Annotated in this window: 38 protein-coding genes, 1 rRNA gene and 2 pseudogenes; 20 read left to right on the top strand and 21 right to left on the bottom strand. The window is 64.2% G+C overall.

The annotated features are described in order from the left end of the window. Together GPT33_RS02850 and GPT33_RS02855 are read right to left on the bottom strand one after the other, a co-directional pair. Positions 1-524: hypothetical protein (locus tag GPT33_RS02850; protein WP_296805749.1), on the bottom strand; the 524-nt coding region annotated here is incomplete at its 3' end. 6 nt (positions 525-530) lie between these two features. Further along, positions 531-1,115, bottom strand: coding sequence for a hypothetical protein (locus GPT33_RS02855; protein WP_296805751.1), 585 nt, complete (start codon positions 1,113-1,115; stop codon positions 531-533). Between GPT33_RS02855 and GPT33_RS02860 the strand changes: the two genes are divergently transcribed. Next, positions 1,059-1,673 carry a LysR substrate-binding domain-containing protein gene (locus GPT33_RS02860; protein WP_363928972.1) on the top strand — a complete coding sequence of 205 codons (615 nt, stop codon included), beginning with the start codon at positions 1,059-1,061 and terminating at the stop codon, positions 1,671-1,673. The genes GPT33_RS02855 and GPT33_RS02860 overlap by 57 nt on opposite strands. A gap of 268 nt (positions 1,674-1,941) precedes the next feature. Here GPT33_RS02860 and GPT33_RS02865 read toward each other — a convergent pair whose 3' ends face one another. The 9 genes from GPT33_RS02865 to GPT33_RS02905 all read right to left on the bottom strand — a co-directional run bounded on the left by GPT33_RS02865 (position 1,942) and on the right by GPT33_RS02905 (position 13,272). Continuing rightward, positions 1,942-2,901 carry a DUF368 domain-containing protein gene (locus GPT33_RS02865; RefSeq protein ID WP_296805755.1) on the bottom strand — a complete coding sequence of 320 codons (960 nt, stop codon included), beginning with the start codon at positions 2,899-2,901 and terminating at the stop codon, positions 1,942-1,944. Positions 2,902-3,405: 504 nt separating this feature from the next. Then, positions 3,406-5,385, bottom strand: coding sequence for a BatD family protein (locus GPT33_RS02870; RefSeq protein WP_296805757.1), 1,980 nt, complete (start codon positions 5,383-5,385; stop codon positions 3,406-3,408). Positions 5,386-5,445: 60 nt separating this feature from the next. Further along, a complete protein-coding gene (locus GPT33_RS02875) occupies positions 5,446-7,482 on the bottom strand; it encodes a VWA domain-containing protein (RefSeq protein ID WP_296805760.1) in 2,037 nt (678 codons plus the stop codon). Continuing rightward, a complete protein-coding gene (locus GPT33_RS02880; RefSeq protein ID WP_296805762.1) occupies positions 7,472-8,488 on the bottom strand; it encodes a VWA domain-containing protein in 1,017 nt (338 codons plus the stop codon). The genes GPT33_RS02875 and GPT33_RS02880 overlap by 11 nt, the downstream gene beginning before the upstream one ends. A 417-nt stretch (positions 8,489-8,905) precedes the next feature. Further along, entirely contained in the window at positions 8,906-9,472 is a 567-nt protein-coding gene (locus GPT33_RS02885) for a DUF4381 domain-containing protein (protein ID WP_296805764.1), read from the bottom strand. After that, on the bottom strand, positions 9,469-10,470 hold the full coding sequence (locus GPT33_RS02890; RefSeq protein WP_296805766.1) for a DUF58 domain-containing protein: 1,002 nt from the start codon (positions 10,468-10,470) through the stop codon (positions 9,469-9,471). The genes GPT33_RS02885 and GPT33_RS02890 overlap by 4 nt, the downstream gene beginning before the upstream one ends. A 12-nt stretch (positions 10,471-10,482) precedes the next feature. Beyond that, on the bottom strand, positions 10,483-11,547 hold the full coding sequence (locus GPT33_RS02895; RefSeq protein WP_296805768.1) for a MoxR family ATPase: 1,065 nt from the start codon (positions 11,545-11,547) through the stop codon (positions 10,483-10,485). A gap of 342 nt (positions 11,548-11,889) precedes the next feature. Beyond that, positions 11,890-12,522, bottom strand: a complete 633-nt coding sequence (locus GPT33_RS02900) for an HAD hydrolase-like protein (RefSeq protein ID WP_296805770.1) — start codon at positions 12,520-12,522, stop codon at positions 11,890-11,892. 102 nt (positions 12,523-12,624) lie between these two features. Beyond that, complete coding sequence (locus GPT33_RS02905; protein WP_296805772.1) at positions 12,625-13,272, bottom strand: CDGSH iron-sulfur domain-containing protein; 648 nt, start codon at positions 13,270-13,272, stop codon at positions 12,625-12,627. 351 nt (positions 13,273-13,623) lie between these two features. On the opposite strand from GPT33_RS02905, the gene nhaR reads away from it, so the two are divergent. The 4 genes from nhaR to GPT33_RS02925 all read left to right on the top strand — a co-directional run bounded on the left by nhaR (position 13,624) and on the right by GPT33_RS02925 (position 17,749). Continuing rightward, positions 13,624-14,532, top strand: a complete 909-nt coding sequence (gene nhaR, locus GPT33_RS02910) for a transcriptional activator NhaR (protein WP_296805774.1) — start codon at positions 13,624-13,626, stop codon at positions 14,530-14,532. A gap of 204 nt (positions 14,533-14,736) precedes the next feature. After that, complete coding sequence (locus tag GPT33_RS02915; RefSeq protein WP_296805776.1) at positions 14,737-15,051, top strand: low-complexity protein; 315 nt, start codon at positions 14,737-14,739, stop codon at positions 15,049-15,051. Between the two features lie 277 nt (positions 15,052-15,328). Continuing rightward, complete coding sequence (locus tag GPT33_RS02920; RefSeq protein WP_296805778.1) at positions 15,329-16,990, top strand: cation:proton antiporter family protein; 1,662 nt, start codon at positions 15,329-15,331, stop codon at positions 16,988-16,990. Between the two features lie 321 nt (positions 16,991-17,311). Further along, a complete protein-coding gene (locus GPT33_RS02925) occupies positions 17,312-17,749 on the top strand; it encodes a CoA-binding protein (RefSeq protein WP_296805780.1) in 438 nt (145 codons plus the stop codon). A gap of 153 nt (positions 17,750-17,902) precedes the next feature. Here GPT33_RS02925 and GPT33_RS02930 read toward each other — a convergent pair whose 3' ends face one another. Beyond that, positions 17,903-18,376, bottom strand: coding sequence for a hypothetical protein (locus tag GPT33_RS02930; RefSeq protein WP_296805782.1), 474 nt, complete (start codon positions 18,374-18,376; stop codon positions 17,903-17,905). 238 nt (positions 18,377-18,614) lie between these two features. Further along, complete coding sequence (locus tag GPT33_RS02935; RefSeq protein WP_296805784.1) at positions 18,615-19,493, bottom strand: alpha/beta fold hydrolase; 879 nt, start codon at positions 19,491-19,493, stop codon at positions 18,615-18,617. 522 nt (positions 19,494-20,015) lie between these two features. On the opposite strand from GPT33_RS02935, the gene GPT33_RS02940 reads away from it, so the two are divergent. From GPT33_RS02940 to GPT33_RS02950, 3 genes are all read left to right on the top strand, one after another. Next, on the top strand, positions 20,016-20,462 hold the full coding sequence (locus GPT33_RS02940; protein ID WP_296805786.1) for a hypothetical protein: 447 nt from the start codon (positions 20,016-20,018) through the stop codon (positions 20,460-20,462). Positions 20,463-20,540: 78 nt separating this feature from the next. Then, the gene (locus GPT33_RS02945; RefSeq protein WP_296805788.1) at positions 20,541-21,224 is read left to right on the top strand and encodes an ERCC4 domain-containing protein; all 684 of its coding nucleotides are present in this window, start codon (positions 20,541-20,543) and stop codon (positions 21,222-21,224) included. A 221-nt stretch (positions 21,225-21,445) separates the two neighbouring features. Further along, on the top strand, positions 21,446-22,669 hold the full coding sequence (locus GPT33_RS02950; RefSeq protein ID WP_296805790.1) for an argininosuccinate synthase: 1,224 nt from the start codon (positions 21,446-21,448) through the stop codon (positions 22,667-22,669). 199 nt (positions 22,670-22,868) lie between these two features. On the opposite strand, the gene GPT33_RS02955 is transcribed toward GPT33_RS02950, so the two are convergent. From GPT33_RS02955 to thrC, 8 genes are all read right to left on the bottom strand, one after another. Further along, entirely contained in the window at positions 22,869-24,029 is a 1,161-nt protein-coding gene (locus GPT33_RS02955; RefSeq protein WP_296805792.1) for a PQQ-dependent sugar dehydrogenase, read from the bottom strand. Further along, the gene (locus GPT33_RS02960) at positions 24,026-24,490 is read right to left on the bottom strand and encodes a DUF971 domain-containing protein (RefSeq protein ID WP_296805793.1); all 465 of its coding nucleotides are present in this window, start codon (positions 24,488-24,490) and stop codon (positions 24,026-24,028) included. Before GPT33_RS02960 ends, GPT33_RS02955 begins: the two co-directional genes overlap by 4 nt. A 36-nt stretch (positions 24,491-24,526) precedes the next feature. Then, positions 24,527-25,627 (bottom strand): ferrochelatase, encoded by a 1,101-nt coding sequence (gene hemH / locus GPT33_RS02965; RefSeq protein ID WP_296805795.1) that lies wholly within the window; start codon positions 25,625-25,627, stop codon positions 24,527-24,529. 104 nt (positions 25,628-25,731) lie between these two features. Beyond that, positions 25,732-26,283, bottom strand: coding sequence for a hemerythrin domain-containing protein (locus tag GPT33_RS02970; RefSeq protein ID WP_296805797.1), 552 nt, complete (start codon positions 26,281-26,283; stop codon positions 25,732-25,734). 260 nt (positions 26,284-26,543) lie between these two features. Next, positions 26,544-28,262, bottom strand: a complete 1,719-nt coding sequence (locus tag GPT33_RS02975) for a potassium channel protein (protein WP_296805798.1) — start codon at positions 28,260-28,262, stop codon at positions 26,544-26,546. Between the two features lie 191 nt (positions 28,263-28,453). After that, positions 28,454-28,837: a DUF6394 family protein gene (locus tag GPT33_RS02980; RefSeq protein WP_296805799.1), complete on the bottom strand. Its 384-nt coding sequence runs from the start codon at positions 28,835-28,837 to the stop codon at positions 28,454-28,456. 84 nt (positions 28,838-28,921) lie between these two features. After that, positions 28,922-30,535: an alpha-isopropylmalate synthase regulatory domain-containing protein gene (locus GPT33_RS02985; RefSeq protein WP_296805800.1), complete on the bottom strand. Its 1,614-nt coding sequence runs from the start codon at positions 30,533-30,535 to the stop codon at positions 28,922-28,924. Beyond that, positions 30,532-31,920 carry a threonine synthase gene (gene thrC / locus GPT33_RS02990; RefSeq protein ID WP_296805810.1) on the bottom strand — a complete coding sequence of 463 codons (1,389 nt, stop codon included), beginning with the start codon at positions 31,918-31,920 and terminating at the stop codon, positions 30,532-30,534. Before thrC ends, GPT33_RS02985 begins: the two co-directional genes overlap by 4 nt. Before the next feature lie 478 nt (positions 31,921-32,398). On the opposite strand from thrC, the pseudogene GPT33_RS02995 reads away from it, so the two are divergent. The 12 genes and pseudogenes from GPT33_RS02995 to GPT33_RS03050 form a co-directional block, all read left to right on the top strand. Next, positions 32,399-32,653: pseudogene (locus tag GPT33_RS02995) on the top strand (DUF4212 domain-containing protein); the annotation flags it as partial. A gap of 84 nt (positions 32,654-32,737) precedes the next feature. After that, a pseudogene (locus GPT33_RS03000) lies at positions 32,738-32,971 on the top strand (DUF4212 domain-containing protein); the annotation flags it as partial. Between the two features lie 13 nt (positions 32,972-32,984). Then, positions 32,985-34,790: a sodium:solute symporter family protein gene (locus tag GPT33_RS03005; RefSeq protein WP_296805801.1), complete on the top strand. Its 1,806-nt coding sequence runs from the start codon at positions 32,985-32,987 to the stop codon at positions 34,788-34,790. A gap of 179 nt (positions 34,791-34,969) precedes the next feature. Further along, the gene (locus tag GPT33_RS03010) at positions 34,970-36,835 is read left to right on the top strand and encodes a putative nucleotidyltransferase substrate binding domain-containing protein (RefSeq protein ID WP_296805802.1); all 1,866 of its coding nucleotides are present in this window, start codon (positions 34,970-34,972) and stop codon (positions 36,833-36,835) included. 8 nt (positions 36,836-36,843) lie between these two features. Next, a complete protein-coding gene (locus tag GPT33_RS03015) occupies positions 36,844-37,521 on the top strand; it encodes an exonuclease domain-containing protein (protein ID WP_296805803.1) in 678 nt (225 codons plus the stop codon). Between the two features lie 152 nt (positions 37,522-37,673). After that, on the top strand, positions 37,674-39,620 hold the full coding sequence (acs, locus tag GPT33_RS03020; RefSeq protein ID WP_296805804.1) for an acetate--CoA ligase: 1,947 nt from the start codon (positions 37,674-37,676) through the stop codon (positions 39,618-39,620). A gap of 159 nt (positions 39,621-39,779) precedes the next feature. Then, complete coding sequence (locus GPT33_RS03025; protein ID WP_296805805.1) at positions 39,780-40,613, top strand: NYN domain-containing protein; 834 nt, start codon at positions 39,780-39,782, stop codon at positions 40,611-40,613. Positions 40,614-40,633: 20 nt separating this feature from the next. Then, positions 40,634-42,349 (top strand): type IV-A pilus assembly ATPase PilB, encoded by a 1,716-nt coding sequence (pilB, locus tag GPT33_RS03030; RefSeq protein WP_296805806.1) that lies wholly within the window; start codon positions 40,634-40,636, stop codon positions 42,347-42,349. Between the two features lie 11 nt (positions 42,350-42,360). After that, the gene (locus tag GPT33_RS03035) at positions 42,361-43,608 is read left to right on the top strand and encodes a type II secretion system F family protein (protein ID WP_296805807.1); all 1,248 of its coding nucleotides are present in this window, start codon (positions 42,361-42,363) and stop codon (positions 43,606-43,608) included. A gap of 295 nt (positions 43,609-43,903) precedes the next feature. Then, on the top strand, positions 43,904-44,782 hold the full coding sequence (locus GPT33_RS03040; RefSeq protein ID WP_296805808.1) for an A24 family peptidase: 879 nt from the start codon (positions 43,904-43,906) through the stop codon (positions 44,780-44,782). A 134-nt stretch (positions 44,783-44,916) separates the two neighbouring features. Further along, positions 44,917-45,525 (top strand): dephospho-CoA kinase, encoded by a 609-nt coding sequence (gene coaE / locus GPT33_RS03045; RefSeq protein WP_296805809.1) that lies wholly within the window; start codon positions 44,917-44,919, stop codon positions 45,523-45,525. 421 nt (positions 45,526-45,946) lie between these two features. Next, a 16S ribosomal RNA gene (locus tag GPT33_RS03050) occupies positions 45,947-46,355 on the top strand; the annotation flags it as partial.

The following is a 46,355-nucleotide window of genomic DNA, read 5'->3' on the forward strand; positions in this document are numbered from 1 at the left end:
GCCAGCTCGGGACCCAGCGCCACCTGTTGGCGGACGCCGAGGATCCGATTGTGGCCGTCTTCGTTGTCGGTTTGATCCAGATAGCTCAGGGCGATCAACCAATTGGGAGCCAGCGCATAGGCGGCCCCGAGGCCGGTCTGATATCCGTTGAAATACTCGTCGTCGTCGCCGAAATCGAACGAGCCGACGTGATAGGCGGAGAGCTCCAAACGCTCGCCCCGCCACGCGAAGCGCGCACCGCGCCCGCTCACGCCCCGCTCCGTGAGCGGCGAAAGACCATAGGTCGCATCCCCGAGCGTCACGTCGAAGTTGCGACCCCGGTAGTCGACATAAAACCAGTCCTCCTGACCGAAGACCGACTCGTCGTTCAGACCCGGCCAGCGGAAGAAAAAGCTTAGGAACCGCTCGTTCGTCTCGTCCAACGCCCCGCTGCCGGACCACTCGAGCTGCACGCCGGCACCGTCGCTCCCGTCGTTCTTGCCGCTCCAACTGCCCCCGACTCGCCGGGTGAAGTAGGTCCTCATGCTGTTCTAGGGCTTCTCCTTGCCGGTCACGCGCGGCAGGGTCTCGACAATGCGTTTGGCGGTGTCGGTCAGCGGCGCCTCCATCCCGGGCGCCGCCGCGGTCGCGGTCAGGCTGATCTCGTCGCGGGTCGACTCGGTGATGGCAGGCGGCTTGATCGTCACCTCCACCGGTCGCACCTCGCCCGCCGCCAGGGTCATGCTGCCGGCGGCGGGTTCCAACTTTGACTCACCGCTGCTTTGGGCGCCGAAGCCGACGGTCAGCTCGGTATTGCTGTAGTTGCCGATCTGGAAGGTCGCCCGGTAGGGCTCGCTCGCGATGGCGATGGTCGGCATGTCCAGGATGTCGACCTGAAGCTTGAAGACCGGCCGCACCCGAATCGCCAGGGTCGAGCGACCCAGCGCGCCGGGTCGTCCGCGGATGCCGACCCGATAGCTCACCCGATACTCGCCCGCCGCGATCCGCTCGGGCACGAAATCGACCAGGACTTCAACATCTCCGCCGCCGCCCAGGCGCTCTTCACCTCGCAGCCGGGCGTGAGCCGACAGCTTCAAGCGCTGGCGGACGAGCTGGGCGTGGATCTGTTCACTCATCACGGCAAGCGTCTGATCGGCCTGACCGAGCCCGGTCAGGAGATCGCGGTCCTGGTGGCCCGGGTGATCCAGGACGTGCAGCGGATCGAAGAGGTCGCGGATTCACACGTGAACGCCGAGCGCGGGGGCCTTGTGGTCGTCGCCACCCGACACGCGGCGAGCACTCGCCTGCGAGACACCATGATGCGTTTTTGTGAAGCCATGCCGGCGCTCAATGTGCGGGTGTTCGAGGAAGAGCCGCGGAGCGCATCGGCCATGCTCAGAGCCGGCGACGCGGACATCGGGATCCTCTCCGAGCCGTCCGAGCACGATCCCGAGCTTCTGTATTTTCCGATCGAGACCTGGCGCCTGCTTCTGGTGGTTCCGAAGGATCGTCCGCTGAACGACCGGACCGAGATCTCGCTGGAAATCCTCGCCCGCTATCAAATCTGCTCCTACGAGCGCACGGCGCATTCCCGCCGGATCGTGGAGGACGCCTTCCGAGCAGTCGGCATGGAAGCGCCGATCGCCCACGCCCTCGGCAGCTGCGCGATGATCGCAAACGCCTTGTCCGCGTAATCCGCCGCGCAACACCACACACAGCCGCGGGTGTCCTCGCCGGTCGTAGGGCCGCTGAGGCGATTTCCGAGAATAGGCATCCCGACTGGAAGGCTTCTAGCCCCTTACGCCGTACGTCTTGAGCAAACCGTCGCAGAATTTTTCGTTGTCGTTGTCGTGTTCGTCTGGAATCCGATTACGATTGCGACAACGACAACGAGTAGATCCTTGGTTGATTGTACCTCGCAGGCTCGGCACAACCCACGGCATGGAACTTGCGGAAACCGACTCAGTCCGTCCGCGGTCCGAAGCGGTCGAACGCGTAGACAATGAGAAAGCCCAGCACACAGGTCAAGACCGCACCGAGGACCAGCGGATCGCCCTCGTAGCCGGAGGGCAGAACATTGACCTCGGAGAGGATCTTCTCGGGGGTGAGTCCGTCTGCGGCCATCACGACCTGGCCCGAGCTATCCCTGAGCCAGTCCTCGGCGTTGCGCCAGGGATAGACCTTGTTGAGCGACCCGACCAGGAAGCCGGTCAAGATGGCCAGGGTGAGGCTTCTATAGCGCTTGAAGGTCCAGGAGAGCAGACGCGACATGGTCATCATCCCCGTCAAACAGCCCAGAGCGAAGACGCTCAGGATCAGGAGTTTATCCAGCGAGAAGTCGATCAGCAGCCCCTTTAGGGTGTCCTGGATGATGAACTGATACATCCCCAGCACCAGCAGCATGAAGCTCCCGGAGATGCCGGGCAGCATCAGTGCCGAGATGGCGATGGCGCCGCAGAGAAAGACGAACCAGAGCGCCTCGTTGCCGCTCGCGGGCGTGAGGGTGGTGATCGCGTAGGCCAGGATCGCCCCTAGGACGAAGAGCCCCACCTCGCCGGCGCGCCATTGCGGGATGCGCCGAACCATAAAGAGGATCGAGGCGAGGATCAGCCCGAAAAAGAATGCCCAGATCAGCGGCGGATAATGCTCGAGCATCCAGGAGACGCCGAAGACGCCGACCAGGATGCCCATCGCCATGCCGGCGAGAAGGAGCGCCAGGAAGCCCCCGTCGACCGCGCGCCCGACGCCGTCGAGTCCTTCGCGACGATGCACGCCGATCAGCCCCGGACCGAACGCCTTCACGGCATTGAGCAGACGCTCGTAGATGCCGCTGATGAAGGCGATGGTTCCGCCGGACACGCCCGGGATCACCTCCGCGACACCCATGGCACCACCCTTTAGGATCAGGCTCAAGCGCGACATCGTTTATCCTTGAAAAACAGCATGAATTGGAGTGGGTCAACCGCCTTGGTGGTCCAGCGAACCGCGGTCGAGGCGTCCATCGAACGGCGCCGTTGCCCGCGTTGCGCCGGTCTGCGGCGATCGGCGCGCACGCGTCGCGGCCCGTCTGGAATCGCCGGGCGTCATCTTCTCATCCGGGATGAGAATCCGGAAGCGATCGACCGCGCGACAGTCGGCCCGTAGGGGGACGAGCGAGAGCGAAGTCCACCAAACCCTGCGACGGGGCTGGTGGACTGCGCTGCTCTTGTCCACCCTGCCCGGCCAGGAAGAAACTCATAAATTAACGAAATGTAGGATGGGTAGAGCGCAGCGAAACCCATCCTCCCCGCTCCGACGCCCAGACTCCGGCACCGAATAGAGCGCAGCGAACCCCATCAATGGGGGGTGAGATTGCGAACCCCATCAGGGCTCCGGCACCGGATGATGGGTTTCGCTTCGCTCGACCCCTCTTACGTGTGAGACAGGTTACATCCGGCGCGGATAGAGCTCCGGCAGGGCTGTCGAGGGATCGGACGGGGTGTCGGCCTCGTCGCCGGACAGAGAAGACTCCAGTGTCTGCCAGGCACCGAGGCCGTCCCAGGCCGCCCCGGGGCCAGTGCTCGCGTACGTGGCGCCCGCGTAGAGGGCGCGGTCGAGTTGCGCCAGCGTCTCGGCCGCCACGGCATCGTCCAGGCGCCGGGCCAAGGCGCCGAGCCCCGCCGGAGCCTGCCCGGCCCAGCGGACCCGACCCCAATCGAGCAAGGCCATGCGCGCGCCGCGGGCGTCGTTGGCGAGGCAGGCCTGCTCGATGCGTCGGCGTGCCTCGCGCAGCGCCTGCGGCGAGGCGTGGGTCTCGACCTGATCCGAGGCCTCGCGACGACGCACTCCCCGTTTAATCCAGACGAGGGCTGCGAGCCAACCCAGACCGATGAGGCCGAGCGCGGAAACCCCGAGGCCGATCGGACCGGCGATCGCCCGAGGCATCCAGTCCTCTGCCCTGGACGCCAGTGTGCCGGGTTGTCGAGGCTCGGCGTCCGCGTCGACGCGATCGGAGACCACTGCAGCGTCCTCCGACGCCGACTCGCCCGCGCTCGCAAACGCCCCGGTCGACCCGCCGCTCGCGGTCCCCGCCGGCGCAGCGGCCACCTCCAGCGTCCGGGCGGGCACGACCGCCACCCGCTCGCGATCTTCGCGTGTATCCCACCAGGGAACACGCACCTCGGGAAGGGTCACGCGACCGGCGCGGGTCGGTACCAAGGCCACCTCGAGGCTCCTGATTCCGACCGGCGCACCGACGCCCGGCAGATCCTCTGCGCTGGTCTGACCAGGGTAGATCTGTGCGCCGTCCGGCGGATCGAGCACGAGCGGTGGCAGCTGGGCTGCAGTGGCTCCGCGCGCGGTGACCGTCAGAACACGGGTCACCGGCTCGCCGACCTGGAATCGCGGCGACGCGGGGACCCATTCGTCCGAGATCTCGACGGACTCCGCCGGCAACCAAGGCGAGCTCGAACCGGGCGGCTGCGCACGGACCTGGATCTCCAGGTCGGGCGCCCGCTCCACGATCCGTCGTCCGTTGGCCGTCATCCCCGACAGCCCCGCAAAGGGTCCGGCGCCGAACAGCGCATCGAAATCGTCGGCCGGACGGCGGCCGGACGGCCGCGGTGCCGGCATCACCGCCTCCAGTCGCGGACCGCGAATGACGAGGGGTCCGCTCTGTAGCGGCACCACGAGAAAGCGCCGTTCGATCACTTGATAGCGCCGGCCGTCGATCACCTCGACCGAGCTGCGGTCCTCGCCGTCGCGCTCGATCGTCGCACCTTCCACCTGCGGCTCGGAGAGGACCGCCCGCTGCGGCGGCTCGCGCTCGCGGTAGAGCACCTGGACCCGATAGTGAAACGCCTGCTGCACGTAGGGCGTCGAGTCGTCCGTCTCGGTCCGCACGAAGATCGGCTTCGGACCGGCGGAGGGGTCATCGGCCGCGGCGTCCTCGACGACCTCGACCGCGAGCGGCTCGCTGCGTGCATCGCCCCACGCCAGCGCGGGGATCTCCAGTCGGCCCGATCGCTTGGGGGCAAGCTCGATGCGCCATTCGCGCGTGTGCGACACGGCGCCGTTCAGAACGCTCATGCGCTCGCTCTGGCTGCGACTCAAGATGTCGAAATCCGCCTCCAGGACTTGGAGGTCGGGCTCGCCCGAGAGTCGGCCGTCGCCGAACAGCTGCAGGATCAGGGTCTCGTTCCCGGCGATGCGGTCGCGATCGATCTCGGCGCGAACCCCGTCGCCGAGCGTGTCCTGCGCCGACGCCGGCGTGACGAACATCAGGGCAGCCAACACCGGTGCCGCCAACAGCCTGACGGCGCAGAGCATCGGGAGCAGAACGGCGAGAAGCAGGCGCCACGGCCGCTTGTCCGTCGCATCGTACGCTCCTAGAGAAGAGGTCCAGGCAAGTCGAATCAAGTCATACATCCAGTTTCAAGATCGACGCATGCGTGCGTGTCGAGGTGTGGTTTTCGCGCATGAGGCGGCTCAGGGCAAGCGCCCTTCGCGGCGCAGATGCTGCAGGAGAAACCGCTGCCGCAGCAAACCGCCCGGGTCGTCGGGGACTCGGCGCAATTGAGCCTCCATTGCCTGCTCGCGTTCTTGCGCCTCGGGACTGAGGGCGTCCGACAGTGCGCTGTCCGAGGGCGCGGACCCTTCGGTCGTCGGATCCGATGCCCCGTCCGGGTGCTGCGCCGATCCACCGGGTTCATCCTCCGGTAGCGAGACATCTTCGGTCTCGGCGATGTCGTCAGGACCGATGTCGCCCGGATCGCCGGTCGGCCCGGATTTTCCGCTCGATGCGGGTCCGGTCTCGGAGCGCTTCGGCGAGGCCTGATCGGACGACGCGTCGGCGCCCGGCTCGCCCGCGGCATCCGAGCCGTCCTGCTCGGCCGAATCGGATGCGGTCTCGGACGCAGGTTCGGATGTCGGCTCGACGCCGTCTTTGCCCTCAGCCGCCTGCTCGCCCGAGTCCTCGGGGCTTTCGCTCGGGTCCGTTTGCGTGTCGTCGCTGCCGGGGGAGCCGGACGGATCTCCTCCGCCGCCCGAGGGTTCTTTACCGGAAGTGCCTTGCGAGTCGCTCGCGGCGTCACCCTCCTCGCCCTCGCCTTGGCCCTCGCCCGATTCGCCGTCCTCGGACGACTCGGGCGGGCGGTCCCGCAGCGCTTGGAGCAGCTCCAGGTTGTGACGCGCATCCGCATGGTTTGCATCGCGTTCCAGCGCTCGCTCGTAGGCGGCGATGGCCTCGTCGATCCGTCCGAGGCGTGCGAGTGCATTGCCGCGGTTGTAGTCCACATCCGGATCCGGCACATCCGACAAGGCTGCAAGTGCACGCTCGTAATCGCCGGCACGATAGCTGGCGGCGGCACGCCACGCCGGATCCCGAAACAGCTCGGCCGCCTCGGCATTCGCGCCGGCCTCGAATTCTCGGGCCGCCTGTTGATCCGGTCGCCACCAGAAGTCGGACCACTCGAAGGCCCATCCGGGGGACGGCGGCAGAATCATGACACAGGCGAGGATCGACAACAGCCAACCGCGCCGGAAGGCCAAGGCGGCGAAGGGCAAGAGTGCGAGCAGCAGCCAAGGGCCCTCCTCGCGCCATTGATCGGACAGGAGCGACGGCTCCTCGGTCAACTCCGCGTCCATCGAGCCGAGGCCCATCAGTAAGCGGGTGTCGGCGTCGCCTGCGTCCGATTCGACATAGCGGCCGTTGCCGAGCCGGGCCAGCTCGCGCAGATCGGACTCGGGCAGGCGCGCAATCCGGACCCCGCCGTTGGGGTCGGACTCGAAACCACGTGCCCCGTCCGAGGCCAAGGGCACGGGCGCACCGTCGGAGGTGCCGACCGCAAGCACCGAGACGCGATGTCCGCCGGCCGCCAATGCCTGCACGGCAAACCGGGCCGCGGCCAGGTCGCCGACACCGTCGGTCACCAGGACGATGTCGCCGCGACCGGCGGAGGCGCGCCCCAGCAGCTCGCCGGCCGCGTTCAAGGCCCGTGCAGTATCGCGCGCTCCCGGTACCGGGATCAGGTCGGTCGTGAGTTGGGGCACCTGGGCCGAGATGGTCACGGCATCCCGCGTCAGCGGCGAGACCACGAAGGGCTCCGGGCCGAAGGCGAGCAGGGCGATCTGGCCTTCCTCCGATGCCTTCAGCAGATCCATCACCTCGAACCGGGCACGCGCCAGGCGGGATGGCCGCAGATCGGCCGCGTTCATGCTCGGAGAGAGGTCGAGTAGGATGACTCGCGCCGCACTAGTCCCGTAGACGGGCTGCGCGACACGCTCCCAGGCCGGTCCGGCCAACGCCAGCGTCGCCAGTAACCAACCGAGACCCAACAGCAAAAGCGGCAGACGTCGCGGCTCACGATCCGCGCCCACCAGGAGATGCGGCAGCAGATGTGCATCGACCAGGCGCCGCCACACCAGCGCACCGGCCGGTCGTCGCCACAGCAGCACAAGCAGGATCAGCGCCGGGATCAGGGCCAGCAGCCAAAACGGGCGCAGAAGCTGCAACTCAGGCCACACGACGGCGTGCCCCCGCGGACAGAAGCGGCGCGGCGGCCAACCCGAAGCTCAGGAGCAGCGCACCGGCCGCCGGCCACATGTAGAGCGAGCGCCTCGGCGTGAGCGAGCGCTCGTCGCGCTCGCTCGGCTCGAGACGATCGAGCTCGGCGTAGATCTCTTCGAGCTGTTCGCGGGCATAAGCCGAGAAGAAGCGTCCGCCGGTCATCTCGGCGATGCGCTGGAGCGTCGCCGGATCGAAATCGCTGCCCGCGCGCGCCGGACCGCCGCCGAAGGGCGAGCGCGACTGCGACATCCCCCCGCCGTTGCCGCCGCCGATCCCGATGGTGTAGACGCGCACGCCGGCCTGAACCGCCAGCTCGGCCGCTGCGAGCGGTTCGATGTGTCCGGCGTTGTTGGCGCCGTCGGTCATGAGGATGACGACGCGATTGTCCTCCGGCTGGTCGCGCAGATGCTTGACCGCCAGGGCAAGGGCATCGCCGACCGCGGTCTCGCGACCGGCCAGGCCGACCACCGCCTCGGTCAGCATGGTCCCGACCGTCGTGCGATCGAATGTGAGCGGCGTCATTAGATAGGCCCGGGAGCCGAAAAGGATGAGTCCGAGACGGTCCTGCTCGCGCCGCGCGATGAATCGCTCCGCGACCGCCTTTACGAGTGCGATGCGCGCGACCATGCGGTTGTTCAGCTCGTAGTCGGCCACCTCCATGCTCCCGGAGATGTCGAGCGCGATCATCAGATCTCGACCGGAGACGGGGAGTCTGACGGGTTCCCCGACCCATTCCGGACGCGCCGCGGCGAGCACCAGAAGGACCCAGGCGACCAAGGCGAGGATCAGACGCGGACTCAGCGAGCCGCTCCCTCGCGTGCCCCGCGCAACCTCCGCCGCGAGGTCCGGATCCAGGTGGAAGCGCAGGGCCGCGCCCTGCTCGGCGGGGGCGCGGGGGAGCCAGGTCGCGATGAGCGGGAGAGGGAGGGCGAGAAGGGCTAGGGGCCAAGCCAGCGTGATCATGCTGAAACGCGCTCGGGGGATCTTTGAATTTTCATTGCATGGCCGTGAGGTCGCACGACATGCTCGCCTCGGAGGGGCGCGTTTCAGAAGGTTCAAGGAGCGATTGAAAACCAACCGAAAAACGTAGGATGGGTAGAGCGCAGCGAAACCCATCCTCACAGCTCAACAGCACGATCCGGGCGTCGCAGCGGGGAGGATGGGTTTCGCTGCGCTCTACCGGTAACGAAGCTTGGGCGTCGGAGCGGGGAGGATGGGTTTCGCTGCGCTCTTCCGGTGCCGAAGCTTGGGCGTCGGAGCGGGGAGGATGGGTTTCGCTTCGCTCTTCCGGTGCCGAAGCTTGGGCGTCGGAGCGGGGAGGATGGGTTTCGCTTCGCTCTACCCATCCTACGTCGGGTGTTTTTGGGGTGATTATTGGGGTCATCTCGTTGCTAGGGGCGTGGCATCGGCCTCTGGGTCGGCAGGCGTTTCCCCGGCTCCGCCAACTGCGGGGCCGCCGTGGCGACGGTTGGCGCGGATCCAGGTTTCCGCCAAATCGGCCAAGGCATCCGGATTCGGCAGTGGATCGCCGTCGCGGGTCGCGCCGTATACCAGGTCGGCGAGTGCCCGCCCCGGTCCTTGACGAAAGCCACCCCCGCCGCCGGTCGCGTCCAGGAAGGCGAGCCAGGCATCCCCGGTGAGTCCGGCGACCTGCTCGCGCGGAAAGCGCACAAGCGCGAACCGGCGCAGCAGGCGCGAGAGTGCGGCGACGAAGGCGCGGGTGTCGCCGTCGGCCCGGACGGCCGCCCGCAGCGCGGCGAGCTCGCGCAGGGCCGAACGGGCGGCGGCACCCCGACGCCGATGTCGGCGCCAGCGCACACCGGCCACCCACAGCAGAACCGCCAGAAGCACGGCGGCGGAGATCCACCAACCGGGGGCCGGCGGCCACCATTGGATGGGATCCGGCAGATGCCAGTCGCGCAGTTGCGCCAAAGGATCGCCGTTCACGCGAAGCCCCCCGCGGCGGGCAAGCGCCCTCGCCCGCCGAGACCGAGCGCCAGCGCGGGACCGACCGGGGCATCGGCGGTCAGACGCAGCAGGTGGGCACGGTTGCGCCGCGCCAGCCGCTCCAGGGTCTCCATCCGGGTGCGAAACAGATCTTCGTATGCCTCGCGGCTCCCGGAGCGGGTCAGATCGAGTAGGCCGCGCCGGCGCCCGTCGGTCACGGGGTAGCGTCCGGAGGGCGGCGCCTGGATCTCGATGCTGTCGTGCACCGGCAAGAGGATGACCTCGCAACCGGCGGCCAGCTCGGTCATCCAACGTGTCGGCCCGCGCAGGATGTCGGCGAAATCGCTGATCACGGCAACCAGACTGCCGGGGCGCACCAGCCGGACGAGGTGTCCCGCGGCGTCCCCGAGCGAGGCGTAGCCGCCGGCCGGGCCGGAGGATTCGGCGTCTGCACGCCAGGCGGGCGACGGACTCGCCAGACGGTCGAGAAGCGGCAGGAGTCCCGCGGCACGCGAGGCCGGGCGGCGCTCCAGGTGCCGGGTCTCGTCGAAGACCAGACCGCCGACACGATCGCCGCGATCCACGGCAGCCCAGCCGAGCAGCGCGGCCGCACGCGCGGCGACGACGGACTTGAAGGCGATGCGGGTGCCGAAGCGCATGGACGGCCCCTGGTCGACCAGCAGCCAGACCGGCCGCTCGCGCTCCTCTCGGAAGAGTTTGACGTGCGGACGACCGGCCCGGGCCGTGACACGCCAGTCCATGTTGCGCGGGTCGTCGCCGGGCTGATAGACGCGCGATTCGTCGAACTCCATCCCGCGCCCGCGAAAGCGCGCCACATGGCCGCCGGTGCGCGTCGCCAGGACCCGCCCGCGCGGCGCAAGATCGAGCCGCCGCGCCTGCTCGCGCAGGGCGATCAACTCGGTCAACTCGGGGAGGACGCCCTCGGTCCGCGCATGAGACGTCTTCGCGTCCTTCGCACTTGGTGGGTTCAATCGCATGGCACGGACCGCCTACGGCGCCGGGACGCGCCCGAGCAAGGCATCGATGAAGTCGTCCGGCCGGCGGCCTTCCGCCTCCATCTCGTAGGACAGGAGCACGCGGTGACGCAACACATCCGGGGCGAGCGACTGGATATCCTCGGGCGAGACGAAGGTGCGCCCGTTCAGCCAGGCCAGGGCGCGCGAGCAGCGGTCCAGGGCGATGGTCGCGCGCGGGCTCGCGCCGAAACGCAGCCACCCGGCCAGGTCGGGCGAATAGGCCTCCGGCTTGCGGGTCGCCATCACCAGATGGACCAGATAATCCTCGACCTCGGGCGCCATGTAGAGATCGAGAATGGCGTGCCGTGCGGCAAAGACGCTTGCCTGACTCAGGACGACGCAGGGGGCCGACGCGCGATCGCGTCGCGCCTCGTCGCGATTGAGGCGCAGGATGGCACGCTCGGTCTGGATATCCGGATAGTCGACCCGGACATGCATCAGGAAGCGGTCGAGCTGGGCCTCCGGCAGTGGGTAGGTGCCTTCCTGCTCGATCGGGTTTTGAGTCGCCATCACCAAAAAGAGCCGCGGCAACAGGTAGGTCTCGCGACCGACGGTGACCTGGCGCTCGCCCATCGCCTCGAGAAGTGCCGACTGCACCTTGGCCGGCGCGCGGTTGACCTCGTCGGCGAGCAGCAGGTTGTGGAAGATGGGGCCGCGGTCAAACCGAAAGGTCCCGTCTTGGGGGCGATAGACCTCGGTCCCGGTCAGATCCGCCGGCAAGAGGTCCGGGGTGAACTGGATGCGATGGAAATCGCCCTCGAGCCCGGCTGCAAGCTCCTTCACGGCCGTGGTCTTGGCCAGCCCCGGGGCGCCCTCGACCAACAGATGACCGTCGGCGAGCAGGGCGATCAGCAGCCGATCGATCAGGCCGTGTTGACCGAGGATGCTCTCGCCGACCTGCCGCCGCAGTGCGGAAAATTCTGTCGCGAGTGAATCAGGCGAGGTATCGGCAGCAGCGGAGCCGGGGGTGGAGGCGCTTGTTGTTGCGGCGTTGCGTTGTGAGGCGGTGATCTGATCCAAGGTCGTCGGTTCCTTCATCGTGGTGTCGTCTCGGACGCCATCGGCACCTGCCGTCGTGCGTCTCTTATGTTGCCCGCGCTCCGGTTGCCCGGGGTAAGTCACGGCGTAGGATGGGTAGAGCGCAAGCGAAACCCATCCAGCCTACGCCAAAGGCATCAGACCGAAACTCGGCCACCCAGCAACCCGGGTGTTTGGAGGATGGGTTTCGCTGCGCGCTACCCATCCTACAATGCCAACTTGGCGGTTTGGAGGATGGGTTTCGCTGCGCTCTACCCATCCTACAATGGCAACTCGGCGGTTTGGAGGATGGGTTTCGCTGCGCTCTACCCATCCTACATCGATCGATGTGTTCTCCTTGCCTCAGGGCTGCCCGGCGGCGATCGAGAGCAAATCCCGCGGATGACGGCACTGAAAGTCGGGGCCTGCGGCTGCCAGACTCTCCAAGGGCGTATAGCCCCAGGCCACGGCGGCAAAGCGGACCCGCGCATCGCGCGCCGCCTCGAGATCGCGCAGCTCATCGCCGACATAGACCAGGCACCCGGGCTCAAGACCCTGCATGCGGGCCTGTCGGCGCAATGCCCCGGCCTTGCCGAACAGACCGGTTCCGCCGACCACGACATCGAGACCGGGCAGCCGATGGCGGCGGACGTACTCACGCACGCTCGCCCGCGCATTCGACGACAGGATACCCAACCGATGCCCGCGTTGCAGCAGCGTCTCCAGCACCTCGCCGATACCCTCGATCGGGGCCGTCTCCATCAGATCGGCACGCATAGCACGACGCATCCGCGTGGCCAGTTGCGGAAGCCGGTACATGGGCACACCCAAAGCATGTACGACCTCGAGCGCGTGCATCCCCCTGAGCCGCTCCAGCCGCTCCCGACTCAACGGCGCGCAGCCGAACTCGGGGCCAACCTGCCGGAAGGCCTTAAAGGCCGCCTCGAGACTGTCGACAAGAGTACCGTCGAAATCGAACAGGATACGAACCGACATGTTTTTATTCCTGAACCGCGTCTCACATCGGCCGTTGACCGAGACAAGGCCGAACAAATCGACTCACGACGCCTGTCACTCCGGACGCGGTTCAGTTGCGGTTCAACCTTTAAAGCCGACCTTCTTATGCGACCCGTCGCAAAACGGCTTGTTCTGCGACGCCCCGCAGCGACAGAGAAACGCCTTGTCGCCCTGCCAGGCGAGCCGCCCGCTGCCGGCGCGGATACTCAGATTTCCGGTCAGGACCAGCGGGCCATCGGGCCGCATCTCGACCGTCAGCTTCCCGCCCGTCGCGGTCAGTCCCGGCCCTTTCTCGCCTACGGCACCATAGTCCTCGAACTTGGCCTCGACATGACTGTTGTCGCAGAACGGCTTGTTCTTGGAAGCCCCGCACCGACAGAGCGCCGCGCGGAAACGCACGCCGGGCATATCGTCTCCTGCACCTTCGATCTCCAGATCGCCGGTGAGATAGAGCGGGCCATTGTAGGCGACGGTCAGGCTGTTTTCCGCGGGTGCCGACTCCGGGACACCGGCCTTGTCGGTGTAGGTCAAGGCGCCGCTCGGACAGCGCTCGATGATCTCGCGGACCTCCGCCTTCGACACGAGGTCCGGCACACACCATGGCTGGCGGTCGGCCACGAAGAGGTCGCCCTTGGAGTGACCGCATTCGCCGACGTGAATACAGAGGCGCCCGTCGAAACGGACGTCGATCTCCTTACCCGCGAAGTCCAATTGTCGTTTCTTACTCATGCCTGCCTCGATGGGATCGGCCGGGACCCGGGGCGCGATGTTCCGGGGCGATCCGCCGACGTTTTTGGATGGATGGGTTCTCGGACCGGCAAAGGTCAACAGCCCCGGTGATTCGCAAGCGCGCGGCCGCGGCCGTCATCGCGCTTCGACGGAGAGTGGGGGCCCGCAGTTGATCAGGCAACGTCCGGCACGGGCCATTGCATGCGCAAAACGGCTTTCGGGTTATCATCCCGAGCGATCCGGTCACAGCCTCCGCCGCTTAGCCGCCGATAGCCATCGCCGAGACCGCCCGCGGGCATCACCTCGACCCGGATCCTTCGCATTCCACCCAAACGCGCGGATCCGCCCCCGATGCCGAACCTGAACATGAAGCACCTGCGCTACTTCTGGGCCGTAGCGACCCATGGGTCCATTGCCCGCGCATCGGAGGTCCTGCACCTCACGCCCCAGACCATCAGCGGGCAGCTGCGCGAGCTCGAAGAGCAGATCGGGACCAAGCTGTTCGGCAAATCCGGACGCAACCTCGCCCTGACCGAAAGCGGCCAAGTGGTGTTCTCCTATGCCGACGAGATCTTCAGACTGACGGGGGAGTTGCAGGACGTGGTCTCGGGCCGCCCGCCGGCCTCCGGCATCACCTTCAGGGTCGGAATCGCCATGGTCGTGCCCAAGCTGCTCGCTTATCGCGTCTTGGCGCCCGTACTGGCCCTCCCGGACCCGGTGCGTCTGGTCTGCCACGAGGCACCACTGACCGACCTTCTGGCCGATCTCTCGGTGCACAAGCTCGACCTGGTCCTTGCCGATAGCCCGGTGAATCCGGCGCTGAACATCCGCGCCTACAACCATATCCTGGGCGAATCCGGAATCAGCTTTTTCGCCGTCCCGGAGCTCGCGGCACGCTATCGCGAGGACTTTCCCCGATCACTCAACGGCGCGCCGATGCTGATGCCGACGGGCTCGAGCGCACTGTATCGCGCGCTCGAGCATTGGTTCGACCGCCACGACCTGAAACCGCGCATCGCCGCGGAGTTCGAAGACCGCGCGCTGATGAAGGCCTTCGGCGAGGCCGGGGTCGGGATCTTCACAACACCGACCGCTGTGGAACAGGACATTCTCGACAAGTACGGGGTCGCACTGATCGCCCGGGTCGACGACATCAAGGAGCGGTACTACGCCATCTCGGCCGAGCGCCACATCAAGCACCCGGCGGTCTCGACGATCACGGAGTCAGCCCGGCATGACCTATTCGGCCCGCAGAGTTGACGCGCCCGAAACGCCCGGCGTGTGGACCCGGTCTGCCTCGATAGCTTCGCCGGCTAGGCCAACGCGCTTTTCAGCGCCGAGAGCAGTGACTCCGTTGAACCCTTGAGGTTCTGACGTATCAAATCCGAGCGTGTTGCTGCGATAATGGTGACGGATGTCCGATTCCGGAAGCCACCCTTCTTATTTCGACACGAGGACACGACCATGAACAAAAAAACCATCACACCGGCCGCCGCCCTTGTCGGTGCCGCCATCGTCGGTAGCCTCGGCGCCGTCGGCGTTGCGCAGGCCTCCGGCAACCCGTTCGCCGCTCAGTCGCTCGATACCGGCTACATGCTGGTCGCCGGTGCCGACACCGAAGGCAAGTGCGGCGAAGGCAAATGCGGCGGGACCAAGGATGCGGAAGGCAAATGCGGGGAGGGCAAGTGCGGTGCCGATAAGGGAACCGAAGGCAAGTGCGGCGAGGGCAAATGCGGCGCCGACAAAGACAAGGAAGGCGCATCCGGCAGCACCACCTGAAGCGACCTCGTCGACGGTCTCCTCGGGAGGTCGATATCTACGGGATCGCCCCGGAGGATTTGAGCGGCATGGGCGGCGCGAGCGCGCGCCGCCTAATCTCACCGTCGTCGAGATACTGCGCGACACCCGGCGTTCTTCGATGAAAGGCGCACCCCTTCTGAAGTAGACTCCATGGCGGGTGATGCGGTTGGCCGGCATCCGAAGCACGATCGGCGCGAGGCCCCCACATCAACCGATCAAACCGGGGGCGATCGATGAGTGCGGCAGGTCGAACGGCGTGATTGAAATAACCGATGCCTTTGCGGAGCTTGCCGTCCTTCTGGTGATCGCGGCCGTTGCTGGCGCGATTGCGGTGCGCCTGAAACAGCCCCTGCTGATTGCGTACATCGTCGTCGGCATCGCGGTCGGACCGGCAGGTTTCTCGCTGGTCCAATCCCACGATCAGATCGAGGTGCTCGCCCAAGTCGGCGTGGCGGTGCTCCTGTTCGTCGTGGGACTGAAGCTGGACCTCACCCGGGTGCGCGATATCGGCCCGGTCGCCTTGGCCACCGGATTGGGCCAGCTCGCCTTTACGATCGTCTTCGGCTTCCTGATTATCCTGGCATTGGGCAAGGGACTGGTCGAAGCACTCTATGTCGCGGTCGCACTGACCTTCTCGAGCACCATCATCATCGTCAAGCTGCTCTCCGACAAGGGCGAGCTCGACGCGCTGCACGGACGCATCGCGATCGGTTTCCTGATCGTGCAGGATATTGCCGTCGTGCTGGCGATGATGGCGATGAGCTCTCTCGGCTCGGGCGCCGACGCATCGGCCTGGGCTGTCGCGATCTCGCTGGTGGGGCGCATCACGGCCGCAGCGGTGCTGATGTTCGTGCTGATGCGTTACGTGCTCCCGGATCTCCTGCATCGTATCGCGCGCTCGCAGGAGTTGCTCCTGATCTTCGCAATCGCCTGGGGAACCGGGCTCGCAGCGCTCGGGGAATGGGTTGGATTCTCCAAGGAAGCCGGGGCCTTCCTGGCCGGTTTCTCGTTGGCATCGACCGCCTATCGCGAGGCGATCAGCGCGCGACTGACGGGCATCCGCGACTTTCTGCTGTTGTTCTTCTTCATCCATCTCGGAGCCGAGCTTGACCTGACGACCCTCGGTGCCGAGGTCTGGCCCGCGATCTGGCTGTCGTTGTTCGTGCTCATCGGCAATCCGTTGATCGTGATGGCCATCATGGGCGTGATGGGCTATCGCAAGCGCACAGGGTTTCTGGCGGGCCTGACGGTCGCGCAGATCAGCGAATTCTCGATCGTCTTCGTGGCGATGGGCATCAGCCTGGGCCATGTCGGGGTCGAGGCGCTCGGGCTGACGACCTTGGTGGGGCTGATCACCATTACCCTGTCGACGTACATGATCCTGTACTCGCATCCCCTGTACCGCACCCTCGCGCCTCTGCTCGGGCTATTCGAACGACGCCGGCCTTACCGGGAGCTCATGGGCGACAATCCATCTTCGGACGGAGCGCAGCCGGAGGTCCTCGTGATCGGGCTTGGCCGCTACGGACTCCGTCTGGCACGACGTCTGCGCGACGAAGGCCTGCAGGTCATCGGTGTGGACTGTGATCCTGACGTCGTGCGGCGCCTGAGCGGCGCCGGCTTGAATGTCCGCTTCGGCGATGGCCACGACGCTGCCTTTTTGGATAGTCTCCCCATGGAGGGGCTGAGCTGGGCCATCAGCACCCTGCCCGACCTGGATTCAAACCGAGTACTGCTCTACGCCCTGGCCGAGCGACGTTTCTCCGGCGAGATCGCCGTCGTCGCCCGCGACGACGCGCAGGGCGCACAGCTCTGGCAGATCGGTGCGCCGGTCATTCTGTACCCCTTCCGAGATGCGGTGGACTTCGCCGCGGACAACATCATGACCATCATGCGCCGCCACAGGCAGGCCATTTGACCGCGAGCATCCGGCGAGATCGCCGTCTTCAATCGTCGACCAAGGTTGTACCGAGATCGGTATACTGTCGACTAGACGATCGAGCGTTTGCCCTCGGCTCCAACCGCTCCGGTTTGCTCACTGATCTCTGAGGATTCAGCGAGAATCACGGCATGTTCCTTGTCCAAGGAGTGACGAGCGAACGTCGCTTTTCCGCCGACCCGGTTACCTCGACTCTTCCGCAAACCACCGTGGAAGAACCCATCCGCAACAGGCTCGCGCTTTGTTCCGGCCCCCGTCGGTACGTGCCCCAATCACCCATTCACCCGGAACCCCGCGCTCATGGCTTCGAACTACGAAAGCTTCTTTAACCTCGGCCGCTTCGGCGTCGTCGGACACACCACAGCCAAGCCTTTTCCGCTCCTCAGTTATCGGCGGCTGAAGGCGATGGGGAAAACCGTCTATCCGATCGACCCCAGCACTATGCTGGTCGACCGGGATCCCGCGTATCCCACGCTCGCGTCCTTACCCCAACCCATCGATGGTCTCATCATCGAGGTGCCGAAGGCGGAAAGCGCGGGCTGGGTTGCCGCGGCCGCGGATGCAGGGATCGGTCATGTCTGGATCCACATGGCCCACGAGACCCCGGAGGCGGTGGCGCTCGCCGCGGAGAAAGGCATCAATCTACGCACCGGGACCTGTGCCGTTATGTATCTGAATCCCGGACCGTCCGTTCACGGCATCCATAAGCTCGTCATGAAGCTGACCGGGAAGTATTGAGGCGCGGCCTTCGATTGCCCCCGGAAGGTGCCCGCCGGTCTTGCCCGGAACGCAGGCGTCTCGGCCGACCGACGTCGCCTCGAGACGTCGACCTCAAGGCGGAGGCGATCCGGTCGCTGCGGCCCCGCCCGGCAAGCCGGATCCGCAAGCGACTCACTCGGCGCCCACTTCGACTTGCTCGGTCCACTTCAGAGAGGGCGGTCCGGGCGGGATATCCTTGAAGCTGTCGCCGTCTGCGGCGATGGCGAACTGCCGCCCTGCCTCGGCGCCGGCGGCCGCGGGGTCCGGGTTGAGATAGGCAACCCCAAGCCAGCCCGGAGCCAAGACCTGTGGTCCTGCGACGCCCCTGTCCAGGGCCTCTTGGCTCAAGGCGTAGGAACGTACGGTGATGGTGTCCCCCGGCTGCACGGGAGAGGTGGAGCGCAGCACCGAGATGACCTCCATGCGGTAGAGCACTTCCGAGCGCTCTCCTTGGCCCGTGGGCGCCTGCGCTTCCAGCACCCGGACCTCGAGCTCCGCCGCCGCGGCATCTTTGAGCCCCTGCCCCGCCCGGGCGCTCAACGACAGAGCCAGAAGCACGCCGAGAGCGGCCACGGTCGCGATGCGAATCAAATGGACTTGCAACATAGCGATCTCCTCTGCAGTTGATGACGACCACCGCAGCCTCGATTGGGCTGCGATGGATCCTGCTTCCAGTCTAGTCCGGGGCGCAGATCGGTCAACGTCGCGACCTACCTCCGTCAACAGAGCCGCCCGGGCACCCCGGCCGCGAATGTGTCGGCAGGTCGATCCGATTGTCGGGGGGCTATCGCTGTCGCACAGCTGAAGCAGAAGCAGAAGCAGAAGGCAGCTTACTTTGCGGGTCTCACTGCGAACCGGTCGCGCGGGTTTCGGCGGGTTTCGCCACCAGGTGCGACAACAGCAGCCCGTCCTGCCGACTGAGTTGGTGATCGCCGGCCACCACCTGGATGTCGGCGCGGCCATTGAGCGCCGGCACCCGGCGCAGATCCTGACTGGAGGCCGGCACGACCTGGTCGCCCGGCAACCCGAAGGCGGCCCCACGGACCACTCCGACGTAAGCGATGTCGGGGTGTCGGCGACCGTTCAGCCAGTACAGCAGGTTGCCGGGCACCGGTGGCGATAGGTCTGCAAGGACCCCGCGCGAAGACTGTACGGTGCGATACATGTCGTCGCCCACCTTGCGTTCGACGAACCAGCGTTTGATTCCGCCGAACAGTCCGCTGTCGTCGGTCGCATCCAGCGCCTGCCAGGCGCGCTCGGTGCCCGAATGGGGGGCTGCGATGGTGATCAGTCGGGTGACGGTGCCCGCACCGTAGTTCACCAGTGCGAGCCGAGCCACGACGCCGCCGGCCGAATGCCCGATGAGCTCGACCGTGTCCGTCGGGTGCCGTTGCGCGATGGCGCCCAGCATCCCGCCGAGAAAGCGCGCCTGCTCCATCAGCGGGGCGGTGGAGGGCAGATCGACCGTGTAGATTGCGAACTCCCCCGCTGGTCGCACGACCGGCTCCAGCCGCACCCCCGACGAGGTAGACCGCCAGTTACCGGCGACTCTCCAGCCAGCCTCTTCCAAGACCGGCAAGACTCCGCTCTGCCGCCAGGATGCAGAATCGCCGAGGTAACCGTGCACCGGCACCAGAATGCGACCGGCCCCGGCGGTACCGGCATACGCCAGCCCCAGCGCGCAATATAGGGCCAGCCACCACCGACCACGCCAATGCTTCATACTTCGTCCTCCGGGTTGATCAGGCGTCCGACGCCTGCGATCTCGATGCTGACCCATGCCGACCCGGTTGCCGGCCGCCGGGAATACCGACGGTCGACCTGCAAGGGCCAAAGAGAGGGCCGAATGGTCAGCTCGTGTTGGCGCCGGCCGAATCGAGAGGGTTTCCCCGCCCGGCTTGAAGATCACGCCATCGCGAGGTGCTGCGTCGCCCCATTTCTTCGGGTCCAGTCCGAGATCAGTGTACGCGAAATCTCCCCATGTCCTCGCGGGTACTCTGACGGGAGCGCGCAATCGGCTGATGAGAAAATTGATCGTGTCGGCAAGGGATGGGACCGAGATGCCCGACGCTCGCATCGAGGTTCTTTAACCCGGCGACGGACGACGGGGAGAAGCGGGGCAGTTCGGGGGCGTTGAACTTGCCTGAAGGCGCGCGGGTCGAGTAAAACCCGACGATCCTTGGAGCCCGTGGTCAATCCGCACGGGCGGGAACGATGAGCACGCCAATCACGAACCGAGACAAGCATGAGCCGATTGGACACGACAGAGGACCCTTACCTGCGCGCCTTTCGCGGCAGCTTCACCTCCGCCTTGCGCTGGCATCAGCTCGACGATCTCTGGGCACGGATCGACGCGCGTGCGGATGCGGGTTGGTTTCTCTATGCAGTCGGCGAGCCGCCGCCGACGGCGGCGACCGATGCGGCCGGCGTCAGGGACTTCGTCGCGGAGATCGACCGCCTGCTGCGCGCCGAGCATCGCGAGGACTATTGCGGCATCGTCTATGCCGACGATCCGCGCGCGCCGACCTTCGTGAAGATTTATGATCCGAACAATCTCGGCGTGGTGTGCGGTTTCAGCGACTCTCCGCCCCTGCCCGGCTGGGTGATGAGTTTGATTCCGCCGGTTGACCTGCCGAGCACGCGCCCCCCGCCGAAGAACCGGCGGCGCTGGTGGCAACGATTGTTCGGATAGACGGGGCTCGGACCCGAACAAGGCGCCGGTTCGGCAACGCACGTCGACGACGCGATCCCCCGATGGAGGCACGACGCGATGGATCCGAGTCAGGCTTTCTCGATGCGTGTGGACGATCGCGAGGCATCGAGCCCGGTCCTCGCGGCCTTGCGTGGTCACCCCGAATTCCGAATCCAGGTCGAACGCCTCCCTGTCGGCGACTACCTAATCGACGACAGCCTACTCTTGGAGCGCAAGACGCTGATTGATTTGGTGTCGTCGATCAAGGACGGGCGTCTTTTCGCGCAGGCCGAACGTCTCGCGACTGCCGGACCGCGCGGCGCGCTGATCCTCGAAGGCACCACACGGGACCTGACCGAGAGCCGCATGCGGCGCGAGGCGATCCAAGGCGCACTCGTGACCTTGACGCTGTTCTTCGGTCTGCCGCTGCTGCGCGCTCGGGATCCGGAGGAGTCGGCCCGGCTGATGCTCTTCGCCGCGCGTCAGCAACGCTCATTCGCCCGGGGCGCAATCCCGCGACACGGCAAGCGGCCACGCGGGAAGGCGCGTCTCCAGAGCCATATCCTCCAAGGGCTGCCGCGGATCGGACCCGAGCGGGCCAAGCGACTGATCGAGCACTTCGGCAGCATCGAGGCCGTGATCACGGCGGATACCGAGGCATTGACCGCGGTGCCCGGCATCGGCGATGCAGTCGCCGAGACGATTCGTTGGGCAGTCCGAGAGATCCCGCCAATCTACCCGGACACGCCCTGCCAGGTTTGAACCGAGCCGCAGTGAAGGTTGGGCCGAGCGGGAGCGAGGCCCAACAGATGCCGCCATGCGGACCGCCGAATGTCGGTTTCGATTACTTCGGACGAGGTCAAGATTCTGTTTTTCTTCGAGTCCTTCCTGCCTTCGCAGTTCACATTCCCGGATCCGGGATGATCGACCGGGGCCGGCGAACTGGGTATATACTCACCGATTTTCCGAGTTGGAGCAGAACGATGGCGCAAGGCGCAATCAAGAAGGTGGTGTTGGCCTACTCCGGTGGTCTGGATACCTCGGTCATCCTCAAGTGGCTTCAGGAGGAGTATGGCTGCGAGGTCGTGACCTTCACGGCCGACATCGGCCAGGGTGAGGAGCTCGAGCCGGCGCGCGCCAAGGCCACTGCCGCGGGGGTGAAGGAGATCTACATCGACGATCTGCGCGAGGAGTTCGTGCGCGATTTCGTCTTCCCCATGTTCCGCGCCAATGCCATCTACGAGGGCGAGTATCTGCTCGGCACCTCGATCGCACGTCCCTTGATCGGCAAGCGTCTGATCGAGATCGCCGCCGAGACCGGTGCCGACGCCATCTCGCACGGCGCGACCGGCAAGGGCAACGACCAGGTCCGTTTCGAGCTGACCGCCTATGCGCTGAACCCGGACATCAAGATCATCGCGCCCTGGCGCGAGTGGGATCTGCTCTCGCGCGAGAAGCTGATGGACTATGCGGCGAGCCGCGGGATCGCGGTCGAGATGAAGCGCGACGGCACCAAGTCGCCCTACTCGATGGACGCCAACCTGCTGCATATCTCCTATGAAGGCTACGACCTGGAAGATCCCTGGGTCGAGCCGGGTGCGGACATGTGGCGATGGAGCGTCGCGCCGGAGGATGCACCGGATCAGGCAACCCTGATCGAGCTGATGTTCGAGCGTGGCGATTGTGTCGGAATCGACGGGCAACGCATGTCGCCGGCCGAGGTCCTCGCCGAGCTCAACCGGATCGGCGGGGCCAACGGAATCGGGCGCAGCGACATCGTCGAGAACCGCTATGTCGGCATGAAGTCACGCGGCTGCTACGAAACACCCGGCGGCACCATCCTGCTCAAGGCCCACCGCGCCATGGAGTCCTTGACGCTCGACCGCGAGGCCGCGCACCTCAAAGACGAGCTGATGCCGCGCTATGCGAGCCTCGTCTACAACGGATACTGGTTCGCACCCGAACGGTTGATGCTTCAGGCCGCGATCGACGCAACCCAAGACGTGGTCAACGGCGTCGTGCGCCTGCGGCTCTACAAGGGAAATGTAATGGTGGTCGGACGCAAATCCGAGACCAACAGCCTCTTCGACGCCTCGATCGCGACCTTCGAGGAGGATGCCGGGGCCTACGATCAAAAGGACGCGACCGGGTTTATTCGCTTGAATGCGTTGCGGTTAAGGGTCGCCGGGCGCAAAAACCGCTGCTAAACCGCGTCCGAGGCGATCTGCTCGGCCGGAGACAATTCCAACCTCGTCTCCGTCCATTGCGTCGGCGAGACGCGGTTTAGGCAAAAAAGCGCTTCGAGAGAAGTGCTTTCGAATCCTAAAGCGCGTCCGGAGATGCCTTGCTTGGATGCGCCAAGGCTCGCACATCCGCCTGACATGGCGGAGACACTCGGGACGCGCTTTAGCGAGGCCGGATCCGCAGTAAAGACCCCTCTCCGGAGTCGATCAGCACATAGAGATAACCATCCGGCCCCTGCCGGACGTCCCTCACGCGATTGCCGATGGTGAGCTTTTCCTCGTCGACGACCTTCGCGCCGTCCAAGACGATGCGCCGTACCTCGCCGAAGACCAGGGCGCCGCTGAAGAGGTTGCCCTGCCAACCGGGATAGCGATCGCCGGTATAGAAGGCCAGGCCGCTCGGCGCCTTGGAGGGTGTCCAGTTGATCAACGGGTCGACCACCCCGGGGCGAGTGGTCTCGTCGGAGATGCGTGGCCCGCGGTATTCCATGCTATAGGTGACCTCGGGCCAGCCGTAGTTCTTGCCGCGCTCGATCAGGTTGAGCTCGTCCCCGCCCCGGGAACCGTGCTCGTTGGCCCAGACGCGTCCGCTCGCGGGATCCAAGGCGAGGCCCTGGATGTTGCGATGCCCGTAGCTGTAGATCTCGGGACGCGCGCCCTTTCGATCGACAAAGGGATTGTCCGGGTGCGGACGCCCGTCTTCCGTCAGTCTCAGCACCTTGCCGAAATGGGTCTCCAGGCGTTGAGCCTGGTCGCGGATATTGCCGCCTGCAAAGGAGACCGGCGGGTTGCCGCCGTCGCCGATGCTCATCAGCAGGCTCTTGTCCGGCAGCCAGACGAGGCGCGAGCCGAAGTGCTGTCCGCCGCTCTTGGCATCGGCGTTCTCGAAAATCACCTCGACGTCCCGAAGCCGGTCGTCTTGGAGCCGTCCGCGTGCAAGTGCGGTCCGATTCGCGTTTGGGGTGCCTGTCGCGAAGGTGAGATAGACGAGTTGGTTGCGCTCGAAATCCGGGTGCAAAGCAACATCCATCAGACCGCCTTGACCGTGGGACAACACCGCAGGCAGACCGGCGACGGGCTTGCCGACCAAGGCCCCGTCGCGCAGGATTCGCAGACGCCCCGGACGCTCGGTGATCAGTGCCGAACCGTCCGGGAGCCAGGCGATGGACCAGGGATGTTCCAGTTCATCCACCACCACCTCGCTGTTCCACCCCTTCGCCTCGGGCACATCCGCGGTGGGTTTGACCGGCCCTTCCACCGGTGCGCAGTGGGCGAGCGGGAGCCAAAGCACCCCGAGGACGGCGAGCAAGATCGGGCGGATCACGGGGCCGCCTCCTCGGTCGTTTCGGTCGGGTTGGCCGCTATGCGGGCAGGCAACTCGGACGGTAGCTCACCGCGCGCCTTCATGGTCTCGAAGGGGTCCGGTGCCGTGCGCGTGTATCCGGCGGCCCCGATCTTTTCCAGATAATCGAACCAAAACGGCTGCCAGGCCCGCCCCAGTTTGTAGAGGTAGTCCCAATCATAGAGGCCGGACTTGTGGCCGTCGTCGAAGAAGATCTTCACCGCATAATTGCCGACCTGCTGCAGATCGGTGATGTTGACCTCTTCTTTCTTGACCTGGAGCTTCGCGGTGCTCGGGGAGTGGCCGCGGACCTCGGCAGACGGCGAATAGACCCGCAGATACTCGCAGGGCAGCCTGAAGCGTGCGCCGTCGTCGAAGGCCACCTCGAGGATGCGTGACTTTTGATGCAGGTTGATTTCGGTCGGTCGGGCGCGTTGGTCCATGGTGGACTCCTCCAATCCAGACATCGGTTTGGCGCGTCAAGCCGCAGCACCAAGGGCAACCGCTCGCTCGCGCCGTGCAGTCAGTGCGGCGTCGTCGGCCGCCGAGCGGTTGACCTCGGTCCAGCCCGAGCTGTGGCGTTCGATCAGACCGCCCAGCATCGCGATATGGTCCGGACGGTCGTTCAAGCAATGGATATAGCTGAACTCCTTGCCGCCTGCACCGAGAAAATAGCCGCGATTCTCCTCGTCGATCTCCTCGATGGTTTCCAGGCAATCGGCCGAGAAACCGGGCGACAAGACCTGGACCGAACGGACTCCTTCCCCTCCCCACGCTTTCAGAGTCTCGTCCGTATAAGGCTTGAGCCACTCTTTGAAGCCGACGCGCGACTGGAAGGTCAATGCCCAACGATTCGACGGCAGACCGAGACGATCGGTCACCAACCGCGCGGTCTTCTGGCAGTGGCAATAGTAGGGGTCGCCGTTCTCGAAATAATCCTTTGGGATCCCATGGAAAGAAAACAGCAAGCGCTCGGGCTCGCCCTGCTCGGCCCAGTGATTGCGGATGCTCTCGGCCACCGCGTCGATATAAGCCGGCTCGTCATGGTAGTGGTTGATGAAGCGCAGCTCGGGGAGCCAGCGCCAACGCTGCAGCTCCCGCGTGACGGCGTCGAACACGGAGGCGGTGGTGGACCCGGAATACTGCGGGTAAAGGGGAAACACCAGGACCCGGCGGGCATTGGCTTGGCGCAGCTCGGCCAGTGCAGCGGGTATGGACGGGTTGCCGTAGCGCATGCCCAAGGCGACCTTGACCGGTCCGACGAACCGCTCGCTCAGGCAAGCCTGGACGGCGGCGGCCTGCCGCCGAGCGATGCTCAAGAGTGGCGAGCCCTCTTCCTCCCACACCGCCCGGTATGCCTTTGCGGAGCGAGCCGGGCGCACGCGCAGGATGACGCCGTGCAGGATCGGGAGCCAGAGCGCGCGCGGGAGCTCTACGACGCGCGGGTCGGCCAGGAACTCAGCCAGGTAGCGGCGCACGGCCGGCACGGTCGGCGCATCCGGGGTGCCGAGGTTGACGAGCAGGACCCCGAGGCATTCCGGGGTATCGTGGCGAAAATCAGGGGTACTTACGAACGTCATGACTCCGTCTCGGCTTTGGAGTGGGTCAGGTGATGGGTCGAGTCGACTGAGCTCAGGCGCGATCGCGTCTGAGCCCGAACTCGACCCGAATCCGGTTGAAGAGATCAGTCCCTGGATTCGGCCGAAAGGCGCGCGTAGAGCGCTTGATAACGCAGCGGATCCAGGTTCCCGAACAAGGGATCGTCCTGAGTTGGCGCCTGCGCCTCGATCTGTGCCCAATCCTCCTCGGACAGACGTTCGAGCGCGATCGGAAAGGCCTCCTCGTCCTCGAGCCTCTTGTGGGCACGCAGCGTCCCGATCAGCTCGCGCCCATGCGCCTCGACGTCTTCGCGCAGCAAGACCTCTTCGTGAAGGATGCCGTCGAGCGATTGGCGAAAGCGCTTACTCAGCTGCCCGAGCGCCTTGTGCTGCCGCATCAGAACCTCGAAGACATCATGTCGCTCGGTGCCTTTCTCCAAAACGCGCTCGAAGATGATGTCCTCGGTCGGGTGATGAACGATGTCGGAGTAGTTGTCCATGTACTCGAGCATCTCGGCCATCAGCTCGTAATCGGGCTCCGCTCCCTCGTGAAACCGATTCAGGAGGTCTTCGAACAGATCGAGCAGCCTTGCGAGACGGACGTGGTCCTCGGCGAGTCGGGTCATTACCGGGTACATAGGCCTTTTCCTCGTGACAGCGGTCGACGTGACCGCAGTATGCCATCAACCTCATCTCGATACCGAGCACACGCGGATCTTTCGCGGCATTGCACGCGCCGCGCACGCCGAAACCGCGTTGCACCTCCTCGCCGTAGGGGCCGCTCCGCATCCTCGGCGCGCCTTGTCCCGAAACGCACGGGCGCCCCCTGCGTTCCGAAAACCCACGTGCGCTCGGCATACCAAACCTCGCGGCGAGGCTAGGCACCGCCGGGTGGCGATCAGATGCCGGAGGCGGTACGCGCGCGACGCCGTGCCAACCAGCGCCAGATCAGCCCGCCGGGAGCGGCGTTCCCGGTCAGGACATAGTCGAGCACGTTGAGGTTGCGCAGCGTCCACGCCAGGCTACGGCTCGCATCGGCGCGCCCGCACAGCAGCAGACGATCACCGCTGCACACCCGCACGTCCGGCGCCGGGAGCAGCTCGCGCGCTCCGTCATGCATCCGCAACAAGACGATCAGCGGCAGCGTCCGATCGCGATCGCGTGGATCGCGCGAGAGCTCTTCGAGGGTGACGGGGCTGCCGCGCCGATCCATAGCGCATAACGCCGGGGCATCGGTCTCGTCGATCGTGATCTCCCAGACATGGGGCGGGTGCTCGTCGACCAATGCGACGACGCGGCTGACCAACTCACAGGCCCAGTCGTCTCCGCGAACGCGCGCCAGCATCGTGAGCTCAGCCAGCAACGGCGTGCCCAGACGCACCCGGATGCGATCGGCGATGATGCTACTGGGCGTCATCACGACCTGCGCCCCCACACGCTCGAACAAGACCTTGTTGTGGAGGTGATTCTGTCGTGCCACGACGAACAGGGACCGGTTCAGCGCAAGTGCGGTCATGATGATCGAGAGGTTGTCCGCGTCGCTGTCGGTGCCGGCCACCAAGCCGACGGCGTCGCCGATTCCGGCTTGTTCAAGCGTCACCGCCTCGGTGCCGCGCCCGTGCACGACGCCTTCCTTCGGGATCCCGGTTTTGTGCGGAAGCGCCTCGATGACGGTGAGCTTTAGGCCCTGGTCGCCCAGGTGGCGATACATCGCCTTGCCGAAACGCCCGAAGCCGCAGAGCACCCAGCGCCCTTCGGCCGGCGGAAAAATCGGCGCATCGAGTGCTCGGTCCTCGTAGCCGGCCAGCCATTTGCTCAACAGGGCCAGACAGGGCGACTGAATGGCGATGGCCATGTCGAGGGCGAAGGTATCGAAAGGGTCGTAGATATAATCGGTGCCGAACGAGGCCATATTGGCCTCGACCTCTTGGGAATCGGCACGACAGATCACGGTGATCTCCGGATGCAGGAGCTTCGCTGCGATGGCGATCTTGAGATTGGCCTCGTTGACGTTGGTCAGCGCCACGACCCCTTTGCAGAGCGGATGTCGCAGGCCTGCGGCCTCGAGACTGGACGGCTCGCGGGCATCGGCACACAAGGCGGGGACGTATTCGCGCAGGTTGTCCAGCTTGAGCAGGTTCACGCGCTCCGGATCGATATCGATCGCCACTGCACGTTGGTGACGATCGGTCAGGCTGCGCACCAATGCGGTGCCGGTCTGGCCATAGCCGCAGACAAGGTAGAAGGGCTCCCGCAGCCGCCGGACCCGCCAACGAAACCGGCTCTCCAGAATGGCACGCTGAAAGGTCGTGTCCTGCAGCAGCGTGATCAGTGTTCCGATCGCATAGAGCCAGACCGCCACCGTGGCGAACACGCTGAAGGAGACCCAAATCCGCTGCGCATCCGTGAAGGCATTCGGCAGTTCGCCGAACCCGATGGTCGTCGACATGTAACTGACGAAGTAGAAGGCATGAAAAAGGCTCATCGGAACCGGATTGCCGGCCGCATCCTGCGCGGGAATCAGCGCCATGCCCGTCATCGCAACGGCGTAGGTCCCGATCAGGACCAACAGCGGCATGCGCATCCGCCGCATGATGAGAAAGACGACGTTGTCCATAATTAAGCCGCGCCCGGCGCAGTATGCGATGTCTTTGGATGAGATCGACCCCGGAAGACTTGACGACCGCTGGAGCCGGCGCGGTTTAAGATATTAAAAATACTTAATTTTAAACCGCGTTTCACCGAGATCGAGGACATCTCCAAAGCCAAACACAAAATGAAAATGACGCATGTCGCTCTGGACGCGGTTTAGCGGCGCAGGGTGAAGGTCTCGATCACCAGCAGTACCACAGACACCACGTTGGCGATCATGGCCCCGCCGCTCAAGGAGACGATGCTGGCCATGATCCCTGGTGTCATGCCCGACTCGGTCGCGTGAACGGCGATCGTCCAAACCAGGGCAGCGCCGATCAGCTGCAGCATGGCGACCAGACTGGTCGCCAACAACAAGGCGCCCATGTGGGTGCGGTCGCCGAACTTCAGCACGGTCGCGACCAGGTTGACCAAGATGACGGCGAACAACTCCCAGACGTGATGATGCTCGGGGTTGTCGATCTCGCCGACGAAGAACCCGAAGTTCAGGGTCAACGCCAAGACGATGAAAAAGCCGAAGACGACCTTCTCGGGATTCATGTTGCGGGGCTCCTTGCGCGAAATCGCGCGTCTATCCGGATCGGGGTGCTCGACGGGGCGCGTCGCATGAATGCCTGCACACAGTTACGCCGCCGAGGACTCCGCTTCGGCGGCGCGCTGCGCGGCAAGCGCACGATGCATGACGATGTTGAGCATCCGCACGGTCGCTCCGATCGCCGCGAAGACCTGATTGGCATGGACTCCGCGGGTGCGCAGCTCGCCCTGGTCGGTGTCCCAGGTGATGCTGCATTCGGTGAGCGCATCGGTGCGTCCGCCCTTGGGAATGCGGACCTCGTAGTCGAGCAGCGTCGGCAGGCTGAGCCCGCGCTTCTTCACGATCTTGGCCAGGGCATTGTTGAAGGCGTCGAAACCGCCGTTGCCGCTGCCGGCGGCCATGTGGACCTCGTCGACGATGCGGATCTTGATGCTGGCCGTCGATTCCAAATCCAGTGTCGAGGACACCGAGCAAGCCAACAGCTCCGCATGGTTGTAATCCTTGCTCTCCAAGACCTCGGCGATGATGAACGGTAGGTCTTCGATCGTAATGGTCTTTTTGGAGTCGCCGAGCTCGACGATACGCCTGAGGACCTTGGCCTGGTTCTCCTCGGAGAGCGTGATATCCAGACGTTCCAAATTCTTCGCGAGCGATGCCTTGCCGGCAAGCTTGCCCAGCGCGTATTTGCGCCGTCGTGCGAAGCGCTCAGGCGAGAGGCGCGTGTGATAGAGGCTGCCTTTGCGATCGCCGTCGGCATGGATGCCGGCGGTCTGGGTGAAGACATCGGCGCCGATGATGGGCGCATTGTCGGCGATGCGTTTTCCCGAGAAGTATTCGACCAGCTCGCTGATGCGCGCGAGGTGGCTCTCGTCGATCCCGATCTGCAAGCCGAGCTGATCGCGCAGATTGACGGCGACCTCGGCCAAGGAGGCATTGCCGGCACGCTCGCCGAGACAATTCACGGTGCAATGCACGGCCGCCGCACCCGCTCGGGCGGCGGCGAGCACGTTGGCGGTCGCAAGCCCGTAGTCGTTGTGCGGATGGAAGTCGAGCTTGATTCCCGGAAAGTGCTCGAGCATATCGGTGAAGGCGTCGAAGACCCGCTCGGGCGTCATGACGCCGAGCGTATCCGGGAGCATGAAATGACCGACCCCGCAATCGGCGAGGCGCTCCACCAGCCCGAAGACGTATGCCGGGTTGTCGCGGTAGCCGTTCGACCAGTCTTCGAGATAGAGATTGACGGCCAGACCGCGGTCATGGGCGATCGCGATCGTGTCCCGGACATCGGCGGCGTGCTGATCGAGTGTCTTGCCGAGCTGGCCGCGACAGTGCTTCTCGCTGCCCTTGGCGAGCAGGTTGATGACGTGCCCGCCGGCATCGCGGATCCAGTCGACGCTGCGCCCGCCGTCGACGAAACCCAACACCTCCACGCGCCTCGCCAGATCACGCTCTTCGGCCCAGCCGATGATCTGAGCAACGGCATGGGCCTCGCCGGAGGACACGCGAGCGGAGGCCACCTCGATGCGGTCCACCCGAACAAGTTCCAGCAAAACCTTGGCGATATTGACCTTTTCATCAGGCGAAAAGGAGACGCCCTGGGTCTGCTCGCCGTCGCGCAGGGTCGTGTCCATGACATAGACGTAGCGGCCGGGCACAGGGGCGCCTGCGATTGCGTCGTGTGGTACGGATGTCGTCGGGCTCATCGGGTGTCCTTCAAGGTGTCCCGGATGTGCGCCTTCAGCGTATCGGCACCGGCATCGAGCTCGAGACACCGCGTCGGCAAATCCATCAACCCTTGCAGCGCAAGGGGCAGCGGTGCATCACAGCCGATGGCCAAACGGATCGCCTCGTTGAATTTGGCTGGATGGGCCGTGGCGAGACAGATGACGTCGGCACCGGAACCCGCCGCCTTGACGCCGACCGCGGTATGCGGACAGAGGATGTACCCGCTGGCGGCGTAGGTCAGGCGAATCTGCTCGAGCGTCTCCTCATCGCTCACCGCGACGGCATCGAAATCGGCCCTGGCGCGGGCATGATGTGCCGCATCGACCTGCAGCTGGCCGGTCGCCTGCAACGTCTCGAGCAGCGCACGGACCTTCCCGGCATCCCCGTCGTGGAGGAAATAGAGGTAGCGCTCGAAGTTCGATGCGATCTGGATGTCCATGGCGGGGCTGAGGGTCTGATAGACCTCGCCGACGGCGTAGACGCCCGTATCGACGAACCGTGTCAGGATGTCGTTGCGATTGGTCCCGATGATCAGCCGATCGATCGGGACTCCCATCCGCTTGGCGAGATAGCCCGCGAAGACATCGCCGAAGTTGCCGGTCGGCACCGCAAAGCTCACGCGCCGCTCGGGATCTCCGCCGCTGGCGCGCCCCCAAGCGAAGACGTAATAGACCATCTGGGCCAGGATCCGCGCCCAGTTGATCGAGTTGACCGCCCCCAGGCTAAATTCGGATTTGAACGGCAGGTCGTTGAAAAGCTCCTTGACGATGCGTTGAGCGTCGTCGAAGCTGCCGCGAACCGCGATGTTGTGGACGTTGGCATCGAGCACGCTCGTCATCTGGCGTTCTTGGATCGGCGAGATGCGGCCCTTGGGATGGAGCATGAAGATGCTGATCCGCGCCTTGCCGCGGACGCCGTAGATGGCCGCGGAGCCGGTATCCCCGGAGGTGGCGCCGCAGATGTTGAGCTCCCCTCCGTCGCGCGCCAGGAGATACTCGAAGAGATTGCCGAGGAATTGAAGCGCAACGTCCTTGAATGCCGCGGTCGGTCCGTGGAAGAGCTCGAGGATCCGCAGATCGCCCACATCGGCGATCGGCGTCACCTCGGGGTGCGTGAAGGTGGCGTAGGAGTACTCGATCAGCGCGCGCAGATCGGCTCGCGGGATGTCGTCCCCGACGAAGGGAGTCATCACCTCGAGGGCCAAATCCTGAAAGCGCAGGCCGGACCAGGCATGCAGGGTCGCCGCATCCAAGCGCGGCAGATCCGTCGGGACCAAAAGGCCTCCGTCGGTTGCCAAGCCCATCAAGACGGCCTCGGCAAAGCCGACCGAGGCAATCCCGCCGCGCGTGCTTGAATACCGCATATCGATCGAACCCGCTGCTGTGTGTTGTGACATGATCGTGCTGCAGGGTAAGAAACACGGCGGCCGTTGGCAACCGAGATTCCGTCCAAGCCCGTTGATTCATGACCGGCTGTTGCCGAAGGTCGTGCTTTACCGATACATTCGGTGCACCGGATGACTGCGCTGTCGTTGACAGCATGACGTGGCGGGCCAGACAATGCCGGCGCCTCGACCGGAGATTCGGACGAGGCAAAAAATGGAAACTTGCCGGGCCGCGCCGCGGGGTGGGACCGGCTTCGCAACTCGATTGAGAGCACGGGTTCGGGTTGCGCGACCGACTGATCGCTCGCTTTGATCCGCGCGGCGAGCCGTCGACAACAACAAGATCGACCGAGGGGGCACAGGTCACGGCCGACGAGCCAGCCGTATGAAGGGTTCCGTCATCGCCCCGTCACCCCGACCCATAACACTCATCCGACACTACGGAGTGACACAACCTATGACACCTGGCAAACGGGCGGAATACTGGAGCGCGAATCTGCGTCTCCTGGCAATTCTGCTGACGATCTGGTTCGTCGTCTCCTTTGGCTTCGGCATCCTGTTGGTCGAGCCATTGAATACGATCATGCTCGGCGGCTACCCGCTCGGGTTCTGGTTCGCGCAACAGGGATCCATCTACATCTTCGTCGTGCTGATCTTCATCTATGCCATCTCGATGAATAAGCTCGACAATAAATTCGATGTCGGCGAGGATTCGAGCAGCGGTACATCCTATGACTCCGGCAGTTACGACTCCCATTCCGAGCATGCGCACGCGCAACCGAGCAAGCACGCGCAGTACTGGAGCGAGAATTTGCGTCTCCTCGCCATCTTGCTCACGATCTGGTTCGTAGTGTCCTTTGGCTTCGGCATCCTGCTGGTCGAGCCCTTGAATGCCATCATGCTCGGCGGCTATCCGCTCGGTTTCTGGTTTGCTCAACAGGGATCCATCTACATCTTTGTCGTCTTGATCTTCGTCTATGCGACAGCGATGAACCGTCTGGACAAAAAATACGATTTCGGCGAGGAATAAGGGGCGCAACTCTATGACATCACTTGAGCTTTGGACTTACAGCATTGTCGGCGTGACCTTCGCGCTGTACATCGGGATCGCGGTGTGGGCACGCGCGAAGACCACCGGGGATTTCTACGTTGCGGGCGGGGGTGTACACCCGGTCGCCAACGGCATGGCAACTGCCGCGGACTGGATGTCGGCCGCATCATTCATCTCAATGGCCGGCATGATCGCCTTCGGCGGTTACGGCGGATCGGTATTTTTGATGGGTTGGACAGGCGGCTACGTGCTGCTGGCACTTCTCCTGGCCCCGTATCTGCGCAAGTTCGGCAAGTTCACGGTGCCCGAATTCATCGGTGACCGCTATTACTCGCAGACCGCGCGCGTGGTGGCCGTCATCTGCCTGATCTTGGCATCGGTCACCTACGTTATCGGTCAGATGACAGGTATCGGTGTGGCCTTCTCACGATTCCTGGGCGTGACCTACGAGATGGGTATCCTCGTCGGCATGGGCATCGTCGCCATCTACGCCATCACCGGCGGCATGAAGGGCATCACCTACACCCAGATCGCGCAGTATGTCGTGCTGATCTTCGCCTACACGGTCCCGGCAATCTTCATCTCGCTGAACCTCACCGGCAACCCGCTCCCGCAACTCGGCCTCGGCAGCGAATACGCTCGCGACGGTATCGCCAGTGGCGTGTCCTTGCTCGCAAAGCTCGACCAGGTGGTCACCGACCTCGGGTTCAAAGAGTACACGACGCAGGTCATGGGCAGCTCGCTCAACATGTTCGTCTACACCCTGTCGCTGATGATCGGTACGGCCGGACTCCCACACGTCATCATCCGCTTCTTCACGGTCCCGAAGGTGCGTGACGCTCGCTTCTCGGCCGGCTGGGCACTGGTCTTCATCGCGATCCTCTACACCACGGCACCGGCTGTCGGTGCCATGGCTCGCCTGAATTTGATGGATACCATCCAAATCGGTCCGGTCGGCAGCGAAACCGGAAACCTCGTCTACGACGAGCGTCCCGAATGGTTCAAGCGTTGGGAGACCACCGGTCTGCTCAAGTGGGAAGATAAGAACGGCGACGGTCGGATCCAGTACTACAGCGATCAGAACCCTGAGTTCGCCGCGAAGGCCGAAGGGTTCGGCTGGAAGGGCAACGAGATGGTCACGGTCAACAACGACATCATGGTGTTGGCCAACCCCGAGATTGCGAATCTACCCGCATGGGTCATCGCCTTGGTCGTTGCAGGCGGTCTCGCGGCGGCGCTCTCGACGGCGGCGGGTTTGCTGCTGGCGATCTCTTCCTCGATCTCTCATGACCTTCTCAAGGGCGTCTTCATGCCCAAGATCTCTGAGAAGCGCGAACTGATGGCGGGACGTTTGTCGATGATCGGTGCCATTATCCTGGCGGGCTATCTGGGCTTGAATCCGCCGGGTTTCGCGGCGGGAACGGTCGCAATCGCCTTCGGTCTCGCGGCCTCGTCAATCTTCCCGGCGCTGATGATGGGAATCTTCGCAAAGCGGATGAACTCGCTGGGGGCCGTTGCCGGCATGATCGGCGGCGTGACCATCACGCTGCTCTACGTGTTCCAGCACAAGGGCATCTTCTTCGTGAAGGGAACCGAGTTCCTGATGCCCGAGCTGGGCATGGGCGCAAATTGGTTCTTCGGGATCACGCCGGAAGCGTTCGGCGCCGTCGGCGCACTGTTCAACTTCCTCATCGCTGCGGTTGTCTTTAAATTCGCGGCACCGCCTCCGGAGCACATCCAGCACCTCGTCGAGGATGTGCGCATTCCGCGCGGCTCGGGAGTTGCGACCGGCCACTGATCGAGGACCGAGGTACAGGCACTCGAAGCGTAATCACCGCCTGGACCTGATTGAATGTCCCGAGGCGATGACCTCGGGACATCCTCGAGAGTTTTCAGCCCCGCTTCGGCGGGGCTTTTCATTGACGTCGCGCCTGCGAGCCCGGCCAAGCCGCCGAGACAGACCGAGGGTACCGTGCCATGAACATCGAGCTGATCGAGATCCGAGACTTCCTGGCCAGTCACCCGCCTTTCGATCAACTGCCGCAGGACACGCTCGAACGTCTTCCCCAGCGCCTTTCGGTGCGCTATTTTCGCCGCGGCACACCCTTCCCGCCGGAAAACGCCGATCCGCCCTGCGTCTATCTCCTACGCCGCGGCGCGGTAGAGCTACGTGATTCCAACGGCGAGCTGGTCGGCAAGCTGGCCGAGGGCGATTTGTGCGACATGCCCTGTCGGCCGACACCCGAAGGTGGTCGATTTTTCGGCAATACCTCGGAAGACACCTTGGTCTACGCCCTCCCCTGCGCGGAGTTGGCGGATCTGCGCGAGCGGCACGCCGAATTCGCGGAGCATTTCGACCAATCCATCTCCAGTCGACTGCGCAAGGCGCTGGACATCATGGTGGACGCGCCGGCCGCCGGCACCGGCCTGATGACGGTGCAGATCGGTAACATGATCAACCGCACGCCGATTGTCGCAAGCCCGGAGACGAGCATTCGCGAGGCCGCGCAGGTGATGTCCGAGCACCGCGTCTCATCTCTGTTGATCATGGAAGGGGACCGGCTCGCCGGCATGATTACGGATCGAGACCTGCGCAGTCGCTGCGTCGCCGTCGGTCTGTCGACCGAACGACCGGTCCGCGAAATCATGACCGAGAAACTGCAGACTGCGCAGGTCGATACACTGGGTTTCCAGGCGCTGATCACCATGACTCGCCTCAATGTGCATCATTTGCCGGTCTTGGACGGCGAGCGCGTCGCCGGCTTGATCTCGACGACCGACCTCACCCGCTTTCAAAGCGCGAACGCCGTGTATCTCGTCGGCGATATCCACCGCGCGACATCGATTGAAACCCTGGTTCAAATCAGCGCCAAGATCCCCGAGCTTCAGGTCCACCTCGTCAACGGGGGAGCGACCGCAAACCACGTCGGGCAGGCCATCAGTGCCGTCACCGACGCGATCACGCAGCGCCTGATCGCGCTTGCCGAGGCGGACCTCGGCAGCGCGCCTGTCCCCTACGCCTGGATCGTCGGGGGCTCGCAGGCGCGCCGCGAGCAGTCCTCGCACTCGGATCAAGACAACGCGCTCCTGATCGCGGACCACGCCAAACCGGACGATGACGCCTACTTCGCGGCACTCGCCAAGATCGTGAACGACGGTCTCGATGCCTGCGGTTTCGTCTATTGTCCGGGCGATGTCATGGCATCGAACCCGAAATGGCGCCAACCCCTTCGGATCTGGCACAAATATTTCACCAATTGGATCCTCAAGCCCGAGCCCATGTCACTGATGCTCGCAAACGTCTTTTTCGACCTGCGTGCCGTGCATGACCCGGACAATCTCTTCCCCGAGCTACAGGAGCGCGTCCTCGAGCGCTCCAAGGCGAATCGGATCTTCGTCGCCTACATGGTCGCGAATGCGCTCAAGTATCGACCACCGCTGGGATTCTTCCGCAACATCGTGCTGATCCAGGGCGGCGACCACGACCACACCTTCGACATCAAGCACAAGGGCATCGTGCCCATCGTCGACTTGGCGCGCATCTACGCACTCTCGGGCGGACTGCCCGAGACCAACACCATCGAGCGCCTGAGCTCCGCGGCGGAGTACGGAACCTTGAGTAAAGACGGAGCAGCCAACCTGACCGACGCCATCGAGCTGGTCGGAACCCTGCGGATGCGTCATCAGGCCAATCAGCTCGCTCACGGCAAGAAGGCGGATAACTTCCTGTCTCCGGACGAGCTCTCTGCGCTGGAGCGCGGACATCTCAAGGACGCCTTTCTCCTGATCAACACCATGCAGGAGTCTCTCGGACAGCGCTACCAAGCGGGTCGCTTCGCGTAGGCCGGCCGATGTCGCGACTGCTTGATTGGCGCCGCCGCTGGCAATTGCGCCGGACCCCGCCGGGTCCCTTGCGCTCCTATCTGGATCATCCGTTTCCGCTGGCGAAAACGGACTACCGGGAGGTGGACTATCTCGCCATCGATCTGGAAACGACCGGTTTGGACCTCGCCAACGATCTGATCCTGAGTGTTGGATATGTCGCAGTCAAAGGCACCTCCATCGACCTGTCGAGCGCCCGCCATCGTGTCGTGCGGATCGATCGATCCATCCCCGAGGCGACGGCGATCATCCATCAGATCACGGACGACGAGTCCGCCGAAGGCAGCGAGCTCGCCGACGTCATCGAGGAGCTTCTCGAGGTGCTGGCGGGTAAGGTGATGATCGCCCATCACGCACGGATCGAGCGCGGCTTTCTGACCAATGCCTGCAAGCGGCTCTGGAAGCAAGGGCTTTTAATGCCTGTCGTGGATACCCAAACGCTGGCCTACCGAACCTTCGAGCGCCGCCAGACCCCGTTCAAGGCGTCCGATCTGCGTCTGCACGCACTCGGCGATCGTTACAATCTGCCACGTTACAGCGCACACAATGCACTGAGCGATGCCCTGGCCTCGGCCGAGCTGTTCCTCGCCCAAGCCGCCTATCGGGACAACGGCAACGGACTGCCGCTGCGCGACTTCTTATGCTGAGACTCGGCCCTCCCCGGGTAGGCACCGGCATATCCCGGCTGGCTGCGCCCTATTGGAGCGTTTACTATTAGGCGTTCGCTCGCGCCGGTACCGAAGAAAGCCCGCAGTGCACCGGCGCAGATCACTCCACCAAGTCCGAGGAGACAACAACCATGTCGGAAGAGAAGGTCTACCAGGTTCCCGCGGCCATCGCCGCGAAGGCCCACGTCAATGCCGAGCAGTACGCCGCCATGTACAAGCGGTCCATCGACGACCCGCAGGGCTTCTGGGCCGAGCAGGCCGAGACGTTCCTGACCTGGTCCAAGAAATGGGACTCTGTCATGGACTACAGCTACCAGGCAGAAGACCTGCACATCAAATGGTTCCAAGGCGGGAAGCTGAATGTCTCCTTCAACTGCTTGGATCGTCATCTCGAGACCCGCGGCGATCAGGTCGCCATCATTTGGGAGGCCGACAACCCGGCTGAGGATCGCAAGCTCACCTACCGCGAGCTCCATGCCGAGGTCTGCAAGCTCTCGAACGTGCTGAAATCACGTGGGGTGCGCAAGGGCGACCGGGTCTGCATCTATCTGCCGATGATCCCCGAAGCGGCGGTGGCAATGCTGGCCTGCACGCGCGTCGGAGCAACCCACTCCATCGTCTTCGGCGGTTTCTCGCCCGACTCGCTGCGCGATCGCGTGCTCGACTCCGAGTGCCGCCTGGTCATCACATCAGACGAAAGCGTACGCGGCGGGCGTCACATCCCGCTCAAGAAGAATGCCGACACCGCGCTGCAGGAATGTCCCAACGTCGATACCGTCGTGGTCGTGCGCCGTACCGGCGGCACGGTGGAGTGGACCGAAGGTCGCGACATCTGGTACGACGAGGCCCTCGCCGGCGCATCCACGGATTGCCCGCCGGAGGAGATGGACGCCGAGGATCCGTTGTTCATCCTCTACACGTCCGGCTCTACCGGTAAGCCAAAGGGTGTCCTTCACACCACGGGTGGCTATCTCGTCTTCGCCGCCATGACCCACAAGTACACCTTCGACTACCAGGACGGCGAGGTGTATTGGTGCACCGCCGACGTCGGCTGGGTCACCGGTCACACCTATATCGTCTATGGCCCGCTGGCCAACGGCGCGACCTCGCTGATGTTCGAGGGCATTCCGAACTATCCGGACATGTCCCGCTTCTGGGACGTGATCGACAAGCACCAGGTCAATATCTTCTACACCGCCCCGACCGCCATCCGTTCCTTGATGCGTGCGGGGGAGGAGCCCGTGAAGAAGACCTCGCGCAAGTCGCTGCGGATCCTCGGCTCGGTCGGCGAGCCGATCAATCCCGAGGCATGGGAGTGGTACCACCGGGTCGTCGGCGACGAGCGTTGCCCGATCGTGGATACCTGGTGGCAGACCGAGACGGGCGGCCACCTGATCACCCCGCTGCCGGGCGCGACCGCGCTCAAGCCGGGCTCGGCCACTCTGCCCTTCTTCGGAGTCGTGCCGGCGCTCGTGGATCCGGCCGAGGGCACCCTGATCGAGGGTCCGGGCGAGGGCGCGCTGGTCATCAGTCAGCCGTGGCCGGCGCAGATGCGCAGCGTCTACGGCGACCACGCGCGTTTCATCGACACCTACTTCAAGCAGTATCCGGGCTACTACTTCACGGGTGACGGCGCACGTCGCGACGCCGACGGCTACTACTGGATCACCGGGCGCATCGACGACGTGTTGAACGTCTCCGGGCATCGCCTCGGCACCGCGGAGATCGAGTCGGCGTTGGTGCTGCATCCACACGTCGCCGAGGCGGCCGTGGTCGGTTACCCGCACGATCTGAAGGGTCAGGGCATCTATGCCTACGTCACGCCGATGGCCGGTGTCGACCCGACCGACGACCTGAAGAAAGAGCTGGTCGCAATGGTGCGCGGGGAGATCGGCCCGATCGCCATCGTCGATATCATCCAATGGGCGCCAAGCCTGCCGAAGACCCGTTCGGGCAAGATCATGCGCCGGATTCTACGCAAGATCGCCGCCAACGAGATCGATTCGCTCGGCGATACTTCCACGCTTGCCGATCCCACCGTGGTGAATGATCTGATCGAGAATCGCGCCAATCAATAGTGCGAAGGGGTCGGTCGTGTGCCGGCAACGGCACGGGCGACCGACCAAACGAAGAGGTCCGCCGGCGGCGGACCGCAGGGTACACGTGAGCCTCGCACTCGTTATGCAAGAGGGCGAGGCCTGCGTTTGCCGTGCACCGAACGCGAATTCATCATCCCTATGAGCTCCAGCTTCAGAGTCGGCGTCTTCGTCGATGCCGAGAATGTCCGCTACAACGGCGGTTTTCAGATGCGCTACGACGTGCTGCGACGATTCGCTGCGCGCGAAGGCGGGGTCCTGCAACGCTTGAACACTTACATGGCCTTCGATGCCGAGCGCGCTCGCGAGGACCTGGAGTATCGGAAGAAGGCACAGACCTACCAACAAATGGTGCGTGACTTCGGTTGGAAGATCACCGTGAAGTTGGTCCGGCGCTATACTGACGAGAGCGGCAATGTCACCACCAAGGCCAACGCCGATCTCGATATGGCCGTCGATGCCATGTTGCAGGCCAACAAACTCGATCAAGTCCTGCTGGTGACGGGTGACGGCGATTTCCTCCAAGTCGTCGAAGCGTTGCAGAACACAGGTTGCAGGGTCGAATTGATGGGTTTCAAGAACGTCTCTCGCCAACTTCAGCAACAGGTCGACGCCTATTACTCCGGATTCCTGATCCCCGATCTGTTGCCCATTTCCTACGAGCCGCGCAACGAGTGGGGCAAGCCCGGATCCTGCGTACGCGGGGTCTGTACCAAATGGTTCACCGATAAAGGCTACGGGTTTTTGAGGATCATGGACCGCATCTCGCCGTCGCTCTGGGTAACGGATCCAAGGGAAGCGGATTCGCCTTACATCAGTGTCTTTTGTCATGTCAACGAGTTGGCCGACGATGTCACCGAGGACATGCTGATGAGCCGCGAGACGGTTCTTGAGTTTTATCTCAACGAGAGCGAACAGAAGGACAACGGTCTCGTCGCAAGCAACGTCCGACTCGCCTTTTCAGTCAACCGCTGAGGTCCGACAACAGACAAGCCATGGCGACGGACCAAACAGCCAAGAACAAGCTCTCGGGCCTCGCCCTGCGCCTGGTGCGCGACAACCTCATCACCGAGCGCGAAGCGATCGCCGCCTACGACGACGCGGCCCGCCGCCGACAAGCCTTCGTGGCTTATCTCGTCGAGCAAAAGCTGCTCGACAGTCGACGAATCGCCGTCGCGGCCTCGCATGAGTTCGGGGTGCCGCTGCTCGACCTCCATGCGCTGGATTTGTTGAACCTCCCGGTGAACCTGGTCGACGAGCGACTGGTGCGCAAACACCGGGCGCTGCCGATCTTCCGCCGCGGCAACCGCCTCTACCTGGCCCTGTCCGATCCCACCAACGACCAAGCACTCGAAGAGATCCGCTTCAACACCGGGTTGGCGACCGACGCGGTGCTGGTGGAGGAGGACAAGCTCAAGGCCGCGATCGAGACCGCGATCGAAGCCCAGGACACGACCATGACCGAGCTCATGGACGCGGACCTGGAGAAGCTCGAGATCACCCCCGACGACGAGGATCTGCGCGAAGACGCGGACATCAACATCGACGACGCGCCGATCGTGCGGTACGTGAACAAGGTGTTGGTCGATGCCATCTCGGCGGGCGCCTCGGACATCCACTTCGAGCCCTACGAGAAGTTCTTTCGCGTGCGCTTCAGGCAAGACGGCATGCTGCGCGAGGTGGCAAGTCCACCCTTGAATATCGCCGGGCGACTGGTCGCACGCCTCAAGGTCATGTCACGGATGAATATTGCCGAGCGTCGCGTCCCGCAGGACGGACGCATCAAGCTCAAAGTCAGCCGCACGCGCGACATCGATTTCCGCGTCAATACGCTGCCGACCCTCTACGGCGAAAAGGTCGTGCTGCGGATCCTCGACTCGGCATCGGCGCAGGTCGGCATCGAGGCCCTGGGCTTCGAGCTCGAGCAGCGCGAGGCATTCCTGGAGGCCATCCATAAGCCCTACGGCATGATCCTGGTCACCGGACCAACCGGATCCGGAAAGACGGTGTCGCTCTACACCGCGCTCAATCTCTTGAATCAGCCGGACATCAATATCTCGACGGTCGAAGATCCGGTCGAGATCCAGGTTCCGGGGATCAACCAGGTCAGCATGAATCCCAAGACGGGGCTGACCTTCGCGGCCGCGCTCCGAGCGTTCCTGCGTCAGGACCCGGACATCGTCATGGTCGGCGAGATTCGCGACCTCGAGACCGCCGAGATCGCGGTGAAGGCCGCCCAGACCGGACATCTGGTGCTCTCCACACTCCATACCAACGACGCCCCGCAGTCGCTGACCCGACTCGCGAACATGGGCGTGGCGCCCTTCAACATCGCCTCCTCTGTCCTGCTTATCATGGCGCAACGTCTTGCACGACGACTCTGCTCGCATTGCAAAGCTCCCGAGGACCTTCCCCGCGAGGTCCTGCGACAAGAGGGCTTCAGCGAAGCGGATATCGAGGAGGGGGTCGTCGTTTTCGGACCCGTCGGATGCGAGCGCTGCACCAAGGGCTACCGCGGGCGTGTCGGTATTTTCCAGGTGATGCCCGTATCGGAGTCCATCCGTCGGCTGATTCTCGAGGGCGGCAACTCGATGCAGCTCGCCGAGCAGGCCCATCGCGAAGGCGTCGCGGACCTGCGGGAATCCGGTCTGCGCAAGGTCAAAGAAGGGATGACAAGCCTCGAAGAGCTCAACCGAGTCACCAAGGAGTGACGAGAACGCTCATGGCAACCGCACTCAAGACCAAGCCAAAACCCAAACCACAGGCCGAGAAGGCGTACGTCTTCACTTGGGAGGGACGCGACCGGCGCGGGGCCAAGGTGACGGGCGAGACCCGCGCCCCCAGCATGACGATGGTGCGGGCTGATCTACGACGGCAAGGCGTGAGCCCGACCAAGGTCAAGAAAAAGCCTCAACCGCTCTTCAGCGGCAAGAAAAAGATCACGAGCACCGACCTGGCCATCTTCAGCCGGCAGCTTGCGACCATGATGTCCGCCGGCGTGCCCTTGGTGCAGGCGTTCGATATCGTCGGACGCGGCCACGAAAACCCGGCAATGCAGGACTTGATCCTGGGGATCAAGCAAGACATCGAGAGCGGAACTGCCATGGCGCTCGCGATGGGCAAATATCCGCTCTATTTCGACGACCTGGTCTGCAACCTGGTGGCAGCCGGCGAGCAGGCCGGCGTGCTCGACGTCCTGCTCGACAAGATCGCGACCTACAAGGAAAAGACCGAATCGATCAAGGGCAAGATCAAGAAGGCCATGTTCTATCCCGTCGCGGTCATCGCGGTGGCCATCATCGTGAGCGCGGTTCTGCTGATCTTCGTCATCCCGCAGTTCAAGGATCTATTTGCGAGCTTCGGCGCAGATCTGCCCGCATTCACACTCATGGTGATCGGTCTTTCCGATGCCCTGCAGAAATGGTGGTGGGCGATCCTCCTCGGACTCGGCGCGATCGGCTATGTCATCGCCAACACGTTCAAGCGCTCCCGCGCGTTCCGCGAGGCCGTCGATCGCACGGCGCTGAAGATCCCGGTGATCGGCCCGATCCTGAACAAGGCCGCGCTCGCGCGTTTTGCGCGCACCCTGTCCACCATGTTCGCCGCAGGCGTACCGCTGGTCGAGGCCCTGGACTCGGTCTCGGGTGCCACCGGCAACATCGTCTACCAGAACGCCGTCTTGAAGATGCGCGAAGAGGTCGCGACCGGGCAATCGCTGCAACTGTCGATGCGCCAACAAGACTTGTTCCCCCATATGGTCATTCAGATGACATCCATCGGAGAGGAGTCGGGATCGCTCGACGACATGCTTGCGAAGGTCGCCGACTTCTACGAGGAGCAAGTCGACAACGCGGTCGACAGCCTCAGCAGCCTCCTCGAACCCCTGATCATGGTCGTGATCGGCGGCCTCGTCGGCAGCTTGATCATCGCCATGTACCTGCCGATCTTTAAACTGGCCTCGGTGGTTTAAACCGCGCCCGGTGCGGTATGCGTCGTTTATTGGAGTGGTTCGACCGCGCCAGCTCCGAAGACTGTCGGAGCTGGCGCGGTTTAAAGCATTAAAAAAATTAAATCTTTAACCGCGTCTCACCGAGATCGAAGACATCTCCAAAGCCAAACGCAACATGAAAATGACGCGTTTCGCTCTGGACCCAGTTGAGTTCGCATCGGACCTTGACCATGCCGCTCTCACCGGGCGCCGTCGCGGCTGCGGCTCGGAAACCTGCTTTCACTGATCACTGACTCGACGGCCAAGGGGGCCCTGCATGGATTGGATTGACGTCTTCGAGCAAACCCCGCTTCTGCTCTATGCGGTCTCGATCCTCGTCGGACTGATCGTCGGCAGTTTTCTCAATGTCGTCATCCTGCGGCTTCCTCGGATGCTCGAAGACGAATGGGCGCGTGATTGCGCCGAGATCTCCGGCACGTCGGACCCGAGCGAGCGACCGGACCAAAAACGGCTTTCGCTGGCCCATCCGCCCTCCACCTGCTCGCACTGCGGCCATCGGATTCGCGCCCACGAGAACATCCCGGTATTGAGCTATCTCCTCTTGCGGGGCCGTTGCTCGGCCTGCGGTGCGGGAATCGGTCTACGCTATCCATTGGTCGAGGCCGTCACGGCGCTCCTGACCCTGATCGTCGTCCTGCAGTTCGGTCTCACCTGGCAAACCGGCCCCGCACTCCTGCTGACCTGGGCACTGATCGCACTCGCCGCGATCGACTTCGACACCCAACTTCTACCGGACAGCATCACACTGCCGCTGGTGTGGCTCGGCTTGGTCCTGAGCCTCTTCACGGTCTTTACCGACAGTCACTCGGCGATCATCGGCGCGGTCGCCGGCTACCTCAGCCTCTGGTCGGTCTTCCATCTGTTTCGCCTCACCACCGGCAAGGAGGGCATGGGCTACGGCGACTTTAAGTTGTTGGCACTTTTCGGCGCCTGGCTCGGTTGGCAATTCCTGCCGCAAATCATCCTCTTGTCCGCATTGACCGGGGCGGTGCTCGGGGTTGCCCTGATCCTGAGCGGGCGCCATGAGCGGGGTGCGCCCATGCCTTTCGGCCCCTTTCTCGCTGCAGCGGGCTGGATCAGCCTGATGTGGGGGGAGCAGATCAATCAGACCTATCTCCAGATGGTCGGACTCTGAACTGCGCTCCTGCTGGCGTGCGCCCCGACGGTGAAACCTCCACCCGGCATGGACCATGAGTGCGCGGCCAATCGCGATTCGAAACGGCTTCTTTTGACGCGTCCGCTGTGAGGCGCGGGGATTTGGACAACGAGATGCTTGTCATCGGCCTGACCGGGGGTATCGGCAGCGGCAAATCCACCGTTGCCGACGCATTAGCCGCGCGCGGCGCGGCCGTCATCGACACCGATGTCATTGCGCGCGAACTGACCGAACCGGGGCAACCGGCTCTCGCCGAGATCGCCGCCGCCTTCGGCAACAACCTGATTGCCGGGGACGGTCGGCTCGACCGCGATGCCTTGCGCGCCCAGGTCTTCTCCGACCCGGAAGCACGCGTCCGGCTGGAAGGCATCCTGCATCCGCGGATCAAAGACCGGATGCTCGAGCGACTTGCCGCGCTCCACGCACCCTACGCCGTCTTGGTCATCCCGCTCCTCTTCGAGACCAACCAACACACGCTCGTCGATCGCGTCCTCGTCGTCGATATCCCGGAGTCGGCACAGCGCGAGCGCGTGCGTCGCCGCAGCGGACTGACACACGGCGAGATCAACCGCATCGTCGCCAGCCAGATCAGTCGCGCCGAACGTCTCGCCCGAGCAGACGACATCCTCGACAACAGCGGCGAGCGCCCTGCCCTCTTGGCACAGGTCGAGCACCTCCACGGTAAGTACATCGCGCTCGCCGAAGCAGTTAAGGACCGATAGATTCGTTGGATCGCGCGGCGGTCTGAGCCTACCTTTGGCCCCTTCGCAACATTATCGTCACACAGGTCTTGACAGCGCATCCGAGTCGTATAGAATGCGCGGCTCGCTGAGGGGGAACCCGAGCGGAGCGGTCCGGGAGGGGCTGCGGAGTGAAGGAGAGGGGAGGTTGATTGGCGAGGGAGCGCGAGACGAGGGGTTGACAAGTTCCTCGGGTCCTGTAGAATTGTCGGTCTTGGCGGAGCGGAAGTTCAGCGACGCCGGAAGCAAGATTTAGATCTTTAACAATCGGGTCATCAGATAATTTGTGCGGGTGCTCCGGTGTCGTTTGGATGATTCCAAGAGATATCGGCAAGCACTTCGGTGACGAAGAGTTTGTTGAGCAAGGAAAGAAGTCGGTCGTTTCGGCGATCGGCGACGGTTTGAACTGAAGAGTTTGATCCTGGCTCAGATTGAACGCTGGCGGCATGCCTAACACATGCAAGTCGAACGCGAAAGTCCTTCGGGGCGAGTAGAGTGGCGGACGGGTGAGTAATGCATGGGAATCCACCTCGACGTGGGGGATAACCCGGGGAAACTCGGGCTAATACCGCATACGACCTACGGGTGAAAGGGGGCTTCGGCTCTCGCGTCGAGACGAGCTCATGTCCGATTAGCTGGTTGGCGGGGTAAAGGCCCACCAAGGCGACGATCGGTAGCTGGTCTGAGAGGATGATCAGCCACACTGGGACTGAGACACGGCCCAGACTCCTACGGGAGGCAGCAGTGGGGAATATTGGACAATGGGCGCAAGCCTGATCCAGCAATGCCGCGTGTGTGAAGAAGGCCTGCGG

This window comes from Thiocapsa sp., assembly GCF_011390875.1.
Classification (GTDB): Bacteria; Pseudomonadota; Gammaproteobacteria; order Chromatiales; family Chromatiaceae; genus Thiocapsa.

What these genes read in the sequence shown, in the direction of transcription:
- GPT33_RS02900 (WP_296805770.1), bottom strand. Translation starts at nt 12,522, where the DNA reads ATGTCGGTTCGTATCCTGTTCGATTTCGACGGTACTCTTGTCGACAGT.
- GPT33_RS03010 (WP_296805802.1), top strand. Translation starts at nt 34,970, where the DNA reads ATGAACATCGAGCTGATCGAGATCCGAGACTTCCTGGCCAGTCACCCG.
- GPT33_RS03015 (WP_296805803.1), top strand. Translation starts at nt 36,844, where the DNA reads ATGTCGCGACTGCTTGATTGGCGCCGCCGCTGGCAATTGCGCCGGACC.
- GPT33_RS03005 (WP_296805801.1), top strand. Translation starts at nt 32,985, where the DNA reads ATGACATCACTTGAGCTTTGGACTTACAGCATTGTCGGCGTGACCTTC.
- GPT33_RS02855 (WP_296805751.1), bottom strand. Translation starts at nt 1,115, where the DNA reads ATGAGTGAACAGATCCACGCCCAGCTCGTCCGCCAGCGCTTGAAGCTG.
- pilB (WP_296805806.1), top strand. Translation starts at nt 40,634, where the DNA reads ATGGCGACGGACCAAACAGCCAAGAACAAGCTCTCGGGCCTCGCCCTG.
- GPT33_RS02970 (WP_296805797.1), bottom strand. Translation starts at nt 26,283, where the DNA reads ATGTACCCGGTAATGACCCGACTCGCCGAGGACCACGTCCGTCTCGCA.
- GPT33_RS02935 (WP_296805784.1), bottom strand. Translation starts at nt 19,493, where the DNA reads ATGAAGCATTGGCGTGGTCGGTGGTGGCTGGCCCTATATTGCGCGCTG.
- GPT33_RS02940 (WP_296805786.1), top strand. Translation starts at nt 20,016, where the DNA reads ATGAGCCGATTGGACACGACAGAGGACCCTTACCTGCGCGCCTTTCGC.
- acs (WP_296805804.1), top strand. Translation starts at nt 37,674, where the DNA reads ATGTCGGAAGAGAAGGTCTACCAGGTTCCCGCGGCCATCGCCGCGAAG.
- GPT33_RS03025 (WP_296805805.1), top strand. Translation starts at nt 39,780, where the DNA reads ATGAGCTCCAGCTTCAGAGTCGGCGTCTTCGTCGATGCCGAGAATGTC.
- coaE (WP_296805809.1), top strand. Translation starts at nt 44,917, where the DNA reads ATGCTTGTCATCGGCCTGACCGGGGGTATCGGCAGCGGCAAATCCACC.
- nhaR (WP_296805774.1), top strand. Translation starts at nt 13,624, where the DNA reads ATGCCGAACCTGAACATGAAGCACCTGCGCTACTTCTGGGCCGTAGCG.
- GPT33_RS02890 (WP_296805766.1), bottom strand. Translation starts at nt 10,470, where the DNA reads ATGCGATTGAACCCACCAAGTGCGAAGGACGCGAAGACGTCTCATGCG.
- GPT33_RS02895 (WP_296805768.1), bottom strand. Translation starts at nt 11,547, where the DNA reads ATGAAGGAACCGACGACCTTGGATCAGATCACCGCCTCACAACGCAAC.
- GPT33_RS02905 (WP_296805772.1), bottom strand. Translation starts at nt 13,272, where the DNA reads ATGAGTAAGAAACGACAATTGGACTTCGCGGGTAAGGAGATCGACGTC.
- GPT33_RS03040 (WP_296805808.1), top strand. Translation starts at nt 43,904, where the DNA reads ATGGATTGGATTGACGTCTTCGAGCAAACCCCGCTTCTGCTCTATGCG.
- hemH (WP_296805795.1), bottom strand. Translation starts at nt 25,627, where the DNA reads ATGACGTTCGTAAGTACCCCTGATTTTCGCCACGATACCCCGGAATGC.
- GPT33_RS02945 (WP_296805788.1), top strand. Translation starts at nt 20,541, where the DNA reads ATGGATCCGAGTCAGGCTTTCTCGATGCGTGTGGACGATCGCGAGGCA.
- GPT33_RS02880 (WP_296805762.1), bottom strand. Translation starts at nt 8,488, where the DNA reads ATGATCACGCTGGCTTGGCCCCTAGCCCTTCTCGCCCTCCCTCTCCCG.
- GPT33_RS02915 (WP_296805776.1), top strand. Translation starts at nt 14,737, where the DNA reads ATGAACAAAAAAACCATCACACCGGCCGCCGCCCTTGTCGGTGCCGCC.
- thrC (WP_296805810.1), bottom strand. Translation starts at nt 31,920, where the DNA reads ATGCGGTATTCAAGCACGCGCGGCGGGATTGCCTCGGTCGGCTTTGCC.
- GPT33_RS02930 (WP_296805782.1), bottom strand. Translation starts at nt 18,376, where the DNA reads ATGTTGCAAGTCCATTTGATTCGCATCGCGACCGTGGCCGCTCTCGGC.
- GPT33_RS02980 (WP_296805799.1), bottom strand. Translation starts at nt 28,837, where the DNA reads ATGAATCCCGAGAAGGTCGTCTTCGGCTTTTTCATCGTCTTGGCGTTG.
- GPT33_RS02960 (WP_296805793.1), bottom strand. Translation starts at nt 24,490, where the DNA reads ATGGACCAACGCGCCCGACCGACCGAAATCAACCTGCATCAAAAGTCA.
- GPT33_RS02975 (WP_296805798.1), bottom strand. Translation starts at nt 28,262, where the DNA reads ATGGACAACGTCGTCTTTCTCATCATGCGGCGGATGCGCATGCCGCTG.
- GPT33_RS02925 (WP_296805780.1), top strand. Translation starts at nt 17,312, where the DNA reads ATGGCTTCGAACTACGAAAGCTTCTTTAACCTCGGCCGCTTCGGCGTC.
- GPT33_RS02870 (WP_296805757.1), bottom strand. Translation starts at nt 5,385, where the DNA reads ATGTATGACTTGATTCGACTTGCCTGGACCTCTTCTCTAGGAGCGTAC.
- GPT33_RS03035 (WP_296805807.1), top strand. Translation starts at nt 42,361, where the DNA reads ATGGCAACCGCACTCAAGACCAAGCCAAAACCCAAACCACAGGCCGAG.
- GPT33_RS02985 (WP_296805800.1), bottom strand. Translation starts at nt 30,535, where the DNA reads ATGAGCCCGACGACATCCGTACCACACGACGCAATCGCAGGCGCCCCT.
- GPT33_RS02865 (WP_296805755.1), bottom strand. Translation starts at nt 2,901, where the DNA reads ATGTCGCGCTTGAGCCTGATCCTAAAGGGTGGTGCCATGGGTGTCGCG.
- GPT33_RS02950 (WP_296805790.1), top strand. Translation starts at nt 21,446, where the DNA reads ATGGCGCAAGGCGCAATCAAGAAGGTGGTGTTGGCCTACTCCGGTGGT.